Here is a 50,555-nt window from a genome sequence, read left to right on the forward strand (position 1 = left end):
GCCATGCGTGCTGAAAAAACGGATGAGTCGTTTGCTGCTAATATCTATTTAGCAGCGACGATTATCCATTTACGGTAATTGTCAACACACCCTAGAAAACTGGCGTTATTTTTTACTTTGTCCTGCCTTTACTGTACATAATAGATACATTGCTAGATGCTGTATCCCCTATCAGACCTGTTATACAGTGATATCGCTTACTTGTTTGTCGCAGGCAGGGCTCTTTCTGAGATTTTATTATGAAGTCACTATTTGCTTTATTGAGCATGACGATGCTGCTATCAGGCTGCCAGTCGTTTCAGTTTGTCGAAAGTCCTATTCCTGTTGTCTCTGCGCCTACCACTCTGCACGCTCACGTTCATGAGGCCAAATAAAAATCTCTATAGTCGATTGGGTATAAAACCAAAAAAAGCAGACAACATTGGCTGTCTGCTTTTTGGGTACTATTTAAGTTCAGAGAAAATAATTTGCTTTAAGAAAGGATAATCACTGATACTCGAACCATCCTCAAACCGATAGAATCAGTTTAAAATAACATTGTTAGAAATGTATGATGCGCCGCTTCTGTGGGTGCAGCACGCACATAAAACTTGTACCAGTAGCGCCCTGTCATCTTTAGAATAAATCGACTGTATGATATAAACAGCCATATGATATGGCAAAGCTGATACTAGGGTCTACTATCGGCTGGCTGATGTTTGATAATAGTCTTAGCCAAATGATTACCAAACCAAATAGCGGTATCGATATCGCCGGGTCCTGGCGTCGTTTCAGGCGGCCCATCAAGCGACTGGGTCATCAAGCCCAAAAAGCTCGACAAACGGTTGAGGTCTGTCGCTTCGTGGCCCGTTGGCATCAGCGGCAAGCCAATCCAGTTCATACCATGCTGCATCGCATACAAGGATATCTGCTGTAAGACTGCGAGCTTATCCCCGCTTAAACCGCCCGAGTTGGCAAAAGCGGCAGCCCACTTGCCTTCCCATTTTCGGTGGTACCAGCGCTTTGAGGTCTCGTCCATAAAGGTTTTGAACTCAGCGGTGACACTGCCCATATAGACCGCACTGCCAAATACCAACAAATCTGCCTGATCAACAAACGCCCAATCGATGTCGTGCACATCAATCGCGCGTGCCTGATCGGCGGGCAACTGAGTACGCGCACCTTGTACGATCGCTTCTGCGACGCGCTTGGTATGACCATAGTTACTATGATAAATAACCGCCATCGTTACGTTAGGCAGGCTTTGGGGAGCGGCAGATGGTGCGGAGTCTTTGGTTGATGTGTTCATACAAACTCTATAATGATAAATAAACAAATAAAAAAACGAAAATAAATAAAGGCCAAATCAGTGATCAATCAAACAGCGTATCGTCTATGACATCTCGCCGCCCGTATGGCTCACAGCGCCACGCACGATAATCAGTGCCATCCGCCCAGTCGCAGGCTGCTGCAAGTGGGTTTGCCGACGATAGGAGTAATAGTGCGAATCGGCATAGCTGCAGCTAATCGGCGCTTTGTTTGCTAGGTTCACGCCCGCATGGCTGAGCTGGTCGGCGGCTATCTTAGGCAAATCTAGTGTGATCTTATCTTTACAGGCAGCAGAATCGGTGGTTTGATGCGCCGCTGACGTGGCCACATACAACTGATCAAAACGCTCCGTACCGCTTAGGGTCTGCACAGGTAATGCCTGACTGTCTCGGCATCCTGCCAGCAGCTTGTCTCGCACGCGGCTGTCTACTTCGTAGTTGGCTTGGCTGATACACACCCCTATCCACGCCTGGATTTCTCCTGCCTGCGTAAAGCGCTCCACCGCCGCTGGAATGACACCGCCCGCCAACCCTTGCCAACCAGCATGAATCGCGGCAATCCGACCACTGGCGGGTTGGTACAGTACCACAGGCACACAGTCAGCGGTCATGACAGCCAGCCCTAACCCTGCTTGTTGACTGACCATGGCGTCCGCTGCCGCGGGCTGCATACTTAGCGGACAAGCATCGACATCATAAATATGCTTACCATGAACCTGATCGACCCAATGCAAACGCTTGATATAGCGGCCTTGGGCGCGGTCAGTCGCTAAAGCGTCAACTGGCCTGAGCTGCTCGTTGATGGCCGCCAATACGTGCATGCGGTTGCCTAGTACCCTAGCTGCCTGATCATTGACATGCAGGCCTAAATTCAGCGCACCGTAGTTTGCCTGAGCGGTTGATTGCTGGCTTTGATATAAATCACTGCTAATATCTGTATCTGTTTCAAGACAAGCGGCCGTTTGAAAGACCACCACATCATCAATGTGTGCCAGCACTGTCATTGGCAGGTTTTTTGTCATAGCAGCCTCCTGTCTCTTAGCACGCGTTAACGATAGCTCGCGTTAACAATAGTATGACGGTTACTCGTCATCGTAACCATCACTTAATACCGAAATAAGCGTTTGCATGTCTTCTGGCAGCGGGGTGGTGACTTCTATGTCCTCGCCTGTGGTCGGATGGACAAACCCTAACGCATAGGCGTGCAACGCCTGACGCGGAAAGCTGCTAATCGCTTGACGCTGGGCATCGCTTAAACCTGCGCGTAATTGACGACGCCCGCCATAGACACGGTCACCAACTATCGGATAAGTAATATGGCTCAAATGCACACGTATTTGGTGGGTACGGCCCGTCTCCAGACCGACGTCTAATAGACAGTAGTTTTCATTCAGCGGGGTCACCTCTAACAAATGAGTGACCGCCTCACGCCCTGCTGTCATTACAGTCATTTTTGTACGCTGATTACGGTGGCGACCGATAGGCGCATCGATACGGCGATGACGTAGCAGGCTTGCCGCATCTCCTGCGACCACGCACTGATAATGACGATAGACAGACTTGTCTTTTAACTGTTCCATCAGGGCCATTTGGGCAGGTTTGGTTTTTCCTATCAGTAATAGCCCTGAGGTGTCTTTATCGATACGGTGCACCAGACCTGCACGCGGCAGATGGTGCTGCTGCGGATAATGATACAGTAACGCATTGACCAAGGTGCCCGTCTGATTGCCCGCGCCAGGATGGACGACCATACCGACAGGCTTGTCAATCACCAGCACATCATCATCTTCGTAGACGACATCGATGGCGATATTCTCTGGTTGATCTTCGCTGTGCTGCTGCAAAGTCGTGGACAGATGCAGCACATCTCCAGCTTTGACACGTACTTTGGGTTTTTGGACTTGGCCATTGTGTAGCAGGCTACCATCACTGATCCAGCCTTGTAACTGCACTCGCGAAAAATCCGTAAAGACTTGCGAAGCCAGCTTATCAATACGCAGACCAGCCTCATCTTCTGTGACAGTATGGGTCACATTCACCACAGCTTTGTCAGCGGCTGGCGCATCATCATCCTCACTATCATCAATGACATCACCATCGTCGCTGTCATCGCCCTCTTCATACGCGAATATCTCGCTGCCTTCGGGCGCTGGCTCCTCTGCTGCTACACTATCATGTAGCGGCTCATTGAGTGTCATCTGCGTGTCATCAGTTGGCTTACTATCATTCAAAACATCATTTGGCATCGGGTTTGGTGACTCTTGCGCTGTTGAATCAGTCATGAGCGAGTGATTCGATATTGGATGGGTGGAAGGGTTTGTCATAGCATCATTATTCATCATATGGTCATACCGCTGAGATAGGCCGATAAGTCGATTTTGTCAGGCGGTCTTTATCTGCTTTCTTTATTTACGGTGGACATACTTTGGCTCAGATATCCTGATAAAACCCTATATTAACTGCTTGTTACAGACTATCGTTCGTTCAAAATAATATGTCATTTTTAAAGTGTATCGACTATCACCAAAGCACTGCCCTCACAAAAAAAAGCAAAAATAATATCATCATAGTGTATCATGCTCAGCGCCTAAGCCCTATAGATGCAGTACAGTATCTGTCAGATTTTGCGCCTCATAGGTCAGTCAGCAATATCGCTTAACTCTCTGAAATATAACATGGCTGTAATTTACTGTATATTTGTCATCGTCAGGGGTATTGCTTATCGCTCGCTAAGGCCGCTCATGCTAAACTGCAAAAATCATCGAGGGTCTGCTATATTGTCAGTGTCAAGCAGGCGCAGCACAAGCACGCAGCCGCCAAAACATGGCATGTATGGTGATGAGCATAAAGATAAACCATAGACGAAGCACAAGTTATTATATAAAGTAAGCCATATTTTGCTGTATGCTATGGGGCTGTCTTTTGATATTGGCATGCTCAATAACAGACCATGAGCCGGTGCCTAAGCATCGTTTTTTATTATTAACCTTTTATATAGCATGGTAGCGCCGCTACTATTATGCGTCCTGTGTCGGAGAAAAAGTATGCAAGCTGTTGGCAATACGTTTATCAAACTGTCCTCAATCACCCTACTGGCGCTGAGCGTAAACCTTGTGGGTTGTCAGACCTTTAAAAATCTGACTGGCGGCAAAGACGTCGACGCGGTAGAAACGGCAGAAAAATCCGAGCAAGCTTACTATAACGATGCGATTACTCAGATTGATAAAGGACGCTATACTCAAGCGATCGAAGATTTGACCAATTTGCGCACTTTTTATCCCACCGGTCAGTATGCAGAGCAAGCGCTGCTCGATATGATGTATGCCCAATACGAAAGCGGCAAATATGAGATGGCGGCGGCCAGTGCTGAGCAGTTTATTCGTCTATATCCTTCTAACCCACAGGTCAGTTACGCTTACTATGTGCGCGGCGTTGCCAACATGCAAGGCTCATCTGAGGGTCTTAAGCTGTTTAAGCTCAATCAAGCCGAACGTGATACGGCCTATTTCCGTCTGGCCTTTGCCAATTTTCAAGAGCTTATCAACAAATACCCAAACAGCCCATATACGCCAGATGCCGCGCAGCGCATGACGTTTATTTATAATCAGTTTGCCGAAAGCGAGATGAGTGCAGCCAGCTGGTATATCGAGCGCGAAGCCTATGTGGCAGCAGCCAACCGTGCCAAATGGGTGTTTCAATACTATCCACTCAGCGAATCTATCCCAGAAGCCATCGCTGTCCTTGCGTATAGCTATGACAAGCTTGGTATGACGGACTTGGCAAGTGAATATAAGACACTGTTGCAGATCAACTACCCCACGTGGCTGACCCGTGACGGCCGCGTGAAGCTAAGCACCAAACGCGACCGTAGCTGGTTTAATAAGTTTACCTTTGGTCAGCTTGGACGCTCAGGCATGAAAGACACCTCGGTGGCGACAGGTGAATACAATGGCGCAACCAAAACCCAAATAGTGCGCAATGCCCATCAGCTCAGATTGCCCGCGAACAACACAGCAAATCCCAATACAGCGCCAAGCAGCGCATCGACTAGCAGCGCGCCTACCCGTAATCGCGGTATCAATATAGGTCTGGGCTTACCTGAAGCTGAAACGGAGCGCGTGACCGATCAAGCCAGCACAGGCTCTACCGCCAGAGAAGCAAACGTCGATCCGCAAAACACCAATCCAGTACGCCGTACGACACCCGTAGAGTAGGCTGTTTTTTAGCCCACAGTCTCTGACATCATAAAATAAGGTCAACACATTGTTGGCCTTATTTTTCTGTTTTTGTATGATAGCCAGACGCGCATAAACGCATATAGACACATATATCCATCAAAACCACTGACCTATGGTAAACTGTTTTTTGTATGAGCATCCCTAACCATATCCTTGAGCAATTAAACAGCCAAGCTGACTTGATCAGCATCATTGGTCGTCATACCACGCTCAAACGTGCAGGTAATGAGTATAAAGGCTGCTGCCCCTTTCATGGCGAAAAATCGCCGTCGTTTTATGTCAATCCACAAAAAAACATCTATCACTGCTTTGGCTGTGGTGTCGGTGGCAATGCCATCAGTTTTTTGCGTGATTATGAAAGCCTTACCTTTATCGAGGCGGTCAATGAACTATCCAAACAAACGGGCATTGAAGTCCCGCAAGAAGAACAGCGAAATGTGAGCTATCAGCGCACCAAGCAGCCGCCTACTACTAAGTCAGCGGCGCGGCCAATTAGCAAGTCACAAGCTGACAACCCCTCGTCACCACATAGGTCTTTTGATAATCAAGAGCAAGCAAACCATACCCACTATGCCGAACAACCTGACCACGCTAGCCATGGCTATGACGATTATCCACCCTTAGCAGCCTATGACTTGGCCCCTTATGCAGCAGAGGACTATGGCTCAGACTACCCAAACGACGCCAGCTACCCGCCCGCTTGGCTAAGCGACTCAGATAGTGGCATGGGTTTTGATAGTGTCAACAGTATCAATGACGGGGCGCTTGACCAAGAAGGCAACTTGTACGACCTGCTCGAACAAATCCAGCAGTTTTATCAGCGCAATTTGACCACACATCCGCATGCCAAGCATTATTTTTTGTCACGCGGTATCACAGAAGATACATTTGAAACCTTTGGTCTTGGCTACGCGCCCTTTGGCTGGCAGCACCTTGAACATCAGTTCCCGCAGGACATCGAAGGCCTAAAAGCCCTAGGACTGGTGCGGCAGTCTGAGTCTGGCCGCGACTACGACCTACTACGTGATCGAGTGATTTTTCCGATTCGAGACAACCAAGGGCGCACCATCGGCTTTGGCGGTCGAGCGCTCGATGACGAGGTAAAACCCAAATACATCAACTCCTCAGACTCGCCTGTATTCCATAAGCAGCATGTGCTATATGGTTACTATGAGTCTCGCCAGCAGCGCGCCGACAGCTGGCTGGTGGTCGAAGGCTATATGGATGTCATAGCTCTCTACCAAGCTGGCATCTATGGCGCGGTGGCGTCCATGGGCACCGCCATTAATGAAAGCCAGATATCGCGATTACTAACGCTCAACCCGACCCTCACCTTGAGCTTCGATGGCGATAGCGCAGGACAAAAAGCGGCTTGGCGCACCCTTGAGGTAGCACTGCCAGTACTCAGTGACGACAAAGAGCTGCGCTTTTTGACCCTGCCCAATGGCCATGATCCTGATACCTTTATCAAGGCTCAGGGCAGCGATGCCATGCGCGAGCAAATCATAAACGCCATGCCATTGTCGCAGTATATTTTTGCCTATCTCAGTGAGCGCCACGATTTATCCTTGGCAGAAGGCAAAGCCAAGCTGATGTCGCAAGTACGCTCATTGACCGCGGCATTGCCCAAAGGCAGTAGCTTTCGTTACTTGCTAAACAACGATATTTACCAAAAGCTTGGCGGTAGACGCAACCAAAACAAAGACGCCAAAGACGCGCTGCTAGATTTTGATGGTGAAATGACCATCAGCCAGCAGTTGCAGCTGTGTTTTTTGTTTCAGCCGCGGGCGTTGCTCGATGACCCGATAGAGTCGATTTGGCGGCAGGCAGGTATTCATGATTTACAGCTACCTGCCCATATCAGACAAAAAACCTCAGCCGATACCCTGCGGCCTTTGGCGTGGCAAGACTTGCAAGATAACGAATTGCTGGATATCGTCAGTACCATCACGCGCTGCTTAAAGTACTTGCCTGCAGATGTAAACGCGGCTGCTCATTTTGTCATGTCCAATGTCCAGCCCGGCACGCAAGAAAACCTAAGCCGTAGCTGGAGCGGTTTTTATCGCGCCTTGACGGCTCGCAATATCTTAAGCCTCGATGGTCTCATTGAAGAGCTGGTCAGCCAGCTACTTGAGCGCAGCATGAAGAAAAAAATACAAGATTTGATAAAAAACCCTGACCATATCAAGCTGGCGATTGTCCGTAAGCAGACCCAGCTGCTAAATGACTGGCTACGCGCGCAGCAAGCAGAGCAGTCAGCACAGATGACCACGGTCTAGGGTTGATTGATGTATGGGGGATGACAGCTTTGAAAATGTCATTTTTAAAAATAATGGCATTTAAAAATGCCTCTTTAAAATAATAATTAGACCTACTAAAGACCGCTAGTTTTTATTAAAAAAGCACATCCCCTTTAAAAGCAAGGCCGCCGCCCCCACTACTAGTGATTATGCCAAATAGCCGGCGCACGACTTGATGAGCGGCTAAATAAAAAGACCGCAAATAATCGGTAAAAAACCGTTGGTCACCATCACTACCTCGTGCTTGATGACTGCGGTCTGTGGTAAACTGTGGCGCTGCGTATTGACAGCCTTGTTTGCTATCTGCTGATTGGCAAGTGTCTTTAGATAGATTTTAGGGCGCGTCCTCATTTTTTAGCCCATTTATGTGACTATCGACTGAATTGAGGGTATGTCCTAGTACCGATGTTGCGTCTTGTTTTCGTACTTGACGTTTTTTGAGTTTTTAGCTGTTTTTAGCAAAATTATTGTAGTGTTTTGAGCCTTTATTCATATCCACTCATTTTTGATATTATTGACAACCTCTACGCCCTATTTTGATCATTCCATTGATAAGATCAACGCACCCCGTAAGCGATAGTGAGTCACAATATAAAAATGTCCGATGCAAGTAAGCGAGTATTTATGAACGATAAGTCAGTTTCTAAGTCCACATCTCAACTGGCCACCTTAATCCAAATGGGTAAAGAGCAGGGGTATCTAACCTATGCTGAGGTGAATGACCAACTGCCAGACTCTATTACCGAAAGCGATCAGATCGAAGATATTGTGCAAATGCTGACAGACGTTGGTATCAAAATCTTCGAATCTGCGCCTGATGCCGATGACATCTTGATGAACGATGACTCAAGTGATGATGACATGGCAGCAGACGAAGCAGCGGCTGTACTCGCCTCTGTTGAGACTGAGCCTGGTCGTACCACTGACCCGGTGCGTATGTATATGCGCGAGATGGGCACGGTCGATCTGTTGACCCGCGAAGGCGAGATTGCCATCGCCAAGCGTATCGAAGAAGGTATTCGCGACGTGCAGCATGCCATGGCTTACTGGCCGGGTACGGTGCAGTTCGTCCTTGACGAGTATCAAAAAGTCCAAGATGGCGAAAAGAAACTCTCTGATGTCATCACAGGGTTTTTAGATCCTGAAACCGAAGAGGACAAAATCGCCGCGCAAGAAGCCAAAGACGCAGCAAAAGAAGAGCGCGAGCGCATCAAAGAAGAAAAAGAAAACCCGCCGCCTATCAAAGCAAAAGCCAATGCTAAGCTGGCATTAGATGACGACGATGAAGAAGAGGAAGACGACGTCGAGGAAGAAGCGGAAGAAGAAACCAGCGGCCTTGATCCAGAAGAAGTCCGTCTGCGTCTAGAAGAGATCGAGCACTTATTTATCAAAGCCAAACAAGCCTTGCTTGATTATGGCCGTGGTAGTGTCGAAGCAGATGCTGCCTATGCGCTATTGGCTGAGCGTTTTATGATGCTCAAACTCAATAACCGCCTATCAGATCAAGTCATGGCCATCATGCACGATGTCTATGACGATGTGCGTAAGCTGGAGCGCCAAATCATGCGTTTGGTGATTCGCCGTGGTCGTATGCCGCGTGATGAGTTCCGTAAGACCTTCCCTAGCAACGAAACCAACGTCGATTGGCTCATTGAGCGTATCAAAGGTAAACCTGCGTTTGCCGGCACCCTAGAAAAAGTCGCTGACGATGTGATTTTATTGCAGCGCCGCATTCGTGACTACGAGCAGCAGCTCGACATGAAGATCCACGATATGAAAGACGTCGCCCGCCGTATGGCTGTCGGTGAAGCAAAAGCACGCCGCGCCAAAAAAGAAATGGTCGAGGCCAACCTACGTCTGGTCATCTCTATCGCCAAAAAATACACCAACCGTGGTCTACAATTCTTGGATCTCATCCAAGAAGGTAACATCGGTCTGATGAAGGCGGTCGATAAGTTCGAATATCGCCGCGGTTATAAGTTTTCGACCTATGCGACATGGTGGATTCGTCAGGCAATTACCCGCTCTATCGCTGACCAAGCGCGCACCATCCGTATCCCTGTGCACATGATTGAGACCATCAACAAGATAAACCGTGTCTCACGTCAGCTGCTACAGGAGATGGGACGCGAGCCGACGCCTGAGGAGCTAGGCGAACGCTTAGAGATGGACGAAGTCAAAGTCCGTAAAGTGCTCAAAATTGCCAAAGAACCGATCTCGATGGAGACGCCTATCGGTGATGACGAAGACTCGCACCTAGGTGACTTTATCGAAGATGGTACCATCTCAAGCCCTGTTGACGATGCCACAGCAGCTGGCCTACAAGAAGCCACGCGTGATGTATTGGGCAATCTCACCGAACGTGAAGCGCGCGTGTTAAAAATGCGCTTTGGTATCGATATGCCAACCGATCATACACTAGAGGAAGTCGGCAAGCAGTTCGATGTCACCCGTGAGCGTATCCGTCAGATCGAGGCCAAAGCCTTGCGTAAACTGCGTCATCCATCACGCTCTGAGCACTTGCGCTCTTTTTTAGAGAACGACTAAATTATCAGGAATATACGGAGTCTAGCTAATAGGTCTCAAGTATTTGCTAATAATAATTTTGCTAACATAAAAAAGCTGAGTATATCTCAGCTTTTTTTGTGTCTACTCATTGTGTCGGTCTATGTATCGAGGCCGCTTATTCATTATGTCTACTTATTGATGAGTACCATACAGCTTTCATTGATTAATCAATAAACCGTCTTTGCATCTCATCATCTATCCTCTCAAAAGCATTTCATTCAAAAAATCATTGCCTTTATGTATTATTGAGCGTATAACTACCTACCGTTCGGTAGTTATACAATTTAATAGTGAATAGTACAATTTTATGAATCAGCAAACCCGTGTAAAACACATCAGTATCAAAACCGTCATCTCTCTTGCCATCATCGTGGCGCTCGGCCCAGCAGCGATTGATATGTATTTGGCCTCTATGCCAAACATGGCAAGAGATCTCCACACCTCCTACGCCACCACCCAAATCACTTTAACCGTCTTTCTCATCTTTATGGGCTTAGGGCAGTTGGTTTTTGGCCCTGTCTCTGACGCCATCGGGCGCATCACACCATTGTTTATAGGGCTGCTCGCATATATCGGCGCTTCTGTATGGGCGATGTGGTCGCACAGCATCGAGAGCCTAATTTTTGCCCGTATTCTGCAAGGTCTTGGCGCGTCGATGGCTATCGTGGTGGTGATGAGCATGGTGCGTGATCTCGTCGATGGGCCAAAAGCGGCGCAGATTTATGCAGTATTAAATACCATTGTGGCGCTTGGCCCCATTGTGGCACCCGCCATCGGTGGTATCGTCGGCGCGCATCATGGCTGGCGCGGCGTGATGTTTATTTTGGCGGCATTGGGCCTGCTGGTGCTTATCAATACTCTCATCCAAATCAAAGAAACCTTACCAAAAGACCAGCGTATTCAGTTAAATATAAAGAACATCACCAGCATTTATGTCGGTATCTTAACAAACAAGACCTTTGTCTTTAATTTGTTTGCTCTATCTGCGGTCTATTTCTTTTTGTTTGCTTATATTGGCGGCTCTGCGTATGTCTACCAAACCGACTACGGCCTGAGCCTAGCGCAATTTGGCTTTGTCTTTGGTTTGACCAGTATCAGTCTGATTTTGGGCGCATCCTCTACCGCGTATTTGGTCAAAAAAACATCGTCGTCGCATCTGGCCCTAATCGGCGCTGGGGTCATGATGCTCGGTAGTGCCGTCTGTATCACAGCCTATCTACTATCGCTGGGTTTGATCGGCATTGTAACTGGCATTGCTTTAGGACTCTTCGGTCTTGGCGTGCTAGAGGCGACATTGATGGCGATTGCGATGGACTCACAGCGTAGTGCTTTGGGGTCGAGTGCGGCTTTATTGGGCGCCATTCCTATGTTACTCTCATCGACTGCCACACCCATCGCTGGACAATTGGTCGAGAGTCATACCTTATATTGGTTGCTCTTGCTAGGGGCTATGGGACCGATTATTTTGGCATTGGTATATCTGGGCTTAAAGTCTCAAAAACCACACACCACTGCCGTGACTCCATCATTAGAGGAGGCTTATGCAAAGCCATAAACCACGCTCAAGCGCAAAGCTGCGTATTATAGATGCTGCGTTTGCGCTTTTTTTTATGCATGGCTATGAGGGCGCGTCACTCAGTGACATTGCCAAGGCTGTGGGTATCCGCAAAGCCTCGATTTACACGCATTTTGCCAGCAAAGAAGCCATATTTTCAGAGTTACTACAAGACGCGCTCGAGTCAGAGTGCGCGTTTGTTAAGTCATGCTTTGCAGCAGATATTGAGCCTTCTATGCCTGGTGAGGCGTATTGCCACGCATTTGAAGCGCGTTATGAAAGCGCGATTACCCTGCGGTTTTTAATTCGTATGGCTTATGCGGCGCCTGTGCACCTGACCGATAGCAGTGCAGCGACGTTTAATGTCTATATTGCCGCGTTGACTGAGCAAATACAGCAGGCGCTGCAGCCTTATCAGCTCGACTCTGCACAGCTAGCGCTGTATACCGATGCGTATCTGGGCGTGATCGATAGCTTAAGTGTGGAGCTGCTGTATGCAGAAGGACTGTATGAGCGGCGTTTTAAAGCCATGCTCATGCTTTATCACACTGCTATTAAACAGCTGACAAAAAAATAGATTTTTAAATCTAGGTCACTTTTATATATGGTTATTTGAGCATCACTTGCTAATGGTGGCTGTTCTCGCCTATCATAGAGCGGATTTACTTTAAACGCTATTTTATCGTTATTATTAAAAAATAAGCCTTAAAAACAAACCTTGTCGGGGTGCTTTGATTTTTTTGTCGTCAATCAAAATCATGGCTGAGAGTTACCCGCGAACCTGATGCAGTTAGCACTGACGTAGGAAACAAGCGTGCCGATATATAAGTCACATTGACGCCACAATTTGCCAATCTATATTATTTAGACTGGTACATGAGTCATGTCTTTTCACCTATGCGCCCTACGCTTTGCTTACTGGTATTTTATAAAGGTAAGTAAAAACCATGAACTACCAAACACTACGTCACCGCTGCCCCACGTGGGATGACTATATTCAGCATGACTTTGTCAAACAATTGGCCGCCGGCACCCTCGCCCCTGATAGCTTTCGCCACTACCTTGTCCAAGACTACCTATACTTAATTCACTATGCTCGCGTGATGGCGCTGAGCGTGTATAAGAGCGACACGTTGGCACAAATGCGCGTCGGTCAAGCAGGACTAAACGCCATGCTCGATATGGAGATCGGCATGTATCTAGACTTTTGCCGTCTTTGGGACATCCCTTTGCACGAGGTCGAGCACGCACCTGAATCTGCTATTACCATCGCCTACAGCCGCTATATATTAGACGCTGCCATGTCAGGCTCTTTGGCGGAGCTGTACGCCGCGATTGCGCCTTGTCTGATGGGTTACGGAGAGATCGGCAAGCGCATTAAACAAGCCGGATCTGTCGAGGATAACCCTTATCAGCCTTGGATTGATGTCTTTTCTAGCGATGACTTTCAGGCCATTACCGCGCAAAACGAAGCACAGATTGACCTGCTATTGGCAGATGCCAGCCCAGCACAGGCCGATAAGTTCCAGCGCTTATTTGACACCGCCGCGCGGATGGAAGTCAGCTTTTGGCAGCAGGCGTTGGACTTGTCTTAGCCTGTATTTTTTATAGTATGATTCATCGACTTTAAATCAGCGATAGTTCTACTCGCATCGTATCTTATACATTCATTTTATTTAATATTGATAATAAAACAACAACCACCCTCAAGGAGAGATTTTATGGCAGCATTTGATGAGCATGCCAGCGCATACGACAGCTGGTTTTTGGATAACCAAAACTTACTGGCCAGCGAGCTAAAGCTGGTGGCGCACTTTTTGGATAAGGACAGCGAGATACTATCTATCGGCTGTGGTAGCGGTCTGTTTGAGATGCTACTGGCCAAGGATTATGACATCCCTATCAAACACGGCATCGAGCCGTCAACAGATATGGCAAAAATCGCTGAAAAACGCGGCTTGCAAGTAGATATCAGCCCTGCCGAAACCAGTGAGATTGCGCCCAACAAATTTGACATCATTATGTTTAATGGCAGTGTCAGCTATATCAGCGACTTGGACTTATGTATCAAAAAAGCCTTTGACGCGCTAAAGACTGGCGGCAAACTTATCCTCATTGACGTACCAAAAGAAAGCGGTTTTGCCAGTCTTTACAATCTGGCCAGTGCAGTAGATAGCTGGGCGCATCCCCTGCTCGCGCACATCTCCCCTGCCAACCCCTATCCTATCGAGCTGGTCCGCTCTGCCAATTGGCGCACCTCTGCTGAAAAAATCGAGCTGATGCAGGCCAATGGCTTTACCGACTTACAGTACGCGCAGACCCTACTGACCCACCCTATGTATGCAAATGACCAAGTACAAGAGGTCATCGAAGGGTATGATCGCGGTGATTATGTGGCTATTTGTGGTTATAAAAAGTAGCTGTTGCCAGAGGCACTTGAATAATACCAGCTGCGCCATCATAAACAGCACAATGTATTTTTATAACAGCGAGGCAACATTATGAGTGACGACCCAAAAGATAACGGCCAAAACCCGACTGCTCACCGAGCGGTCAATGTCACTGACCTAACCCCTAATGACGGTGTACTAAAAGGCAAAAAAACCGATATCCAAAACCCAGAGCTGTGGGACTTTCCGATGAACTACCCGATGAGTATCATCGGTCATGAAGGCGAGCATGAGAGCTTACTTAACGAAGTCAAGCTTATCCTCGGTAGTCAGTTCCCTGATTTTGATTTGGCCTCGATAGATGTCAAACCCTCAAAAACAGGCCGCTTTCACTCAGCACGCGTCAATCTGTATCTGACCGAAGCTGAGCAAGTAAACACGCTGTATGCTGCTCTTGATAGCGCCAAGACCGTCCGCATGGTGTTGTAGGGCTTTTTGTCACGATAAGCGCTGCTAACCGACGAGCTGATGGACTTTTAAAAAAACCAGTCCGTTTTTCGTCTAAATCGTCACTCATATGGGTGGCGATTTTTTATGGTCTGCTGTACAATCTGCATCCGCATCGTGCAGCTGCAAAACAAGGCTATAGATCAATTTTTTGGGCGGCAATAAAAAGTAAATGTCTACCACATTTTTACAAAAAAAATTATCCACGAGGCTATTCGCGCCTAACCCTTATGCCATCACCCTTTGCCAAAATTGGCGGCATCGGCAACCTCTTGGCAACATAGATTGCCACTAAAATCAATATAGCATTTTCAAAAATTTCCCGCTATATTGTGCCTACCTACTAACAAATACGCTATATGTAGTGCTCAGTGAATCTTTAATTTGCTACGAGCAGCGGTAGAGTTTTGCCTAAAAAAACACCCTACCATCACAAGACAGCTATAGCGTCATAAAGCATGCCAGCGGGCTATTTCCGCTTTGCATCACAATAAGCAATCAACTTAAGAGGGCAACATGACACACATCGACAAGATCAAAGTGACCAAACGTGACGGACGATTAGAGCTTATTGATTTGGATAAAATTCATAAGGTAATCGAATGGGCAGCTCATGACTTGGATAATGTGTCTGTCTCACAAGTTGAGCTAAAGTCGCATATTCAGTTTTATGAAGGCATTAAAACCCGTGACATTCATGAAACCATTATCAAATCTGCCGCAGATTTGATCTCTGAAGAGACGCCTGATTATCAGTATCTGGCCGCGCGCCTTGCTATCTTTCACTTGCGTAAGATTGCGTATAACAAATTTACCCCGCCGCACCTATTCGATCATGTGACGACACTGACAGAGGCAGGCAAATACGATGAGCATATCCTAGCCGACTATAGCCGCGCAGAGTTTGACGAGTTAAACGAGTACCTCGACCACTGGCGCGATATGAATCTTGCCTATGCCGCGGTTGAGCAAATGGCAGGCAAATACCTCGTACAAGATCGCGTCACCAAGCGCGTTTATGAAAGCCCGCAGTTTTTGTATATGCTGGTCGGTATGTGCCTTTTTGCCAACTACGACAAGGCCAGCCGCTTAAGCTATGTCAAACGCTTTTATGATGCGACCTCACAGTTTAAGATTTCCCTACCAACGCCTATCATGTCGGGCGTGCGTACGCCATCTCGTCAGTTTAGCTCGTGCGTCTTGATCGAATGCGGCGATAGCCTAGACTCTATCAATGCCACCACTAGCGCCATCGTGCGTTATGTGTCACAGCGCGCTGGTATCGGCATCAACGCTGGTCGTATCCGTGCCCTTGGCAGCCCTATTCGTGGCGGTGAAGCGCAGCATACTGGCTGTATTCCTTTTTATAAGCTGTTTCAAACTGCGGTGAAGTGCTGCTCACAAGGCGGCGTACGCGGCGGTGCTGCAACACTGTTTTACCCACTATGGCATCTAGAAGTTGAGTCGTTACTCGTCCTCAAAAACAACCGCGGCGTCGAAGACAACCGCGTCCGTCATATGGACTATGGCGTGCAAATCAACAAAACACTATATACTCGCCTGATCAAAGGCCAAGACATCTCGCTGTTTTCGCCCTCGGATGTCCCAGGCTTGTATGATGCGTTTTTTGAAGATCAGGAAAAATTTGAAGCGCTATACACCCAGTATGAGCAAGACCCGAGCATTCGTAGCCGCCAGATCCCAGCCTCTGAGCTGTTTAGCTTGATGATGCAAGAGCGCGCCAGCACTGGCCGTATCTATATCCAAAACGTCGATCATTGCAACACCCATAGCCCGTTTGACGCGACCGTCGCACCGATTCGCCAGTCAAACCTCTGTATGGAGATTGCCCTACCGACCAAACCACTTGACAACATCAATGACGAGACTGGCGAGATCGCCCTATGTACCCTATCGGCAGTCAACTTGGGTAAAGTTGAGAGCGTCAGCGACATCGAAGAGCCAGCAGAGCTGATCGTCCGTGCACTAGATGCCCTACTCGACTATCAAGACTATCCAGTCAAAGCCGCTGAAAACGGCAGTATGCGTCGCCGTACCTTAGGCGTGGGCGTGATCAACTATGCGTACTACTTGGCCAAAAATGGCGTGCGCTACTCAGATGATTCAGCATTGGGTCTGACGCATCAAACCTTTGAAGCACTACAGTACTATCTGCTCAAAGCCTCAAACAAATTGGCCAAAGAGCAAGGCGCTTGTCCTGCGTTTAATGAGACCACGTACTCGCAAGGTATCTTGCCGATTGATACCTACAAAAAAGACTTGGATAAAATCTGCCAAGAGCCGTTACATCTTGACTGGGAAGCGCTACGTCGGGAAATCACCGAGCATGGCTTGCGCAACTCTACGCTAACGGCGTTGATGCCGTCTGAGACCTCAAGTCAGATCGCCAATGCCACCAACGGTATCGAGCCGCCACGCGGTCTGGTGTCGATCAAAGCGTCAAAAGACGGTATCCTCAAGCAAGTGGTGCCTGAGATTGACAAGCTAAAAGGTCAATACGAGCTACTATGGCAAATGCCAAACAATGATGGCTATATCAAGCTTGTCTCTATCATGCAAAAGTTCGTCGATCAAAGTATCTCGGCCAACACCAACTACGATCCGACGCGCTTTGATGGTCAGCGTGTACCGATGAAGGTACTACTCAAAGACTTGCTCAATGCGTATAAGCTTGGTGTTAAGACCTTGTATTACCATAACACCCGTGATGGTGCCAATGATGCGCAAGCGGATATGGAAGATGATTGCGCAGGCGGTGCATGTAAGATTTAAGGTTTGAAATAGAATTTCTGAGGATGGCGGGTTTGGCTTTTTGGCTGGGCTCGCCGACCTTATTGTATTATTAGGTTTTAATATTAACTAACCTAGAGACTTTAAATGAGCTTAATATCTGAACAAAGCTTAGAGTTCGCTAAAGAACATATTAAAAAATATTACGATTCCGATTTCTTTCCAAAATCAGAAAACTATGAAGCACTGTGGCATTCTTGGGACGAGGTTAAAAGCGAACTATCTTCAACTAATGTTACAAAAATGCTTTTTAAAAGCCCTACCACTTCGACCTCTACTAAACCAAAAGGTGGATTTCGCGTAGTTCAACAATTAGGTGCTACAGAAACATTAATATATACAAGCTTAGCCTGTACTGTAGCAGAAGCAATTGAAAACAAAAGAGTTCCTAGAACAGATAATGTAGCATGTTCTTATAGAATAGAAATTGACAACGGTAGTTTCTTCTCTAATGGTAACGGTTTTCAAAACTTTATAGATAAATCACAAGATTTAGCATCTGAATTTAGTTATATTCTCTATACTGATATAACTGATTTTTATAATCAAATTTACCTTCATAGGTTATGTAATGCTATTTCTCACTCTGATCATACATTAGATAATGTAGCGAAAGATGTCGAACATTTTTTATCTACTTTGAATGGTAAAACTTCTCAAGGTATACCTGTGGGTCCTGCTGCAAGTGTTGTCATGGCTGAGGCGATTTTACTTGATATAGATGAATACCTTATAAACCAAGATATAAAACATACAAGATATGTAGATGACTATAGAATTTTTTCCAATAGTAAAGAAGAACTTATTTCTATATTAGAAAGCTTAACATTATATCTATATAAGAGTCACAGACTGACAATTGCTACTGATAAAACAGGGATTATGGATAGCAAAGAGTACATTAATAGAGTTATGTTTAACCATTACGAAATTGAAAAGAATGAAATTATAAGCAAAATTGAAGTCTTTAACCCTTATTCTGACCAATTTGAAGAAATAGACAACCCTTTTATAGATACAGATCATTCTTTTAAAGAACAAATCGAATTAGTATCTCAAAGAATCCTTGATAACGACTATCTAGATTTAGGTATTGCAAGATATTTTATTAGAAAATCTAAGAAATATAAGATAAGTAAATCAGCAGAAATAATATTTGATAATTTTGAGCTTTTCTTACCTGTAGTTAATGATGTTTTTCTATATCTAGATAGAATAAGTGATGATGCCTTTATAAACGAATGGGAAAATAGAATCATTACTCTAATGGATTCTAGCTTTATGCAACGTGATCTTGTAAAAACATGGTTTGAATGGTACATATCTCGAAACAAAAAACTATTATCAATAAGGAAAGTAAGTCAATTTGTATTTACAAGCACAAGCATCAACTGTCAATCAAAAGCAGCTATAGAACTTGGTAAAATATCTTGGATAAGGGATAAAAAATCAGATATAACTAAATTTAATGATGAAGATAGATTAGCTATTATTAGAGCTGCTCAAATCTTACCAAAGGATGAAAGAACGCATTGGCTAAACTTTATAGAAAAGAACTCTTCCTCATCTATGGAAAAATGGATGACAAAATGGGTTAAAAGTATTCAATAGTACGTAAGGTGGGTTAGAACGCAGGTTGGGCGGAGCTTGTGACCTCAACACTGTAAATAAACAATCTGTTGAGTCTCGTTCCTTGACACTAACCTATCCAAAATATTTAAGTTTAATACAATAACAAATAAGACCTAATTTTCGTGCTAAAATTAGCCCTATATTTAGAGCCATAATTTTAGCGGGAGAATACATCATGCAACCGATATTTGCGACACAGACCGCCAGTATCTCAGAGCTTAAGACCAACCCTTCGGCACTCATTAAGCAGTCGGACGGTGAGTCTGTGGCTATTTTAAATCATAATAAACCCGTGGCTTATTTAGTTTCAACCGATATGTATGAACGCATGATGGAGGCGATGGACGATATGGCACTTAGCCAAACCGCTAATGCTCGCATGAATGACGGGCAGACACCGGTAAAGGTTACGCTCGATGACTTATAGTCTTGAGTTTCATCCTTTAGCATTAAAAGAGTGGAAAAAGCTAGCGCCCAGTATTCAGCAGCAGTTTAAAAAAAAGCTGCAGCAGCGACTATCAAACCCACGAGTACCTGCGTCAAAACTCTCAGGGCATCCAGATACCTATAAAATCAAATTGCGTACTGTAGGCTATCGTTTGGTCTATAGCGTCAAAGATGACGTCGTGGTGGTCTATGTGCTGGCTGTCGGCAAAAGAGAAAACAACAAGGTGTATGAAAACCTTGCAGTACGCCAGCCATAGCTTAAGTATAATCAAAAAACCCTTTAACTTTACCGCTATAACCGCAACACATAAAGAATAAAAATGACGGAGGTCATAGACGTGCAATATACCGCAATCATCAAAGACGGTGGGCTTTTTATCCCAAACGTGTTTTCTGACCTAAACGATGGTAGCTCGCATATCGTACAAGTAGACGTCGACATCGCAGAAGTACGACAGCAGCTAAGCGAGCACGCCGGCACAATCGAGACCAAAACGCCCAAAAAACCCACCAAAAGAGCCAATAAAAAGGCTGAGCAAAAACCGCCAAAAAGCACCGATGACGACGGCATAAGTACCCGACGCAAAAGCGCAATCGACGAGCTAGACGCCCTAGACGATGCAGAGCTAAGCGAGATATTCAAAGCCTATATGAATGACGGACAAACCCCAGAACAAATATCGCTAGAAAACTTATAAAACAATCAACTCCGTATAAACCAACAACCGTATTACTGATAAAGGTAGAACAATGACGTACTCGATTTTTTCTCAAACGCCAAACAATGCGCTAACAGAGCCGATGTTTTTTGGTCAGCCAGTCAACGTGGCGCGTTATGACCAGCAAAAGCACCCAATCTTTGAGCAATTGATCGAAAAACAACTGTCGTTTTTTTGGCGTCCAGAGGAAGTCGATGTGTCACGCGACCGTATCGACTTTAGCAACCTCTCCTCGCACGAGCAGCATATATTTTTGAGCAACCTCAAGTATCAGACCCTACTCGACTCTATCCAAGGCCGCAGTCCAAACGTGGTGCTACTCCCGCTGGTGTCTATCCCTGAGCTGGAGACTTGGATCGAGACGTGGTCGTTCTCCGAGACCATTCACTCGCGCAGCTATACCCATATCATCCGCAACATCGTCAATGACCCTGGCGTTATCTTTGACGATATCATGCAAAACGAGCATATCTTGCAGCGCGCCTCTGATATTGCGCAGTATTATGACGATCTGTACCGCAGCTCGCAGCTGTATAGCCTATACGGTGCCGGTACGCACAATATCAATGGCGAGCAAATCACCGTCGATCTAAAGTCACTCAAAAAACAGATGTATCTGTGCATCATGGCGGTCAACGTCCTAGAAGCCATTCGTTTTTATGTATCATTTGCCTGCTCGTTTGCCTTTGCTGAGCGCAAATTGATGGAAGGCAACGCCAAAATCATCAAACTGATCGCGCGTGATGAGGCGCTGCATTTGACCGGCACTCAGCACATGATCAATCTGATGCGTAATGGCCGTGACGATCCTGAGATGGTCGAGATTGCTGAAGCCTGTTATGAGGAAAGTATCGAGATTTTCCGTAAGGCTGCCGAGCAAGAAAAACAATGGGCAGGTTATCTGTTTAAAGATGGCTCGATGATCGGTCTAAACAAAGACATTCTTTGTCAGTATATCGAATACATCACCAACCTACGCATGGAAGCGGTCGGCTTGCCAGCGGCATTCCCAAATTCAAAATCCAACCCTATCCCATGGATTAATACGTGGCTGTCGTCTGACAACGTACAAGTGGCACCGCAAGAGACGGAGATTAGCTCATACTTGGTCGGTCAGATCGACTCTGATCTATCAGACAGCGACTTTGATGACTTTGAGCTATAGCTGCTGGCTTTGTCGCTTTCTATAAGACGACTATATCAGCGATGTTCACTAGGGCGTGTCGTGCGCCCTATACAGATAAGGTAACGCTAAAAAGACTGGCACACGATCACCAGTGAATAGGACTTATAATGACTTGGGTAATGACCAGTAAAAAACGGTTTTATCTGCATGATGATGAAAGCCTACTCGATGGCCTGCTACGCACCGGGCACGATATCAGCTATCAGTGCCGCGAGGGCTACTGCGGTAGCTGCCGCGTCAAGCGTATCTCAAGCTCACACAGCGTCGACTATCCATTTGAGCCGCTGGCGATGATAGATGAAGATGAGATCCTACCTTGCTGCTGTCGTGTGCAAGGGGTCATTCATATCAATCATGAGCCCGTGATTAAATAAAACGGCTCACTTTAAAACCAGAAGCCAAAAAAAGCGCGCTACCTTTTGAGGCAGCGCGCTTTTTTAGACAGTTACCGACCTCTATACCCTACTCAAACAGCTTGAGTAGCTCCTCACGCATACGATCACGCTCTGCCTCTGACATCATCGGTACCTCTTCATCTGGTAAGTATGGCTGACCGGAACCGCCAAGCGTTTCGTCATGAATGATGACGGGACGCGGGGTTGGCTCTTGTACCGGACGCTCCTCTAATACGATTTTTACCTGTGCGTTTTTGCCTTGGCGTAGTATCTGGGCATTGAGCTCCGTATTGGGCGGCTTACGGGCCACATACTGAATCAAGGTATTGGCATCGGTCATCTCGACCCCGTCGATGGTCAAGATAATATCGCCCACTTGTAGGCCACTTTTGGCCGCAGGACCTTGGTCGATGACGTTTAATACTTCTACGCCGGTCGAGGTCTCAAGCTGCGTAGGATCACGAAGCTGTGACTGAATCTCGATACCCAGCCAGCCACGACTGACCTTGCCATCTTTGATTAAGGCATTCATCACCTGCTCGACAAGGGCGGTCGGAATAGCAAAGCCGATGCCCATCGAGCCGCCAGAGCGGGAGAATATCACGGTGTTAATACCGACCAGCTCGCCATGCGCATCGACGAGCGCGCCGCCTGAGTTACCAGGGTTGATCGCCGCATCAGTCTGAATAAAGTCTTCAAACTTATTGACCCCAAGACCAGTACGCCCAGTAGCGGAGATGATCCCTTGCGTCACCGTTTGGCCGACACCGAACGGGTTGCCAATAGCCAAGGCCAAATCGCCGACACGGATAGGATCCTCGCGAAAACCAAGCGGCGTCAGTCCGGTCATATCGACTTTGATCACCGCCAAATCACTATCAGGATCGGTGCCGATGATCTTGGCGCGGCTCTTGCGTCCGTCATTAAACGCGACGGTGATTTCATCGGCTTTTTCGATGACATGGGCGTTGGTCACGATATAGCCGTCTTCTGAGACAATCACCCCAGAGCCTAAGTTGGTAGAGCCTTGATCCTGCGATGGCCCGCCGTGAAACTCAAAAAAACGGCGCAAGACAGGGTCATTCATGTATGGATGCTCGGCCATGGTCTGCGTGGTATAGATATTGACGACCGACTGTGACGCGCGGGCGACGGCATTATGATAAGAGGAGATCGGTGCAGGCGTGTCAGCGACAGGAGCCGATGCTTGCTGCTCAGCAGGTGGCGTCCTCGGTGGCTCCCACGTCGCCTCTGACGTCGTTTTCATACTCATGAACAACCAGATAAACGCTGCCAATACTAGCAGCAATAAGATCCAAGGAAGCCACTTTAATACAGACGCCTTGTTATTGGTGTTCGGGGATGGCGACATATAAAAACCTCTATAATTTTGATGCACACAAACAATAAAAAAACAATGATAAATAAGACAGAGACAAATTGCAGGCCAGTTACTACTAGCCTACTGTGAGCAATAGCATAGCAAATATCAGCAGCAAAACGCTATCGCTCAAGTGGTCTTGTGTATCGTCAGTTCTAAAGCTGACCCACCATAGGCAAATTATAACTGCCCATTCTACCGAATAGTAACGCATCGTGTACCATTTCAGTTATTGGCCTTGTCTACTCTTTGGCATCGTCATGCTAAAATGCAGATTATTTGCCTCACTGGCCAATCAAATAACGCAAATAACGACAAGGAACCACCATGACCGCTCACGATACCCCGCTCTCTGCCGATATGACGATTACTGCCCAAGCGCTGACGGAGTTTTGTGATGATTATCTGTCTGCCAGCGCATTTAAAGACTATGCGCCAAATGGCCTACAAGTCGATGGCGGCCGGCCTATCAGACGCATCGTGACTGGCGTGACAGCTTGCGAGGCACTCATCGACGCTGCCATAGCCGAGGACGCCGATGCGATTATGGTTCATCATGGGTATTTTTGGAAAGGCGAACCAATGACCATCACTGGCATGAAAGGCCAGCGTATTCGTAAATTGATGCAACACGGAATCTCGCTGATTGGCTATCACTTGCCGCTCGATGCTCATCCAAAAATCGGCAATAATGCCAAGCTCGCCGAGATGTTAGGGCTGACCATCACAGAGGCGCTATACCCTCATGAGTCGCATCCCGTCGGCAATATCGCCACGTGCCCGCCGCAAAGCGCCGAAAGCCTAACTCAGACCATCACGCAAGCTCTAGGACGTATACCGCTACATATTTCAGGTCATTATCAGTATTTGGCAGATGAAGCCGCAGATGCAGATACAGCCGTCCCAAAACTGTTAAAACGTATCGGCATCTGTACTGGCGGCGCGCAAGATATGATCGAGCAAGCCGCAGCCATGGGCTGTGATGCTTATATCTCAGGCGAGATATCAGAGCGCACGACCCATAGCGCCCGTGAGCTTGGGATTGATTATTTCGCATGTGGCCATCACGCAACAGAGCGTGCAGGGATTCAAGCACTCGGAGACATCGTCGCTCAACAATTTGGTCTGTCTGTGCGCTTTATCGATATCGATAACCCCGCTTAAACTCAGCATCAACCCAGCACAAATAAAGCTTAACACCAAGACTCTTGGTTTACGATATTGAGAGCTCGATAAGTCACTGATGGTTATTTGATGACTATCTGATGATTAACCTTAGTCATTTTTTGGCTTTCTATCTCATAACACAGCCAAATTTGACCGTTTATAAGCAAATTGTTAAGTTTTATCGCTAATTTCTTAACTCTACTTGAATAATAAAACCAGTAACCGCATATTACTACCTGTAACAAAGAACGTTTTGTCATGAAACTTCCCATTATTACAGCTTCCGGTTATGGCACCAAGATAGATAACAAATAGATAATAGACAGCCATTTAGCGTTACTATTTATTTATGGCTTAAGTTTTGCGAGATTTACGCACGGCTTATTATCTTGGTGTTGCGATGGTGGTTTGATGTTTTTTGTCAGTCGCGTTATGACTGGATAAAAAAACAAACAACCCTGTATCGCTGAACAGCAAATATGATCGGCGGTTTACTCTACCCTAAACGATATAAAGGGTAAGCCGCTGCTGATATTAGCGTAGTGTATTGACCCTATCATTGAGACGCATGGTTTAGCGCTGCTTTGATACAGGTATCTACGTGCTTGCTTCAATAATTTAATCATGACCTTACCTGTGTTTGTTAGGGAGTCGTTACGTTCAGTCTTATCTATTGTCGATGAAGGAATCATCTGATTTATCGCCTTCTGGGGTTTTTGCGTCTGTTTTTTGCAGGCATGGCTTTTTTGATAAGCTTTTTTGACAATAGATACTTGGCTGTGACAGCGCTGCACGTGTTTATAGAAAGCTCACACGCGGCACGACTTTTTAATAAACAAACTGAGCGCACACGACAGTTATTTAACCGTGTCCCTCAGTTGAAATGCAACCTCGGTATATGTGTTATTGGTATACACAAGTGAGCATTTACGGTAAGTAGGATGGCTAAAATCAGGAGACATCCATGCAGCGTATTACTTATCGTGTGAAAGTATCAGCGCAAGGGGCCAAACGCCGTATTTCTTATCTACTGCGTCCATCTAAGCGCCTACCAAACACCAAAAGTAACATCGTTTCATCCGTTACCTCTACTACTTCAAATCGGTTTGCCAAGACCAAAAAACTGGCGCAAGTGTCTAGTATCGCCCTGCTCTCGCTACCTGCTGAGAGCTTAACGACGATGCAGGCAAGCGTACCGGCCTATGACCATGTCATGCTAGACAATACCTTGACCGTCGCTGCTGTCCCAGGAGATAGCACGTATTTTGCGACCGATGGGTTTCAGCATGGTTTTGGGTTTGACTTGGTGCGTACTTATGCTGACGAGCTCGGTGTCGATATCGACCTAAAAGCCTACGCCAGTGAAGAAGCAGCCTTACATGCCCTAAAATCTGGTGAGGCGGACATGGCATTGACCACCGCCAGTACTCAACTAAAAAGCCAGCTAAATTTGTCCTCTATCAATGTCAGCTGCGGCTATGATGCCAGTTTGACCAAAAACGGCCTACATCCAAAGGTCAGCTGGTCGTTTAATGCCCCTGATGATCCATTGTCACAAAAAGCCAGTTATTTTTTGTGCGATAGTATTAAGCTAAAAAACACCCAAAAGCTGGCCGCGTTTTATAATCAAACCCTACTAAAAGACGCTTATAGTCAAGATCACTTTAAAAAAACACTGACAGAGAGGCTGCCTGATTATCAGTCGTCTTTTGAGGAGCAAGCACGTAACTACAATCATGATTGGGAGTTATTGGTTGCGATGGGCTATCAAGAGTCACATCTGGATGCCAATGCGGTCTCGCCCACCGGCGTACGCGGCCTGATGATGCTCACCAACAATACTGCCAAAGCGATGGGCGTATCAGACCGCGTGGACCCGTATCAAAGCATCGGCGGCGGCGCGCGTTATTTAGAACAAATGAAAGATGAGTTTGCTGATGTGCCAAAGTCTGATCGAATTTGGTTTGCACTAGCAGGATACAATATGGGCCCAAATGCGGTCAAAAGTATCCAGCGTAAACTGCGTACGCAAGGCATCGATGATAAGAGCTGGGCCAACGTCTATGCCTATCTTGCAGAACACAGAGCCTCCAACAGCCGCTATGGTCAAGCGATGCACTATGTCAGCAATATCAGAAGCTATCTTGAAACCATTAAGACGCAAACTGTCTAATGACATGACACTCAAAAAACGCAAAAGCGGCTCTTATCATAAGAGCCGCTTTTTTGTGTGATGACTATATACGCTATTAACGATTGGGCACTGTCAGACGCTGACCTCGCTGTAGCATGGTGTCGGCTGCGATATTATTCATATCTGCCAACTCTTGGGTCGACACTCCATATTTACGCGCCAGCCCGATAAGACTATCTCCTGAGCCCACAGTATAGCTGACGGTTGCTTTTGGTACTTTTAATGTCTGTCCGCGTTGCAGCTGGGCATTGGTTGCCAAATCATTGGTCGCCGCCAGATCTTCTACCGACACACCAAACTCTCTAGCAAGCGCAATCAAACCATCGCCTGACTTGACCTTGTAGTTTTCGGTATTGCCCAGCTTTTTGCCGCTGCTGACTGTACTGGTTGAGGTATTGCTCGTCGCATTGCTGCTTTGGCTGCTGGCACGAGAGACCACTGGGCTACCACTAGCGGGAATCGTAATGGTACGGCCTAGTATCAAGTTTGAGTTGGTCTTTAGGTTATTGGCGGCAGCCAAGTCACTCAGACCGATATTATAACGTCTTGCCACGCCCGTTAGGGTATCACCGGATTTGACCTTATAACTGACCGCTTTATCATTTAGCTGACGATCGACGATATCTTTGGACGCAGGCACTTTAATCGTTTGACCACGTTGCAGGCGAGCTTTGGCATCAAAATTACTGTTTACCGCTGCCAGCTCTGCTGGACTGACGCCGATACTGTTGGCAATACCAATTAAAGTCTCACCTGATTTTACCTTATAACTGGTGGTTGCCACTGAGCTTGCACTACTCTGCGCTCTACTGCTGCTAGTACGAGAGGCCGCGTCTATGTCTGCGCTGGCAGGTACTTTTAGGGTTTGCCCGACATATAGAGAGTCTGTGCTGTTAAGGCCGTTGAGGCTGGCCAAAGTAGCGGTTGGCACATTGAACTGACGCGCCAAAGCGATCAAGCCATCCCCTGCTTTTACTCGGTAGCTCTGGGTCGCCGTAGCAGATTTACTGGGTTTGGATGATGGCGCGGCAGGTGTCGTTGCAGGCGCAGTGACTTTGCCAGGTACCAGCCATAGCTTTTGACCTCTGAGTAAATCCGCGCGACTACTTAGGTTGTTATAACTGGCCAACTGCGTGACCGATAGACCAAAACGGTTGGCCGTACCGATCAGCGTATCACCCCCTTGTACCACATAGCTTTCTGGCTGGTTGGCCGCTGTGCTGCTCGCACTGCTCAGAGGCTTGATGGGCTTGGCATTGTATAGATACAAGGTGCTGCCAGACAGCAGCTTGGCGCTGGCATCTATTTGGTTCCATTCGGCGATATCGCGCCAGCTCACGCCAGCTCGACTGGCAATATTGGACAGCGTATCACCACGTTTTACCGTATAGGTGCTACGTGTGCCTTGTGGCTTTGGCTTGCTGACTGGCGTTTTTGCAAAGCTCAGTTTTTTTTCATCGCCTGTCGCCTCCAAGATAGACTGCTGCGTCTGCACCGCTGATAAGTTGATGTTGCCATCGGCGTTGATGACATTGGTCTCAGGCGTGCTGCTGCGTATCTGCTTGGCAATAAAATCACGTTCTTCTTTGCTCAAAGGCGGCTCTTGAACGATGGTATTGTTTTGAGTGATTTTTGCAGACGTGGTCGGTAGGCTGTTGCTGCTTTTTAGCTCAGCATTGATTTTATTGGTCTCGGCGGTGGTCAACGGCGGCTCAGTATGTACGGCGGCGGTGTTGCTATAGACCGAGCTGCTCGTCTGTGTCGTTGTGGGCGAGATATAGCTCGTCGTCTGCTGCGGCACACTGGCATTAGCGGCATAGTCTGCCAATGCGCTGCCAGTAGATGGCAAAGCCGAGCTGGTATAAGGTTTACTATTATAGCTTGGTGAGCTTGAGCTGCTAGTGGTGGTGCTGTTATTACTGGCAGTCAACACATTACCCATGCCATTACCACGTAGCGAGCTGAGCTTGGCGTCTAGGTTGAGGCTCACATCATTAGGGATAATCACCCGCTGCGGGCCTGAGGCATCGACACGCCCTGAGGTGAGCGCGGTATTGAGTCTTTCGAGCTCATCATAACTGACGCCTGTGATTTGTGATACTTCCGATAAACTGACACCATAATTGACGGGCACACTGCGAAAATGCTGACGGTTGGCGATAGCTGGTAGATAGACACCGTACTGCTCAGGCTTGGCAACGATTTCGGCCACTGCCAAAAAGCGTGGCACGTAGTTCATGGTTTCGGTGGGCAGTCTAAGTGACCAGTAATCCGTGGGCAGACCACGAGCCGCATTAGCATCGATGGCTTTTTGCACACGACCGGGCCCTGCATTATAAGCGGCTAATGCCAGCTCCCAACTACCAAACTGATTGTGCAATGCTGTCAAAAAGTCATAGGCGGCGCGCGTCGACTCAATGACGTCACGGCGACCATCATAAGTGCTGCTTTGATTTAACCCATAGATACGGCCCGTACTAGGGATAAACTGCCATAAGCCAGCTGCTGCGGCACTACTGGTCCCACTTGGGTCATAAGAGCTTTCGATCACAGGCAATAGCGCCAGCTCGGTTGGGATATTACGGCGCTCTGCTTCTCGCACTGTGTGATAAATATAACGACTGGCACGCGCAGTCAAACGGTTTAGATACTCTTGTCGACTGGTAAACCAGCTTTTTTGTGCTTCGATACGCTGGTTATAAATTGGCTGTCCGCCGTTCATACGGTAGCCGGCACGCAAACGATTCCACAAATCACCGTATTGCTGAATGGCAAGTTTGTTGCCTTCTACCATGGTCATGTCTGTCGCTTCTAACAAATCCGCTAACTCATCTAAGCTTTCAGCATCAAGATAAGCGGTAGAGTAATCCGTGGTGGCAGATTTTGCTGCTTGCTTACCAGCACGCTTGGCAACCGTCGCCGAGGTGTTGGTCGCGCCTTTGTTTTTTACCGGCGAGGTATTGCTACAAGCACTGATGAGTAACGTCGATACCGCAAGCGTCAATGGTAACGCAATAAATGAGCGAGGGTTTGAGAGCACAGTAGACATGATATTGGAGGTTTCCTAACGACAAGAAGTAATGAGATAAGTTGCTTGATAGTATAGTCTGCAATGTAAAGCAAAGACCAGTCTGATGTAAAGACCTTAAGCAAAAATTACGGCCGCTCTTTTTTGTGACTTTTATGAATATAAGCATAGATATATAAACAAAACCTTATAAGGAATGGTTATATATCATGGATGAGCTGTATTTATTCACCATCTTAATGATTGATGGTCTTAATTAGCTACTCTTAATCAGATACTATTAATGAAATACTCTTAATTAATAGTCACTTGTGAGACCGCACGCAATAAGACAGCATTGCCCGTCGAGAGCGTCAAGGTCACCCGCGAGGTGGTGACAAACGAGACCTGCTGACCATCTTTTACCCAGCTTTCATTGGTGGTCACATTGGCTTTGGCCTGTCCACCTGTGATGACGATGTTATCGACAGAGATATCGTAGCGATAATTGGAGGTGTCGTTCCAGCTGTTTTGCAGCAGTTTTAGATAAGCTTCTTTGTCCAGACTGGTTGATTTTCCTTTTCTAGATAAAGAAATCAGCGCATCATCAGAGACCAAACGTGCAACTTGGTTGATATTTTGGCTGTTCGCTGATGATTTCATGGCAGCGGCGTAGTTTTTTACCAATGCTTCTGTCATGGTCGCCGCCTGCGCATTGATCGTGATGGTGCTTGCAGCAGCAACGACAGCGGCCACACTGGCACTTTTTATCATCAGAGCCAAAAGCCCGTTTCCCCATACTCGTTTCATGATAATCCTTAGCGATATTATCGGCGTTATGATCATACATTTTCTATTTATCTATGTATTGATGTAGAGACCACAAGCGCATTTATCGTTTGACTAAATAGGCCACCTATACTGAGTATAGGTATTGACGCCTTAATATTGACTTTACGAATCATTTTGGTAATTTTTTTAGTCCAATCACGGCAGACTCGTATCATAGTGTGAGACTATCATTCAATTCTCACAGCCATGTGACACCCTGTGTAATTATTGCGAACATCTATAACGATAGACTATCTTGAAGTATACCGTCATATCAAGCCTTACTGATTATCACAATAAGACTTGATAACTATGGAGACTCAGAGCAGCGCGGCGGCATCACTATCAGTCACGCTTAGCGTTTTCTGAGCCATTGTCTTCAGACTGTTCATCATCGCTGAGCTTCATACCGAGGCGCTCTACGCGTCTGTCCATCATTTGCCGTGCCAGCGCTTGCATGTCCTCGACGCGGTCTATCTCATCGACAATCTCCAGCCCGAGCAAGGTTTCAAACACATCCTCCAACGTCACCAAGCCTTTGACCTCACCATACTCACCCACAGTAATGGCAATGTGGACACGGTTTTTTAGCATCAGCTCTAGCAAGTCAAACAGCTTCATCTTTGAGAATACAAAGGTAATCTCTCTTTTAAACTGGGTCAACGGTTTGTGCATGGCGTGGTTGACTTTGGCCAGCAGCATATCTGTTTTTAGCACAAAACCGGTAATATTATCCAAATCACCATCATAAATCGGCAAACGCGAAAACGTCAGCTTAGGGCGATCCACCAGCAGCTCAGCCACGGTTTTATTTTCTTCAAAAGCGAGCATCACTGAGCGCGGCGTCATGATATCCTCAACCTTGATAGCGCCAAAGGCCAGCAAGTTACGGATAATGCGCGACTCTAGCGGGTCTATCTGACCTGACTCCTCACCGATACTGGCCAAAGCAGCAAACTCACGGCGGCTAAAGGTTTGCGGCTCTTTACCGCGCACTAGTAGCTTGGTGAGGCGCTCTGATATCCAAATCAGTGGATACAGCAGTAAGATAATACCGCGGACAAAATAAGCAACCAGACCGCTAAGCTGACGCCAGTACAGCGTGCCCAAAGTCTTGGGAATGATTTCAGACAAAAATAAAATCGCCAGCGTCATAATCGCCGAAAACAGTCCAAACCAAGCACTACCAAAGACGATAGTCGCTTGGGCACCAGCGCCGATAGAGCCAAGCGTGTGCGCCACTGTGTTTAATGTCAAAATAGCGGCCAGCGACTGATCGATATTGTCAACTTTTAGGCTTTTAAGCATTTCCGCTTTTTTGGGGTTGCTTTCTTGTACGTCCGCGATAAAAGACGGCGTCATACTCAGCAAAACAGACTCGGCTAACGAACATGCAAAAGACACGCCGATGGCCAGTACGACAAAAGATATCAGCAGCATCACACTCAGCGCTGTTGGGGCAGCCGCCGCGTCAGCCGCCCAAGCCAGCTGCGGTAGTAGCAAGACGACAGGCAACGGCAGCACCGCGAGTAACGGCCGACCAAAACGAGCAGGACGACACATCTTTGGGGGAGGTTCTGCTGACTCATCTTGACGACAAGCCCGCGGACGATTTAAACGAGGTACAAACATAAAAGAGGTGGACAAGTTAGGTAACCTAAACAGAAAAGAAGAAAAAAGATAATATCATGAGTACGCGCCGCCGAGCATCTACCGCATAAAAGCTGGTTAATGCTCGATAAACAGGCACTTATCGATGCCCACCACCTTGCCTGACAGCTTGTCTTATAAGCAGTTAATAGCCCAGTCAGTCAACAACCAACATCTGGCTGCTGCGCGTGACATTTTATAAGGACAGCTTACCAGCCCTACTCTCTAAGTATCGTGTGGCGGCAATTATTGCCATTTGATAGTAGCATTGATGATAATATTTCACAATAAGCCGCGCTTTTTAAGTGCGATTTTTTAGGTACGCCGTTTATACGCGAGGTTTTACGTTTCGTCATACGGGTTTTTGGCTAGCATTTGATGCGGTCAATCGCCCGATATACCAGAGAAAACACACCCAGCTTATGATTAACAGTTACCAAGTCTGGGATTTTTTGTTACTATGCGTCTAATTTTATTATTGTCTATGACTTACTGAGAGTAAATTATGTTGCTATTTATCCAAGCCGCCCATGCGGCTCCAGAAACTGCAGGCGCTGCGTCAATATTTGGCCAGATCTTATTGCCTGTCGCTTTTTTTGCGATTTTTTATTTTTTGGTCATTCGCCCGCAGTCTAAGCGTACCAAAGAGCATCGTGCTATGGTCAATGCGCTGAGTGTCGGCAATGAGATTATCTTTGCCGGTGGTCTGATGGGCCGTATCAAAGACATCGAGGGCGACTATGCTGTCGTCAGTTTGAACAACAACACAGATGTGAAGATACAGCGCGCTTCTGTCATCTCAGTATTGCCTGCTGGCACTATCGAGAGCGTATAATTATCAGCCGTGCTGTATTTATGATCGTGCGCTCGTCGTACCGATGAATACGTACGTGCCTAAAAAATGACCGTACCTTGTCTACGGTCATTTTTCGCTATAAAGTAGCAAAACCTTGCATTTTATAATGCCAAAGACGACGATAAGTTGTCAGCTTTATGTTATCGATAATCTTTCGATGACAGAGATTTTGGATGACGGCGCAAAGCGTCATCTGTATTATTTGCTTTATTGTTTTATGCTTTATTATCATCGCGGATGATCGCAATGGTACATGACAACGACTGCCAAATACGGCACTCGACCATTGCTATCGCTAACTTCCCATCTGCTAACTTGTGGCCTACGTCGCCAGTCGTTTATCAACCTAAAGAAGTGATTATGCAATATCCCGCTTGGAAATACTTACTCATCGCCGTCGTGCTTATCATTGCCGGTCTGTATGCTGCCCCCAACCTCTACCCTGACGAACCTGCCGTACAGATTACCAGTGCCGCCGCAGGTACTCAGCTGTCTGAAGGTATTTTGACCGAGTCACAAAGCCTCCTTACTGAGGCAGGTCTGGACAGTCATGATGGTACGTTTGAGGGCAACAGTGCGCTGGTACGCCTAAAAAACCCAGTCGATCAGCTCAAGGCGCAAGAAGTACTGCGCCAAAATCTGGGCGAGGACTATGTTGTGGCGCTCAACTTAGCACAGACCACGCCAGAGTGGCTACGTAGCATCGGCGCAAAACCGATGAAGCTTGGTCTGGATTTGCGCGGCGGTGTGCGCTTTGTCCTCGAAGTCGATATGGATAAGGCTCTCGAGCAGCGCTTAAGTAGTGCGAGCCGTGATATGCGCCGTGAGCTACGTGCTGAACGAGTGGCGGTCAAGGGCATCAAAACTGAAAACCAAAGTGTCGTACTGCATTTTGCCGATACCGACGCGCGTAACCGTGCTCAAAACATCCTACAAGGCTCAATGGGCAATACCTTTAGTTTGCAGTCTTCGATTGATGAGCAAGGCCCAGCGCTAATCTTGGCATACAATGACGCCACTCTCGATGAGATCAACAGCTACGCGGTCAATCAAAACCTCACGACCCTACGTAATCGTATTGCAGAGCTGGGCGTGACTGAAGCCTTGGTACAGTCACAAGGCGCTAGCCGTATCGTGGTCGAGCTACCTGGCGTACAGGACACAGCCGAGGCCAAACGTGTCCTTGGACGTACGGCAAACCTTGAGTTTCGCATGGTCGCTGAAGACGCTGATACCTACACAGGTGGCATTCCACCAGCAGGCACTGAGGCTTTTCCCTTTGAGACGCTCGATGGCCCTCCAGTACTGCTAGATCGTCAAGCCATCGTCACAGGTGATAAAGTCACCAATGCACAGACAGGCGTCGACGAAAACGGCTCGCCTGAAGTGAGCATCACGCTAGACAGTGCTGGTGGTAAGCTAATGCAAAATGCCACCCGTACTGCTGTTGGCAAACAGATGGCGGTTTTGTTTATCGAAAACAAACAAAGAATCACCTATGAAGAAGACCCAGAGACTGGCGAGACCGTCGAAGTACGCACGCCTTACGCTGAGACAAAGGTCATCAACCGCGCCAATATTCAAGCGGTACTTGGCTCATCTTTCCGCATCACGGGGCTAGATAGTAGTGCTGAAGCAGCTGAGCTGGCGCTGTTATTACGCTCAGGTGCTTTAGCGGCTCCGATGTACTTCGTCGAAGAGCGCACCATTGGCCCATCACTCGGGCAAGAAAACATCGAAAAAGGCTTATTTTCGACGCAGGTCGGTTATTTGCTGGTCTTTGCCTTTATGATTGTTTTTTATCGCCTCTTTGGTGTCATCGCCAACGTGGCCCTAGCGGTAAACGTCATTATTATCATCGCTATTATGTCGATTTTAGGTTCATCGCTTACCCTACCAGGCATTGCAGGTATCGTTTTGACCATCGGTATGGCGGTCGATGCCAACGTCCTGATTTTTGAGCGCATACGCGAAGAGCTGGCCAACGGCGTACGGCCAAAATCCGCTATCGTGGCAGGATTTGATCGCGCCTTTAGTAGTATTTTTGATGCCAACCTCACCACGTTGTTGGTGGCGTTTATCTTGTTTGCCATCGGTACAGGCCCGATCAAAGGCTTTGCGATTACGTTAGCCATCGGTATTGTCAGCTCACTATTTACCGCCATCTTGGTGACACGTGCGCTGGTACAAATTGCTTATGGTAAGCGTAAATCAATCAAACGTTTGAGCATCGGTTAGGAGAACACTATGGCGATCGATAAGAACAACCCTTTAGAACAAAACAATCCAGATCGAAATGGTCCAGGCGGCTCAAACACAGACGCTAGCAGCACGCGCCGGCGCAAAAAACCACGCCGTGATGGCAAAGGCAGTAACAACCAAGCCAAATCAAAAAAAGCGCGCCGCGGCAATAGCGGTGATAACGCCGCGCAAACGCTCAACACCCAAGCCATCGATCCAAATCTGGATATAGGTGATGCAGAAGACTATGCAGCAGCGCAAGCAGAAGGCGGCATCAAAGCGATAGGCGATCAGCGTATCATTCCATTTATGAAGATAGAAAAGCCAATGGCGCTTTTATCGCTCTTGATGGTCATCGGTAGTATCATTGCAATTGCTGTCAATGGCCTAAACCTAGGCCTTGACTTTACCGGGGGCGTCTCAGCAGACGTACGCTATGAGCAACCTGTCGAGCAAGTAGAGGTCGTACAGGCTTTAGCCGATGGTGGCTTTGATGATGCTGTGGTACAGTATTTGGGTACTCGAGAAGAGCTGCTTGTACGCCTACCGCCGCAGTCTGATAATGTCGATGGACTAAATGCCAGCTTGACCCAAGCATTGGCACTGCCCGATAATGCTGCTGATATCAGTAACGTCAATATCATCGGTAGCCAAGTGGGCAACGAAGTGTATTTAAACTCCGTCATGGCGTTGGCACTGGCGCTGGTTTGTATGCTCGGTTATGTGGCCCTACGTTTCCAATTTAAGCTATCATTGGGAGCGGTGCTTTCGCTGTTTCATGATGCCATCGTTACTATTGGTGTCTTTGCCCTATTCGGCTTTCCATTTGATTTGACGGTGTTGGCTGCTATTTTGGCCTTGATCGGTTACTCATTGAACGATACGATTGTCGTCTATGACCGCATTCGCGAAAACTTCCGCCGCGTCCGTGGTATCTCACCGCGACAGACGATTGACCTGTCTTTGACAGAGACGTTGCGCCGTACGATTATGACCATCTCAACCGTGTTACTTGTGGTATTGGCCATGATGTTCTTAGGCGGTGATGGACTATACTGGTTCTCAGTAGCGCTATTTATTGGTCTACTGGCTGGTACGTATTCATCGACTTACATCGCAAGCTCAATCCCACTACGTATGGGACTGTCACGTGACGACTTTATTGTAAAAGTAAAGCCAGAGTTTGAAGAAGAAATCGTAACGTTTAACGATCCAAAAATGTACGAATAAAGCCGTATTTGGCCATGATGGCATTCTCTTATCTCATGGCCAACTGACAACATAAACACAAAATTTGTATCTTTAATACAATAATAGCGTGTAAAAAGAAGCACCTGACTCACCAGCTGTGAGTCTAGGTGCTTTTGTCTTTTTGCTGCGTTTACGGACTACTGACCACAATCAGGTCAATATAAGACAGCCTCAGCCAGCAAAAAGACGTATGTCTATCACGTATTATCATATTGTATGTCGATTTTATTTAGCATCGCCTACGACAGCGCACTGTCTTGAACAAAGGGCATAAAACGGGTCAAAAATGTCAGTTACCGCCTCCTCTGCTAACGCCTTACCACCGATTGATACCCGCTACGCGCGCATCATCGCAATTGCGCTGCCAGTTTTGCTGGCAAATCTGGCCATGCCGCTACAAAGCGTGATCGATACGGCCATCGTCGGCAATATGAATGATACTGCTAAGCTTGCAGGTATGGGGCTTGCGATACAATTGCTGTCTTTACTCCTGGTTAGTTTTAACTTTTTACAATATGCATCGTCTGGGCTATCCGCGCAAGCTCTGGGGCAACTGGACATAGCAAGCAAAGATGAAAACACACTTGATTATCATCCTATCACTCCTTTATTGTCCATCTTACAGCGTGCTTTATTATTAGCCACGGCCATCGGCTTGGTATTGCTGCTGGCAAAACCTTGGCTGATAGATTTTGGTCTACAGGCACTATCGGCCAATCCTGAAAGTGGCCGCGCGGCCAAGACGTATTTGGATGTGCGTTTTTGGGGTGTCATCGCCGAGCTGATGAACTTTGCTTTTATTGGCTGGTTTGCAGGGCAAGGCAAAACCCGTTATATGCTGTATCAGCAGGGCTTTATCGCCGTGCTCAATATTGTCCTAACGCTGTTTTTTGTCTTTGGGTTACAGATGGAGCTGGTCGGGGTGGCACTGGGCACCACCATTGCGTTTTGGTCAGGTGTATTATTGGCTTTATGGCTGAGCTGCCGGCACCTAAAGATATCTTGGCGGACCTTGTTTTGTGCTGATCGCCAGCACTTTACTAAAGATAAAATGCTTAGGCTATTTTCGCTGAATAAAGACATCTTTATACGTACGCTGATTCTCACGTTAAGCTTTGCTTGGATTACCCGTCTATCTGCTCAAAGTGGCGATGTTATATTGGCTGCCAATGCCATATTATTACAAGTATTGAGCATATCAGCCTTTGCCTTAGATGGCGTCGCTGTATCAGCTGAGACGCTGAGCGGACAGGCAGCTGGGCGACGCGACTGGGCAAGCTTTCGCGTCGTTATCAAGCGCACTGGGGTCGTCAGCTACACACTGGCTATCTTATTAAGCGCGGTTTGGTGGCTGGCCATGCCTATCTACCTGCCATTTATGACCAATATCGAGGCTGTATTTCGCTTAGCTGACCAATATCACTGGTATGCGGTGCTCTTACCCTTAGTCGGTGTGGGCGCGTATTGGCTGGATGGCATATTTTTTGGTCTAACTGCTGGTAAGGTGATTCGGAATGCCGCGCTTATATTAGCAGCTGTATTTTTTCCGCTGAGCTGGCTACTCTATCAGCAGTGGGATATGACTGGTATTTGGCTCAGTGTCTGGAGCCTATTGCTACTCAGACTTATCATTTTAATAGGTTTTTTATATCGGGCTCATCAGACAGGCGATTATGAAAAGCTCCAAATAGACGCGTAAGGCGGTATTTGCTCCGATGTTGATATCGTCAGTTCAATATAAAAACGTTATAGCAAGTTAATAAAAAAAGTCAGTAAGAAAATTAGGATGTCACGTGACTACTCAATCAAAACCATTACATCAGCAGCATAGGACCCACTACGACTGGGCCGAGGGATTTAAAAAAAGTTTGCCTGTGGCAATGGGTTATCTGCCAGCGGGGATAGCCTTTGGTGTGCTCGCGCAGGTGGCGGGCGTCCCTATATGGGCGACCATTATGCTCAGTGTCGTACTCTATGCAGGCGCCGCTCAGTACGCCTGCTTGCCCATGCTAAGTGCCGGCCTACCGATTGGCAATATGGCAACCAATATTGCCGCAATTAACCTGCGTCATGTGTTTTATGGAATGCCATTGCTCCACTCTCTTCCGCAAAATAAAATCGCCAAAACCTACTGTTTGTTTGCCTTGACCGACGAGACATTTTCGGTGATGACCAGCCTACCTCAGGAGTCAAGGCGGTCGCTCATTTTACCCATTAGTCTGTTTAACCAAAGCTGGTGGGTGTTGGCGGGCGCGATCGGTGTGATGATCGGCAGCACCCTTAGTGATATGGTGCCGCATTTAGATTTTGCGCTGGTCTGTCTGTTTGCGATATTGGCCTATGAGCAGTTTCAGAGCATCAAACGCTATTTTCCTATTGGCATTGCCATTGTTGCGCTACTGATTGCCTCACTATTTACCAGTAACTGGTTATTATTGGTGGCCATTTTTATTTGTATGTTGATGATTTTGGCACGTGGTTTTTGGGTACAGCGCGGTATAAAAGGAGACGCTCATGAGCAGTAGTTATCTGATTTTAGCCACCTTTGCGATGGCTGCAGTGACCTTTGTCACGCGTGCACTCCCCGCTTTGATACCAAAAAAGCTGCTGGACACGCCGTGGCTACACCGTTTAAACGAAAGCCTGCCCTTATCAGTGATGGTGCTGCTTATCCTCACCAGCCTTTCTTATCAAAACTTATCAGTGACCACCGGTATGCATAGCGCAGAGCTACATTTGCTGATGGCACAGATTGGCGCGCTACTGTTGGTGCTACTGGTTTATCATATCAGCCGTCAGTTATTGGTCAGTATGGTCGTTGGTATCGCTACCATTAACGGGCTGCTATGGCTGTTTACTCAGTTTTTGGGCTAACAGTTTTATAGTAGCACCGCTTTATCTTTATCTTGTGATGAAAAAGGCTGAACTCTGATGAGAGTCCAGCCTTTTTATTAGATACTATGAGCGGCTGCTCAGTGAGACATTGATATTATAGCTCTTCGACGCCCATCATATCGACTGGCGTATCAGCGACGATTTGCACGCCTTTTTTACCTGTTTTGGCAGTGTCGCTGCGCTGCTCTTGTAGATGGTCAAGATAGGCTTCGTTGATTTGACCTGTGATGTAGCAGCCATTAAACACGGCACAATCAAACCCTTCTACTTTGCTGTGCTTGGTGTCCTTGACCGCGTCAATCAAATCCTCTAAATCTTGAAAAATCAAACGATCAGCACCGATGATATCTCGTACTTCCTCTACCGTATGACCAGAGGCGATCAGCTCGCTACGCACCGGCATATCGATACCATACACGTTTGGATACTTGACTGGCGGCGCGGCACTAGCAAAAAACACTTTGTTGGCACCAGCATCACGCGCCATCTGGATGATCTCGTGACAAGTCGTACCACGGACGATAGAGTCATCTACCAACAGTACGTTTTTGCCCTTAAACTCGAGCGGTACTGCACTGAGCTTTTGACGGACAGATTTTTTGCGCTGCTGCTGACCTGGCATGATAAAAGTACGCCCGATATAGCGGTTTTTCATAAACCCTTCACGGTACTTGACGTTCATCTTTAGCGCCAGCTCCATCGCAGAGGTGCGCGAGGTGTCTGGAATAGGAATCACCACGTCGATATCGTGATCGTCGCCCCACTCTGCAAGGATTTTGTCTGCCAGTTTTTCGCCCATGCGCAAGCGTGATTTGTAAACCGAGATGTTGTCCATAATAGAGTCTGGACGGGCAAAGTAAACATACTCAAAGATACAAGGTGTGTATTCTTTTTGCTCAACACATTGATGGGTATGCAGCTTGTGATCCAAATCGATAAAAATTGCTTCGCCTGGTTTGACATCACGAATAATGCTAAAGCCTGACCCTGTCAGTGCCACAGACTCAGATGCCACCATGTATTCGGTGCCACCGTTGGGTGCCATGCGCTTACCAAAAATCAGCGGACGAATACCGTTTGGATCACGAAACGCCAATAAGCCGTGACCTGTGATCAAAGCGACCACGCCATAAGCGCCTTCGCAGCGGCTATATACCGCTTTTACCGCTTCAAAAATATCGTCAGCGCTTGGGTTGGTTTTGCCCAAGTTTTGCATCTCATGCGCTAGTACGTTGAGCAGGACCTCAGAGTCAGAGTCGGTATTTAGATGGCGACGATCTTCGATGTACAGCTCTTTTGCCAAACTCTCAGCATTGGTTAAATTACCATTGTGTGCCAAGGTGATGCCATAAGGCGAGTTGACATAAAATGGCTGAGCTTCTGCGCTGCTAGAGGTGCCCGCTGTTGGATAGCGTACGTGGCCGATACCAAATTTGCCGACCAGCTTGATCATATGACGGTTCATAAACACATCACGGACCATGCCGTTTTCTTTACGCAGATAGAGTCGTCCATCTTGCAACGTCACAATACCTGCTGCATCTTGCCCGCGATGCTGTAGCATCGTCAAGCCATCATAAAGAATCTGATTGACTGGCTCATGAGCTGCAACCCCAACGACTCCACACATAGTTTTATCCTATTTTGACCCATACATTAGTACTACAATGACGACGAGACTTTAGAGCGGCCTGTTTAACAGCCAGCATCGCCTTGCCATCTACCTGATGATATCTCTTACTACACTGATGTGTTATTTGTCAAAAACGCCCGCTATCGACTCTAGAATGTCGATTGCCCGTTTATGAGCTGTAATTGCTATCAAATCATTTTTTATCAAGGAAGAATACGAAGATAATGTCATAAAATTTGGTCTAACCAAAATTGGCCGATGATATCGAACGCTTAAGACTGATTGACCTGATCCCACGCCATGCCCAGTACGTCTGACACCAAGGCTTTACCCATCGGTGCATAAGACAATAGCTCTGGCGCGAGGACGGACGTTTGCCACTGCGGCATTTGTACCAGCAGAGGCGCGCTGACACTCAGCACCACCAAGACCATCAGTACGTTTTTTGCCGCGCCAAGTACGCCGCCTGCCATTTTATCCAACACACCCAAACGCAGCGTCTGAAGAACACCGGAGAATACAAAAGCAACCAAGTGCATAATGGCCAAAATAACAATCACCACCAATAAAAACGCCATGGCTATCTGCAAAACAGGGTTTTGTACCACACCCACCAGCTGCGGAGCAATCGAACCTGCCAACCGAGTGGCGGCGATCAGGGCGACAAACCAGCCCAGCAAACCTACTGCCGTCTTAATCAGCCCCACCTGAAAGCCGCGCCAAAGTCCAACCAAGACGACGATAGCAATCACGATATCCAAACCACTCATGTCCTATGCCTCATTGGTTGTATCATCTGTATGGTGAGAGAGTGCCGCTGATGACATGCTTTAGCTTTCCATGGCGTCATAATAGCCGCCGATCGCCTGAATACAAGACTGTACCAGACCAGGCCCACGATAGATAAGCCCAGTATATAGCTGTATCATATCGGCTCCTGCTTCGATTTTTTTGACCGCTTTGGCACCGCTGTCGATACCGCCAACCCCAATCAGTGCCACTTTGCCTTCTAGCTGATCTGAGAACTGCTGCAATATCTGGGTACTGGTATGGCTCACAGGACGACCTGATAGCCCGCCTGCTTGGTCGCCATCTCGCAGATCCTCCACCCCGACTCGACTCAGCGTGGTATTGGTTGCGATTAGACCGTCAATCTCAAAGTCTATTAATTGCTGCGATATATAGTCAACTTGTAATGGCTCTAAATCTGGAGCGACCTTTAGCACCAATGGCACATAAAAGCCATATTCGCTAGCCAGCTGACTGTGGCGGTTTTTGATCGTATGCAGCAGCTGCGTCAGTGCTTCACCACTTTGCAAATCGCGTAAGTTTTTGGTGTTGGGCGAGGAGATATTGACCGTAATATAAGAGGCATGCGGATAGACACGCTCAAGACAGTATACATAGTCATCGGCCGCCTGCTCTACAGGGGTGTCGGCGTTTTTACCGATATTAATTCCGATATTGCCTTTGTATTTACACCGCTTAACGTTTTCTATCAGATAATCAACGCCCTGATTATTAAACCCCATACGATTGATAATCGCATCGGCTTGTTTGATTCGAAAGAGTCTGGGCTTCTCATTGCCCGCCTGCGCTCGAGGCGTGACGGTCCCGACCTCAATAAAACCAAAACCCAGCTCCGCCAGCGCATCGATATAATCGCCGTTTTTGTCCAGTCCAGCGGCCAATCCTACAGGGTTGGAAAACTGCAATCCCATACAGTCAGTAGGCTGCATCAACTGACCATAGGCCAACCCCAATACACGCGCTCTGTGCGCTTTGTCCAATAAAGACAGTGTCATTTCATGGGCGTGCTCAGGATCCATATTAAACAAAAAAGGGCGAAGTAAGGCATAAGACATAATGGTGGCAGACCCTGCTCGAAAGTTATGGTGAATGAAAAGTGCGAATAAGATCAAGCGCTGCGATTATATCAGCTTAACAGAAATAAGAGCAAAGTTTCATGGGCTAAATTTTTATATTAAGGCACAGGGCGATTGTCTGTGAGTGCAATCCAGCCTCTGATGATTCGGTAAAGATGCCAAATAAAAGTAAACAGCATTATTAGCAATCCAACCCCTGCCAGTAGTACCGAACCGATGGCCATGTTGTTGCTACTATCGGTCAACATACTCACCCCAAATCCGCCGAGCGCAAAGGCAATAATAACAATGCCCAAGACAAACCAAACAATACTGTACCAAAAAGTCTTGATTTGCCAATCAAAATGAGTAGCAAGCCATGAGCCATCGGCATCATGACGCTTAGCATAGTTCATCACGATCGGCACAATCCACAACAGACCTGCGGTAAAATAACTGACCACATAGAGCAGATAAGTGATGTGATTGTAGGTGATTAAGGAGCGGCGTTTGTCGCTATTCATAGTATCCTTCGCCTGATTGTTATTGTTATTCATAGGATAATTGGCCATTGTACGCATCCATATCTGACAGTGACTGATACTTAGTTCATTGTGTCAAACAAAGGGGTTTTCAATGGTGCATCTGTCAATAGCCTGCTGTAGATGACTCACTGAGCGATGGTCGCTTGTACTTGTATCAGCTGACTGGTCAAATCCTGTTGCATCGATAGCTGAGTAAACTGCCAACCTTGCTGCTGCAGCTTGGCAAGTCCGCCACTGACCACCGCTTGACTAGCATGATTAAAGCTGAGCTGTACCGCATCGCCCGCCGCGACGACTTGCGCGTTGGCAATGCCTGAGTGATCAAGTAGCGTACTGACGCGGCTGGCAGGCGGCATGGCCGCTGCGCCGTCTGGAGCAGCAGATGCAGTGAGCGCCTGACTGTCGATATTGCCTGCCTGAGCACGCAGCCAAAAATAGTCAGCCACTTGCGCTTGATAGGCGTTTTTACTGTCTGTTGCTGCTTGATGCGTACTATAGCCACCATAACCGCCCACAAACACCAATAAAAACACAGACAGTACCGTTAGCGCTAGCTGATCGCGTGATGGCAAGGCATGCCAGCGCGACGATAAGGTGTTTCGGTAATGACTAAAGCGCTCCAATAAAGCATTGTCCTTTATCAGCTTACTCGGCTCAGCAATGCTGTTGCGGCTCTTGGCACGGCGCTGTAAACGTTTCATTTTCTACCTTTTGCTGATTTTGCGATAAGTAAGAAAGACTTAGACTATGAGGTCGCCGTGGCCGCTTGCAAGTCCGCACTCTCTGCGACCGCTACTGTGATCTGACCACTGAACTGCCCTTGCTCAGTGCTATTGACCTGAGCCAGCTTTGCATCGATGCCTTGGGCAACCAAGGTGCTGGTAAACTGGTCAAGACTACCACGATCAGGAGCAATCAAGGTAAAACTTAGCGCAGATGGCTGCATTACCAAAGCCTGTGCATGCAATGAAGACTGTTTGATCAATGGCGATATCCGTGCCAGTGTCGCCATATGAGACGCTTGTGCTTGACTGTCATGGCGCAGTTTTGGTTGCAGCTGTATTTGTAGCTTGTTGCGACTGCTCAGTGGCTCGTTGGCAAACCAAGAGTTATACTGATTTGCAATCTCAGCTTTGGTCGCCGTGGCTGCCTGCTGGTACTGATACCACTGCACGCCATCGGTTGCTATTTGTAGCACTAGCGCTGCCAACGCCACCATCATCGCCACCCGCAAATACGGCGATAACTGAGAATCTGCGGATTTTACAAAGAAATTTAGCGCATGGCGCTCAGGGTTTTCAAGTGGTACTGGGGGGTCAGATAGCGGCGTCAGCAGCAGCTGATGATCAGCGATAAGCGCAGCGGTGCAGGCAAACCAATCAGACCGAGCGTCCAGCTCGTCTGGCTGTTCTATAGCGGTGATAGGCGGCAAAAGGCTCACCTCGCTTAAGTGCGGAAAACGCTCAAAAATCAGCGGTAAATAACTGACCGCCATGCCCTGCCATGCAGACTGGCGCAGCAAAGTGGTTTGCTCGTCTTGATAAAGCGTGATTTGCTGACCGGCCTGCTCCGTTGGCGCAGGCAATAACAAAAAATCAGGCAATAGTGCGATAAGGCTCATGCCAGCCAACTGCGCGCTTTGTTGCCATGAGTCGATATCGCTTTGCGCCAAGGCATACAATTGATGACGCTCAGCGTGACTGATCTGGCGAACGGCCAACTGCTCCACAGGAGTCAAGGACATCTCTTCAAACAAATACTGCTTGCCACTATTACCCAGCTGCTTGAGCTGGGCAGTATTTAGCTCAGTATCTACCTGCAATACATGACTGGATGGAAAGTACAGGCAGACCGCATTTTTTCCATTGGCTTTATAATTACCATACCTCTCTTGTAGCTGCTGCCACCCCTCAACGCTTTGCCAGTGTTGGAGGTCTTCATGCCAGACAGCCAGTGGGCTATGCTGCGCCCGTAACCAAACATGTATCACTAAGCGTGTCCTTAATCATTAAAGCATTTATCAAAGGTAAGTGGCGTTATTGTGTAGACAACCGCTACTGGGTGACGATCATAGTCACGGGCAAAACACGCATCACATCAAACAAGCTAATAAGGTTGCTTTGGTACAAAGCGATCCGTTTCCCGCGCCATGCCAGCCATCACAAAGTCCATCTCAAACACTCGTGCTTCTGCCAAGGCAAACGACTCAGGATACTCCCCTATCAGCAGTCCTGCGATGTGAGCGACGATTGACATATGACACACCACAACCAAGCACTCGGCTTCAATATGACCAAGGTCGATCAAGGCTTGATGCGCATCATCTGCTGGCGTAATGTTATCTAGTATGACAAAGGGCACTGTTGGCGCACAGGCTTGAAGCGCGGCCAAGGTTTGCTGCGCTCTATCATAAGGACTCACGACAAACTGATCTGGCTGATAGCGCGTCATCACGAACTCTGCCGTTTGCGCCGCCTGCTCTCTACCCAGATCTGTCAGTTGACGCGCGCTGTCTGGCCGCGTGTCGTTCTCTGCTTGACCATGACGTACCAATATAATTTTCATAAGCTTCCTTAATGCCGCCTAAGCGCTACATACCTACTGCGAGTTTTTAGCAAGTCGGCTTTTTATTTGGCGTATTATTTGTCTTTATCACTGTCCTTGTCAGCGGTTTTGCTGGCTGAGCTTTTCATATGTGCCGTCAGCGCTGCATTGCTATGATCATGCGCCATCACAAACTCGACATCGCTACGAAACCCAGCTTCCATCAGATGCAAAGCCACACCCAAGGCCGCCTTGTCTTCATAAATGACGGCGTAGAGGGCATGAGTAATGGGCATATAGATGCCCTCGCGGGTGGCTTTTTCGTGCACTTGCTGGATGGTATTGACCCCTTCCGCGGTCTGACCCAGCTTTTTGACTGCCGCATCGATATTCATACCACGGCCAAGCATATTACCGATACGAAAGTTGCGACTGAGCTCTGAGTTACAGGTTGCGTATAAATCACCAACGCCTGATAGGCCTAAGAATGTCAATGGATTGGCCCCCGCCTCGACCCCGAAACGGCTCATCTCAGCCAAAGCGCGGGTCAATATCATGGCCTTGGTGTTTTCGCCGACTTCATAGGCCGCTGCCATACCCATAGCAATCGCATAAATGTTTTTGAGCGCGCCGCCCAGCTCTACGCCTTTGACATCATCACTGGCAAATACCCGAAAAAACGCACTATGCAGCGCGGCTTGCACCGCATGACGCAGCGGCTCAGACTCACTCGCAATCACCGTAGCAGAGGGCATGTTTTTCATGATTTCTATGGCTAAGTTGGGCCCTGACATCACGCCAAAATTCACCTCTGGCAACTCTTCTTTGATGATGTCACTCATCAAGGCAAACGTGTCTTTTTCCATACCTTTGGTCAAAGAAACAATGGATTGCCCACTGATAAAAGGCGCGATGTTTTTTAGTGTCTCACGAAAGGCCAAACCAGGCACCGCAATAAAAATAATGTCTTTATCTTTGACTGCGGCGGCCAAGTCATGACTGTATTTTAAGCGATCATCAAGCTTATGTCCTGGCAGATATTTTTTGTTGGTTTGAGTTTTTGCCATCGCCTTCACAGTGCGCTTATTGCGCACCCAAAGCGTGGTATCACAGCCATTCCGCGCCGCGAGATTTGCCATGGCGGTACCAAAACTGCCGCCGCCCAAAAACGCCAAACGCAGCTTGGTCGGATTGCTATGGATTTTGGCCATGTTTTTTGCAACGGCAGACTCTACCGCACTGGGATTGAGCTTTTTACGGCCCAGACCTGATTTGGTGGCGCGCTCGATGATGCCTGCCAGCAGACTGTTTTGTTTATCAGAGCTTTGCTTATCCGTGTCATTATGCTTGTTATTGGTGTCTTTATTACTGTCGTTAGGGCTAGTCATGTTCTGGTATCCGTGTTGACTGACTGATTATAAGTAGCATTATCGTGATTGAAAACCAAGATGCCGGCTGTGTTTATTATATATCGTGGGCATCTAAACCAAAGCGCCTGTATGCCTTATGACTCAAAACGTATGAGCGGTTCAATGTCAATGGGCTTGCGTGTAGGCTCATCCTTAGGACTGGTGCCAGTATAAACAAAAGCCGTAATATAATCATCTGGCCCCACGCCAAAGTATGCCTTGACCGCAGGCTCATTACAAAGCAAGCCTGTCCGCCATACCGTACTAAAGCCTTGTGCCTTTAGAGCCAGTAGCATATTTTGGACAGCGGCGCCTGCGCTGAGCAGCTGCTCAAAAGGCGGCACTTTTTTGTGTGCTTGCATGTTGGTCACGACCGTTATGATAACAGGTGCACGTAGCGGCATGGTATGAGTTTTTTCGATGGTTTTTTCGGTCAGCACTTCACCTTGTTGTGCAGCCTGTGCCTTTGCGGCGCTCACCAATGCCGCGCCCAACTGACGACGCGCCTCACCTTCGGTCACGATAAACCGCCACGGTTGCAGCTTTTTGTGGTCAGGCGCTGTGGCTGCACAGGCGATTGCTGCTTCTATCTGAGCACGAGTAGGTGCAGGCGTGTCTAGATTGCCCATGCTGCGCCTCGAGCCAATCCAGCCGATCATCGCTTCACTATTGACTGGCATATCATCCGTGTTGATACTTTGTATAGACTGCTTTTTATTATTTTTATCAGAGGTAGTCATTACCGCTCCTTATTTATTTTGTGGTCACAGACGCGTTGCGTCAAGCTTTGATAATCCTTAAAGCTATTTTTTACTCAAAACGACTTAAAGCCATTGAATGCGCACACAATATCACGCCTTTGTTATACCTTTAACACACCCTTGCACTCAACAGCTATTACTGTACTCAACAGCCATTGCCGCTACGCAGCCTCTTCGGTGCGATGCTCCGTACGCAGGTAGTCTTCTGATTGCATCTCAAGCAAACGCGAACGTGTACGTTCAATCTCAAAAGCCAGTTTTTCTCCTTGATAAAGCTCAAGAATAGACTGCTCGGCACGCACCAGTAGCTTGACACGGCGATCATAAAACTCGTCGACCAGATAAATAAAGCGCCGCGTTGGATCCCGTAAATCATCGTCTAAGGCTGGCACCACATCGACCAGCACCGTACTAAACTGTTTGGCGATTTCGATAAAATCTGCAGCAGAGCGCGGCTCCATACACAAGTGTCTAAAGTCACAAAACAAGATATCTTCGGTACGGGCGTTGACCTTAATCGAGCGGCCATTGATGACAATAGGCTCTTTGCTGATTTTTTGGTTGTTAGAGAGGCTGGCAAAACGGTTGGCCAGCCAGTGATGATTGGCCTTGGTCAATGGCGACTCATACAGCTCAGCTTGCTGCAGTACCCGCAAACGATAGTCGATGCCTGAGTCGATATTCATCACTGTAGTATGGTGCTCGACCTCAGCGATCGCAGGCAAAAAGCGGTCACGGTGCAGGCCGTCTTTATACAGTCCTGCTGGCTCGATATTGGAGGTGGCGACCAACGTCACGCCGCGATTAAACAGCATGGTAAACAAATCGCCTAAGATCATGGCATCAGAGACGTTGGAGACAAAAAACTCATCAAAACAAATCACCACCGCTTCTTTGTAAATAATATCAGCAACTTTTTCGAGTGGATCACTTTGACCTTGGAGCGCGTTAAGCTCTTGGTGCACGCGCTGCATGAAATGATGGAAGTGCTGCCGCATCTTACGCTCGATGGTCAACGAGTCATAAAACATGTCCATCATCCACGTCTTACCGCGGCCTACCCCGCCCCACATATACAGACCCTTTGGGGCAGCAGGCTTGGATTTCAAAAAGCTAAAAAAGCGCTTTTTTTGTGGCACGCTGTCATTGAGCTGATGATACAGCTCATCGAGATAGCTCATGGCCTGATATTGCTGTTCATCTCGCGTAAACTCACCTGTGCTGATGGCTTGCTCGTAGCGTTGCAACGGGGATAAACTCATAATGCGACTCATTGTTTAATAAAATTTATTTAATAAAATCAAATGGTTGTATTTTTACCATTGTACATAGCTGACGCGGCGCTCATAGCAATCGGTCCTAGCTATCGTCCAGAAAAGCTATCGTCCAGAAAAGCTATCATTAGAAAAACTATCGTCCAGAAATACTGTGGTGCTCAAGCAGTTTTTTTAATTCAGACAAACGCCCATGAAAAAAGTGCCCCGCCCCATCGACCACACTGACGGCGATACCCAGACGATCCGCAAATGCCTGCATCTTAGCAGGGTCAATCACCTCATCAGCATTACCATAAATCTCAAAGGTCTTATCAGCAGGTAAGTCGATATCACTACTGTCGTTTTTTTCTACCGATGGCGCGATAAGCGCGATATTTATAAGCTCAAAATCGCTCACGTCCCAGATATGTGAGGCCTCAAGCACTTGTTCGGCAACGCGCGCGGTGACATACCCGCCAAAGGAAAAACCGCCCAGCCACAGCTTGCGCGCGCCGGTTTGCTCAGCGATCCATTGTAGCACGGTCATCGCATCGACGACTTCGCCATCGGCATAGTCATGCTCGCCTGTGGACTGACCGACACCGCGAAAATTAAACCGCACTACATGCATGCCACTATCGCGAGCAAAGCGGTACATGGTCGTGACCACTTTGTTATTCATCGTCCCATCAAACAAAGGGTTGGGGTGACAAAGCAGCGCCACCGTATCGGTATTGGGATCGTTAGGGTTGTCTTTTTGCCAGAGCGCATCGACCTCGAGCACGCCAGCAGGAGCAGGAATCAGGTGCATATTATTACTTACTTAATTAAGAATGAATGTCTCAATTATCCTAGATATGGTTTATATTTCAAGTGATTTGCTGTACAGACGCCTTAGGGCGTGTCCTCAATTCAATCAATAGCCATCTAAATGGGCTAAAAATGGCTAAATCTGGCCAAACGGTGTCAAATAGCTGACTAATATCTCAATATTATCTGCGCTATTTTCCTTGT

42 protein-coding genes are annotated in these 50,555 nt (G+C 47.4%); 24 read left to right on the forward strand and 18 right to left on the reverse strand.

Going from position 1 to position 50,555, the window contains the following annotated elements; genetic code table 11:
- Positions 1–239 precede the first annotated feature (239 nt).
- Positions 240–374 carry a putative periplasmic lipoprotein gene (locus J3491_RS12030; protein WP_256713781.1) on the forward strand — a complete coding sequence of 45 codons (135 nt, stop codon included), beginning with the start codon at positions 240–242 and terminating at the stop codon, positions 372–374.
- A gap of 296 nt (positions 375–670) precedes the next feature.
- Here J3491_RS12030 and J3491_RS09255 read toward each other — a convergent pair whose 3' ends face one another.
- The 3 genes from J3491_RS09255 to J3491_RS09265 all read right to left on the reverse strand — a co-directional run bounded on the left by J3491_RS09255 (position 671) and on the right by J3491_RS09265 (position 3,589).
- Positions 671–1,288 carry a flavodoxin family protein gene (locus J3491_RS09255; RefSeq protein WP_207969991.1) on the reverse strand — a complete coding sequence of 206 codons (618 nt, stop codon included), beginning with the start codon at positions 1,286–1,288 and terminating at the stop codon, positions 671–673.
- Between the two features lie 84 nt (positions 1,289–1,372).
- Positions 1,373–2,329, reverse strand: coding sequence for a purine nucleoside phosphorylase YfiH/LACC1 family protein (locus J3491_RS09260; protein WP_207969993.1), 957 nt, complete (start codon positions 2,327–2,329; stop codon positions 1,373–1,375).
- A gap of 60 nt (positions 2,330–2,389) precedes the next feature.
- A complete protein-coding gene (locus J3491_RS09265) occupies positions 2,390–3,589 on the reverse strand; it encodes an RluA family pseudouridine synthase (protein WP_243456292.1) in 1,200 nt (399 codons plus the stop codon).
- A gap of 762 nt (positions 3,590–4,351) precedes the next feature.
- On the opposite strand from J3491_RS09265, the gene J3491_RS09270 reads away from it, so the two are divergent.
- The 15 genes from J3491_RS09270 to yfaE all read left to right on the forward strand — a co-directional run bounded on the left by J3491_RS09270 (position 4,352) and on the right by yfaE (position 22,034).
- Entirely contained in the window at positions 4,352–5,521 is a 1,170-nt protein-coding gene (locus J3491_RS09270) for an outer membrane protein assembly factor BamD (protein ID WP_207969995.1), read from the forward strand.
- Between the two features lie 155 nt (positions 5,522–5,676).
- Entirely contained in the window at positions 5,677–7,824 is a 2,148-nt protein-coding gene (locus tag J3491_RS09275; protein WP_207969997.1) for a DNA primase, read from the forward strand.
- A gap of 645 nt (positions 7,825–8,469) precedes the next feature.
- A complete protein-coding gene (gene rpoD / locus J3491_RS09280) occupies positions 8,470–10,392 on the forward strand; it encodes an RNA polymerase sigma factor RpoD (RefSeq protein ID WP_207970000.1) in 1,923 nt (640 codons plus the stop codon).
- Positions 10,393–10,720: 328 nt separating this feature from the next.
- The gene (locus J3491_RS09285) at positions 10,721–11,968 is read left to right on the forward strand and encodes a multidrug effflux MFS transporter (protein ID WP_207970002.1); all 1,248 of its coding nucleotides are present in this window, start codon (positions 10,721–10,723) and stop codon (positions 11,966–11,968) included.
- On the forward strand, positions 11,955–12,545 hold the full coding sequence (locus J3491_RS09290; RefSeq protein ID WP_207970004.1) for a TetR/AcrR family transcriptional regulator: 591 nt from the start codon (positions 11,955–11,957) through the stop codon (positions 12,543–12,545). The genes J3491_RS09285 and J3491_RS09290 overlap by 14 nt, the downstream gene beginning before the upstream one ends.
- A 370-nt stretch (positions 12,546–12,915) precedes the next feature.
- Positions 12,916–13,563, forward strand: coding sequence for a thiaminase II (tenA, locus tag J3491_RS09295; protein WP_207970005.1), 648 nt, complete (start codon positions 12,916–12,918; stop codon positions 13,561–13,563).
- Positions 13,564–13,689: 126 nt separating this feature from the next.
- Positions 13,690–14,388, forward strand: a complete 699-nt coding sequence (locus J3491_RS09300; RefSeq protein WP_207970007.1) for a class I SAM-dependent DNA methyltransferase — start codon at positions 13,690–13,692, stop codon at positions 14,386–14,388.
- Positions 14,389–14,469: 81 nt separating this feature from the next.
- Complete coding sequence (locus J3491_RS09305) at positions 14,470–14,847, forward strand: YbeD family protein (protein ID WP_243456294.1); 378 nt, start codon at positions 14,470–14,472, stop codon at positions 14,845–14,847.
- 534 nt (positions 14,848–15,381) lie between these two features.
- On the forward strand, positions 15,382–17,658 hold the full coding sequence (nrdA, locus tag J3491_RS09310) for a class 1a ribonucleoside-diphosphate reductase subunit alpha (protein WP_207970009.1): 2,277 nt from the start codon (positions 15,382–15,384) through the stop codon (positions 17,656–17,658).
- A 105-nt stretch (positions 17,659–17,763) separates the two neighbouring features.
- Positions 17,764–19,287, forward strand: a complete 1,524-nt coding sequence (locus tag J3491_RS09315) for an RNA-directed DNA polymerase (RefSeq protein ID WP_207970011.1) — start codon at positions 17,764–17,766, stop codon at positions 19,285–19,287.
- Between the two features lie 196 nt (positions 19,288–19,483).
- Positions 19,484–19,735 (forward strand): type II toxin-antitoxin system Phd/YefM family antitoxin, encoded by a 252-nt coding sequence (locus tag J3491_RS09320; RefSeq protein WP_207970013.1) that lies wholly within the window; start codon positions 19,484–19,486, stop codon positions 19,733–19,735.
- A complete protein-coding gene (locus J3491_RS09325) occupies positions 19,725–20,012 on the forward strand; it encodes a type II toxin-antitoxin system RelE family toxin (RefSeq protein ID WP_207970015.1) in 288 nt (95 codons plus the stop codon). Before J3491_RS09320 ends, J3491_RS09325 begins: the two co-directional genes overlap by 11 nt.
- A gap of 63 nt (positions 20,013–20,075) precedes the next feature.
- Positions 20,076–20,453 (forward strand): hypothetical protein, encoded by a 378-nt coding sequence (locus J3491_RS09330; protein WP_243456295.1) that lies wholly within the window; start codon positions 20,076–20,078, stop codon positions 20,451–20,453.
- 52 nt (positions 20,454–20,505) lie between these two features.
- The gene (gene nrdB / locus J3491_RS09335; RefSeq protein WP_100749464.1) at positions 20,506–21,639 is read left to right on the forward strand and encodes a class Ia ribonucleoside-diphosphate reductase subunit beta; all 1,134 of its coding nucleotides are present in this window, start codon (positions 20,506–20,508) and stop codon (positions 21,637–21,639) included.
- 128 nt (positions 21,640–21,767) lie between these two features.
- Complete coding sequence (gene yfaE / locus J3491_RS09340) at positions 21,768–22,034, forward strand: class I ribonucleotide reductase maintenance protein YfaE (RefSeq protein ID WP_075102074.1); 267 nt, start codon at positions 21,768–21,770, stop codon at positions 22,032–22,034.
- 88 nt (positions 22,035–22,122) lie between these two features.
- Here the strand turns inward: yfaE and J3491_RS09345 are convergent, their stop codons facing one another.
- Positions 22,123–23,427, reverse strand: coding sequence for a S1C family serine protease (locus J3491_RS09345; protein ID WP_207970016.1), 1,305 nt, complete (start codon positions 23,425–23,427; stop codon positions 22,123–22,125).
- A 336-nt stretch (positions 23,428–23,763) separates the two neighbouring features.
- On the opposite strand from J3491_RS09345, the gene J3491_RS09350 reads away from it, so the two are divergent.
- Together J3491_RS09350 and J3491_RS09355 are read left to right on the forward strand one after the other, a co-directional pair.
- Positions 23,764–24,600, forward strand: a complete 837-nt coding sequence (locus J3491_RS09350; RefSeq protein WP_207970017.1) for a Nif3-like dinuclear metal center hexameric protein — start codon at positions 23,764–23,766, stop codon at positions 24,598–24,600.
- Between the two features lie 967 nt (positions 24,601–25,567).
- Positions 25,568–26,776 (forward strand): MltF family protein, encoded by a 1,209-nt coding sequence (locus tag J3491_RS09355; RefSeq protein ID WP_207970018.1) that lies wholly within the window; start codon positions 25,568–25,570, stop codon positions 26,774–26,776.
- 76 nt (positions 26,777–26,852) lie between these two features.
- On the opposite strand, the gene J3491_RS09360 is transcribed toward J3491_RS09355, so the two are convergent.
- From J3491_RS09360 to J3491_RS09370, 3 genes are all read right to left on the reverse strand, one after another.
- Positions 26,853–29,846: a LysM peptidoglycan-binding domain-containing protein gene (locus J3491_RS09360; protein WP_207970019.1), complete on the reverse strand. Its 2,994-nt coding sequence runs from the start codon at positions 29,844–29,846 to the stop codon at positions 26,853–26,855.
- A 273-nt stretch (positions 29,847–30,119) separates the two neighbouring features.
- On the reverse strand, positions 30,120–30,614 hold the full coding sequence (locus tag J3491_RS09365) for a hypothetical protein (RefSeq protein ID WP_100749458.1): 495 nt from the start codon (positions 30,612–30,614) through the stop codon (positions 30,120–30,122).
- A gap of 366 nt (positions 30,615–30,980) precedes the next feature.
- A complete protein-coding gene (locus J3491_RS09370; protein ID WP_207970031.1) occupies positions 30,981–32,267 on the reverse strand; it encodes a CNNM domain-containing protein in 1,287 nt (428 codons plus the stop codon).
- 523 nt (positions 32,268–32,790) lie between these two features.
- Between J3491_RS09370 and yajC the strand changes: the two genes are divergently transcribed.
- From yajC to J3491_RS09400, 6 genes are all read left to right on the forward strand, one after another.
- Positions 32,791–33,120 (forward strand): preprotein translocase subunit YajC, encoded by a 330-nt coding sequence (gene yajC, locus J3491_RS09375; RefSeq protein WP_075102080.1) that lies wholly within the window; start codon positions 32,791–32,793, stop codon positions 33,118–33,120.
- 381 nt (positions 33,121–33,501) lie between these two features.
- Positions 33,502–35,379: a protein translocase subunit SecD gene (secD, locus tag J3491_RS09380; protein ID WP_075102081.1), complete on the forward strand. Its 1,878-nt coding sequence runs from the start codon at positions 33,502–33,504 to the stop codon at positions 35,377–35,379.
- Positions 35,380–35,388: 9 nt separating this feature from the next.
- On the forward strand, positions 35,389–36,612 hold the full coding sequence (gene secF, locus J3491_RS09385; RefSeq protein ID WP_207970020.1) for a protein translocase subunit SecF: 1,224 nt from the start codon (positions 35,389–35,391) through the stop codon (positions 36,610–36,612).
- Positions 36,613–36,919: 307 nt separating this feature from the next.
- Positions 36,920–38,332 (forward strand): MATE family efflux transporter, encoded by a 1,413-nt coding sequence (locus tag J3491_RS09390; RefSeq protein WP_075102083.1) that lies wholly within the window; start codon positions 36,920–36,922, stop codon positions 38,330–38,332.
- A gap of 94 nt (positions 38,333–38,426) precedes the next feature.
- Positions 38,427–39,158: an AzlC family ABC transporter permease gene (locus J3491_RS09395; RefSeq protein WP_424108358.1), complete on the forward strand. Its 732-nt coding sequence runs from the start codon at positions 38,427–38,429 to the stop codon at positions 39,156–39,158.
- The gene (locus J3491_RS09400) at positions 39,148–39,507 is read left to right on the forward strand and encodes an AzlD domain-containing protein (RefSeq protein ID WP_075102085.1); all 360 of its coding nucleotides are present in this window, start codon (positions 39,148–39,150) and stop codon (positions 39,505–39,507) included. Before J3491_RS09395 ends, J3491_RS09400 begins: the two co-directional genes overlap by 11 nt.
- A 115-nt stretch (positions 39,508–39,622) precedes the next feature.
- On the opposite strand, the gene purF is transcribed toward J3491_RS09400, so the two are convergent.
- The 11 genes from purF to J3491_RS09455 form a co-directional block, all read right to left on the reverse strand.
- Positions 39,623–41,158, reverse strand: coding sequence for an amidophosphoribosyltransferase (gene purF / locus J3491_RS09405; RefSeq protein ID WP_100749453.1), 1,536 nt, complete (start codon positions 41,156–41,158; stop codon positions 39,623–39,625).
- Positions 41,159–41,433: 275 nt separating this feature from the next.
- Complete coding sequence (locus J3491_RS09410) at positions 41,434–41,931, reverse strand: CvpA family protein (protein WP_207970021.1); 498 nt, start codon at positions 41,929–41,931, stop codon at positions 41,434–41,436.
- Between the two features lie 60 nt (positions 41,932–41,991).
- The gene (locus tag J3491_RS09415; RefSeq protein ID WP_075102088.1) at positions 41,992–43,026 is read right to left on the reverse strand and encodes a quinone-dependent dihydroorotate dehydrogenase; all 1,035 of its coding nucleotides are present in this window, start codon (positions 43,024–43,026) and stop codon (positions 41,992–41,994) included.
- Between the two features lie 119 nt (positions 43,027–43,145).
- Positions 43,146–43,550, reverse strand: a complete 405-nt coding sequence (locus tag J3491_RS09420) for a DUF4870 family protein (protein WP_105246715.1) — start codon at positions 43,548–43,550, stop codon at positions 43,146–43,148.
- Positions 43,551–43,696: 146 nt separating this feature from the next.
- Positions 43,697–44,272: a type II secretion system protein GspM gene (gene gspM / locus J3491_RS09425; RefSeq protein WP_207970023.1), complete on the reverse strand. Its 576-nt coding sequence runs from the start codon at positions 44,270–44,272 to the stop codon at positions 43,697–43,699.
- 44 nt (positions 44,273–44,316) lie between these two features.
- Complete coding sequence (gspL, locus tag J3491_RS09430; RefSeq protein WP_207970024.1) at positions 44,317–45,561, reverse strand: type II secretion system protein GspL; 1,245 nt, start codon at positions 45,559–45,561, stop codon at positions 44,317–44,319.
- 116 nt (positions 45,562–45,677) lie between these two features.
- The gene (gene sixA, locus J3491_RS09435) at positions 45,678–46,136 is read right to left on the reverse strand and encodes a phosphohistidine phosphatase SixA (protein ID WP_075102092.1); all 459 of its coding nucleotides are present in this window, start codon (positions 46,134–46,136) and stop codon (positions 45,678–45,680) included.
- 74 nt (positions 46,137–46,210) lie between these two features.
- Entirely contained in the window at positions 46,211–47,503 is a 1,293-nt protein-coding gene (locus J3491_RS09440; protein WP_207970025.1) for an NAD(P)H-dependent glycerol-3-phosphate dehydrogenase, read from the reverse strand.
- A 116-nt stretch (positions 47,504–47,619) separates the two neighbouring features.
- Positions 47,620–48,264, reverse strand: coding sequence for a nitroreductase family protein (locus J3491_RS09445; protein WP_207970026.1), 645 nt, complete (start codon positions 48,262–48,264; stop codon positions 47,620–47,622).
- Positions 48,265–48,446: 182 nt separating this feature from the next.
- Positions 48,447–49,547 (reverse strand): cell division protein ZapE, encoded by a 1,101-nt coding sequence (zapE, locus tag J3491_RS09450; protein WP_105246127.1) that lies wholly within the window; start codon positions 49,545–49,547, stop codon positions 48,447–48,449.
- 148 nt (positions 49,548–49,695) lie between these two features.
- On the reverse strand, positions 49,696–50,352 hold the full coding sequence (locus J3491_RS09455; RefSeq protein ID WP_207970027.1) for an alpha/beta hydrolase: 657 nt from the start codon (positions 50,350–50,352) through the stop codon (positions 49,696–49,698).
- Between the last annotated feature and the right edge of the window lie 203 nt (positions 50,353–50,555).

It is taken from the genome of Psychrobacter halodurans, from assembly GCF_017498075.1.
Taxonomy (GTDB): domain Bacteria; phylum Pseudomonadota; class Gammaproteobacteria; order Pseudomonadales; family Moraxellaceae; genus Psychrobacter; species Psychrobacter celer.

Excerpts from the sequence above, each read along its gene's own strand:
- J3491_RS09350 (WP_207970017.1), top strand. The coding sequence starts at position 23,764 with ATGACCGCTCACGATACCCCGCTCTCTGCCGATATGACGATTACTGCC.
- J3491_RS09330 (WP_243456295.1), top strand. The coding sequence starts at position 20,076 with ATGACGGAGGTCATAGACGTGCAATATACCGCAATCATCAAAGACGGT.
- nrdB (WP_100749464.1), top strand. The coding sequence starts at position 20,506 with ATGACGTACTCGATTTTTTCTCAAACGCCAAACAATGCGCTAACAGAG.
- J3491_RS09400 (WP_075102085.1), top strand. The coding sequence starts at position 39,148 with ATGAGCAGTAGTTATCTGATTTTAGCCACCTTTGCGATGGCTGCAGTG.
- J3491_RS09270 (WP_207969995.1), top strand. The coding sequence starts at position 4,352 with ATGCAAGCTGTTGGCAATACGTTTATCAAACTGTCCTCAATCACCCTA.
- sixA (WP_075102092.1), bottom strand. The coding sequence starts at position 46,136 with ATGAAAATTATATTGGTACGTCATGGTCAAGCAGAGAACGACACGCGG.
- yajC (WP_075102080.1), top strand. The coding sequence starts at position 32,791 with ATGTTGCTATTTATCCAAGCCGCCCATGCGGCTCCAGAAACTGCAGGC.
- J3491_RS09360 (WP_207970019.1), bottom strand. The coding sequence starts at position 29,846 with ATGTCTACTGTGCTCTCAAACCCTCGCTCATTTATTGCGTTACCATTG.
- J3491_RS09300 (WP_207970007.1), top strand. The coding sequence starts at position 13,690 with ATGGCAGCATTTGATGAGCATGCCAGCGCATACGACAGCTGGTTTTTG.
- J3491_RS09445 (WP_207970026.1), bottom strand. The coding sequence starts at position 48,264 with ATGACTACCTCTGATAAAAATAATAAAAAGCAGTCTATACAAAGTATC.
- J3491_RS09415 (WP_075102088.1), bottom strand. The coding sequence starts at position 43,026 with ATGTCTTATGCCTTACTTCGCCCTTTTTTGTTTAATATGGATCCTGAG.
- zapE (WP_105246127.1), bottom strand. The coding sequence starts at position 49,547 with ATGAGTTTATCCCCGTTGCAACGCTACGAGCAAGCCATCAGCACAGGT.
- J3491_RS09320 (WP_207970013.1), top strand. The coding sequence starts at position 19,484 with ATGCAACCGATATTTGCGACACAGACCGCCAGTATCTCAGAGCTTAAG.
- nrdA (WP_207970009.1), top strand. The coding sequence starts at position 15,382 with ATGACACACATCGACAAGATCAAAGTGACCAAACGTGACGGACGATTA.
- J3491_RS09255 (WP_207969991.1), bottom strand. The coding sequence starts at position 1,288 with ATGAACACATCAACCAAAGACTCCGCACCATCTGCCGCTCCCCAAAGC.
- J3491_RS09455 (WP_207970027.1), bottom strand. The coding sequence starts at position 50,352 with ATGCACCTGATTCCTGCTCCTGCTGGCGTGCTCGAGGTCGATGCGCTC.
- J3491_RS09440 (WP_207970025.1), bottom strand. The coding sequence starts at position 47,503 with ATGACTAGCCCTAACGACAGTAATAAAGACACCAATAACAAGCATAAT.
- J3491_RS12030 (WP_256713781.1), top strand. The coding sequence starts at position 240 with ATGAAGTCACTATTTGCTTTATTGAGCATGACGATGCTGCTATCAGGC.
- J3491_RS09365 (WP_100749458.1), bottom strand. The coding sequence starts at position 30,614 with ATGAAACGAGTATGGGGAAACGGGCTTTTGGCTCTGATGATAAAAAGT.
- tenA (WP_207970005.1), top strand. The coding sequence starts at position 12,916 with ATGAACTACCAAACACTACGTCACCGCTGCCCCACGTGGGATGACTAT.
- J3491_RS09390 (WP_075102083.1), top strand. The coding sequence starts at position 36,920 with ATGTCAGTTACCGCCTCCTCTGCTAACGCCTTACCACCGATTGATACC.
- J3491_RS09325 (WP_207970015.1), top strand. The coding sequence starts at position 19,725 with ATGACTTATAGTCTTGAGTTTCATCCTTTAGCATTAAAAGAGTGGAAA.
- J3491_RS09290 (WP_207970004.1), top strand. The coding sequence starts at position 11,955 with ATGCAAAGCCATAAACCACGCTCAAGCGCAAAGCTGCGTATTATAGAT.
- J3491_RS09305 (WP_243456294.1), top strand. The coding sequence starts at position 14,470 with ATGAGTGACGACCCAAAAGATAACGGCCAAAACCCGACTGCTCACCGA.
- J3491_RS09410 (WP_207970021.1), bottom strand. The coding sequence starts at position 41,931 with ATGAGTGGTTTGGATATCGTGATTGCTATCGTCGTCTTGGTTGGACTT.
- rpoD (WP_207970000.1), top strand. The coding sequence starts at position 8,470 with ATGAACGATAAGTCAGTTTCTAAGTCCACATCTCAACTGGCCACCTTA.
- J3491_RS09315 (WP_207970011.1), top strand. The coding sequence starts at position 17,764 with ATGAGCTTAATATCTGAACAAAGCTTAGAGTTCGCTAAAGAACATATT.
- purF (WP_100749453.1), bottom strand. The coding sequence starts at position 41,158 with ATGTGTGGAGTCGTTGGGGTTGCAGCTCATGAGCCAGTCAATCAGATT.
- J3491_RS09420 (WP_105246715.1), bottom strand. The coding sequence starts at position 43,550 with ATGAATAGCGACAAACGCCGCTCCTTAATCACCTACAATCACATCACT.
- yfaE (WP_075102074.1), top strand. The coding sequence starts at position 21,768 with ATGACTTGGGTAATGACCAGTAAAAAACGGTTTTATCTGCATGATGAT.
- J3491_RS09285 (WP_207970002.1), top strand. The coding sequence starts at position 10,721 with ATGAATCAGCAAACCCGTGTAAAACACATCAGTATCAAAACCGTCATC.
- J3491_RS09260 (WP_207969993.1), bottom strand. The coding sequence starts at position 2,329 with ATGACAAAAAACCTGCCAATGACAGTGCTGGCACACATTGATGATGTG.
- J3491_RS09265 (WP_243456292.1), bottom strand. The coding sequence starts at position 3,589 with ATGACTGATTCAACAGCGCAAGAGTCACCAAACCCGATGCCAAATGAT.
- J3491_RS09370 (WP_207970031.1), bottom strand. The coding sequence starts at position 32,267 with ATGTTTGTACCTCGTTTAAATCGTCCGCGGGCTTGTCGTCAAGATGAG.
- J3491_RS09355 (WP_207970018.1), top strand. The coding sequence starts at position 25,568 with ATGCAGCGTATTACTTATCGTGTGAAAGTATCAGCGCAAGGGGCCAAA.
- secD (WP_075102081.1), top strand. The coding sequence starts at position 33,502 with ATGCAATATCCCGCTTGGAAATACTTACTCATCGCCGTCGTGCTTATC.
- secF (WP_207970020.1), top strand. The coding sequence starts at position 35,389 with ATGGCGATCGATAAGAACAACCCTTTAGAACAAAACAATCCAGATCGA.
- J3491_RS09275 (WP_207969997.1), top strand. The coding sequence starts at position 5,677 with ATGAGCATCCCTAACCATATCCTTGAGCAATTAAACAGCCAAGCTGAC.
- gspM (WP_207970023.1), bottom strand. The coding sequence starts at position 44,272 with ATGAAACGTTTACAGCGCCGTGCCAAGAGCCGCAACAGCATTGCTGAG.
- J3491_RS09345 (WP_207970016.1), bottom strand. The coding sequence starts at position 23,427 with ATGTCGCCATCCCCGAACACCAATAACAAGGCGTCTGTATTAAAGTGG.